This window comes from Klebsiella sp. 1SOBk5mer (assembly GCF_046603115.1).
In the GTDB taxonomy this organism is placed as follows: domain Bacteria; phylum Pseudomonadota; class Gammaproteobacteria; order Enterobacterales; family Enterobacteriaceae; genus Klebsiella; species Klebsiella quasipneumoniae.
In genome coordinates this window covers 54715-110798 of sequence record NZ_JBKIUU010000004.1, presented here as the reverse complement: position 1 = coordinate 110798, position 56084 = coordinate 54715, and the positions used below count along the sequence as shown (strand labels likewise).

The window sequence follows — 56084 nt, the reverse complement described above, 5'->3', positions numbered from 1 at the left end:
GTCCAAACCTGAAGGCGAGCATGCCGCTCACGACGGGATGGAAGGCATGGACATGAGCCACGCGGAAACCGCTCACTAAGGGGCCGAGGAAGAAAACGATGTTCGGAAAACTTACACTGGATGCAGTGCCCTACCACGAACCTATTATCGTGGTAACGGTGGCTGCGATTATCATTGGGGGACTGGCGCTTCTGGCGGCCATCACTTACTTCGGTAAGTGGTCCTACCTATGGAACGAGTGGCTGACCTCTGTCGACCACAAACGTCTCGGTATCATGTACGTTATCGTGGCAATCGTCATGCTGCTGCGTGGCTTTGCTGACGCCATCATGATGCGTAGCCAGCAGGTGCTGGCCTCGGCCGGGGAAGCAGGCTTCCTGCCGCCTCATCACTACGATCAGATCTTTACCGCCCACGGCGTTATCATGATCTTCTTCGTGGCGATGCCGTTCGTTATCGGTCTGATGAACCTGGTGGTTCCGCTTCAGCTCGGCGCACGCGACGTAGCCTTCCCGTTCCTCAACAACCTGAGCTTCTGGTTCACCGTTGTGGGCGTGATTCTGGTTAACCTGTCTCTGGGCGTCGGTGAGTTCGCGCAGACCGGTTGGCTGGCCTATCCGCCGCTGTCGGGAATTGAGTACAGTCCTGGCGTAGGGGTCGACTACTGGATTTGGGCGCTGCAGCTCTCCGGTATCGGTACTACCCTGACCGGTATTAACTTCTTCGTGACCATTATCAAGATGCGCGCCCCGGGCATGACCATGTTCAAGATGCCGGTATTCTCCTGGGCATCTCTGTGCGCTAACATCCTGATTATCGCCTCTTTCCCAATTCTGACCGTCACCATCGCGCTGCTGACCCTGGATCGTTACCTGGGCACCCATTTCTTTACCAACGATATGGGTGGCAACATGATGATGTACATCAACCTGATTTGGGCCTGGGGTCACCCGGAAGTGTACATCCTGGTTCTGCCGGTGTTCGGGGTCTTCTCCGAAATCGCCGCGACCTTCTCGCGTAAGCGTCTGTTCGGTTACACCTCTCTGGTGTGGGCAACCGTCTGTATTACCGTTCTGTCGTTCATCGTTTGGCTGCACCACTTCTTCACCATGGGTGCCGGCGCGAACGTAAACGCCTTCTTCGGTATTACCACCATGATTATCGCGATCCCGACCGGGGTTAAGATCTTCAACTGGCTGTTCACCATGTATCAGGGTCGCATCGTCTTCAACTCGGCGATGATGTGGACTATCGGCTTTATCGTGACCTTCTCCGTAGGTGGGATGACCGGCGTGCTGCTGGCGGTACCGGGCGCGGACTTCGTTCTGCACAACAGCCTGTTCCTGATCGCGCACTTCCATAACGTTATCATCGGCGGCGTGGTATTCGGTTGCTTCGCAGGTCTGACCTACTGGTGGCCTAAAGCCTTTGGCTTCACCCTGAACGAAACCTGGGGCAAACGCGCTTTCTGGTTCTGGATCATCGGCTTCTTCGTGGCGTTTATGCCGCTGTACGTGCTGGGCTTCATGGGGATGACCCGTCGTCTGAGCCAGCAGATCGATCCGCAGTTCCACCCGATGCTGGTTGTTGCAGCTTGCGGTGCGGCGCTGATCGCCTGCGGTATCCTGTGCCAGCTGATTCAGTTCTACGTCTCTATTCGCGACCGCGATCAGAACCGTGACCTGACCGGTGACCCGTGGGGTGGCCGTACGCTGGAGTGGGCAACCTCTTCTCCACCGCCGTTCTACAACTTCGCTATCGTTCCTCAGGTTCACGAGCGTGACGCCTTCTGGGAAATGAAAGAGAAAGGTGAAGCGTACAAACAGCCTGCTCACTATGAAGAAATTCATATGCCGAAAAACAGCGGCGCCGGCATCGTCATTGCCGCCTTCGCGACGGTATTTGGTTTCGCCATGATCTGGCATATCTGGTGGATGGCGATCGCCAGCTTCATCGGCATCGTAGCGACCTGGATTATTAAGAGCTTTGACGAGGACGTGGATTACTACGTACCGGTTGCAGAAGTCGAAAAACTGGAAAAACAGCATTTCGATGAGATTAACAAAGCAGGGCTGAAAAATGGCAACTGATACTCTTGCGCATACTGCCCACGCGCATGAACACGGGCACCATGATACAGGACCGATGAAGGTATTCGGTTTCTGGATCTACCTGATGAGCGACTGCATTATCTTCGCTACGCTGTTTGCTACCTATGCCGTTCTGGTGAACGGCACGGCCGGCGGACCGACTGGCAAAGATATTTTCGAACTGCCGTTCGTTCTGGTTGAAACCGCACTGCTGCTGTTCAGCTCCATCACCTATGGCATGGCGGCTATCGCCATGTACAAAAACAACAAGAGCCAGGTGGTTTCCTGGCTGGCGTTGACCTGGCTGTTTGGCGCCGGATTTATCGGGATGGAAATCTATGAATTCCATCACCTGATCATGGAAGGCTTTGGTCCGGATCGTAGTGGCTTCCTGTCCGCGTTCTTCGCGCTGGTCGGCACCCACGGTCTGCACGTGACCTCTGGCCTTATCTGGATGGCGGTGCTGATGTTCCAGGTTTCACGTCGTGGCCTGACCAGCACTAACCGCACGCGTATCCTGTGCCTGAGCCTGTTCTGGCACTTCCTGGACGTCGTGTGGATCTGCGTGTTCTCGGTTGTCTATCTGATGGGGGCGATGTAATGAGTCATTCTACCGATCATAGCGGCGCTTCTCACGGCAGCGTGAAGAGCTACATGACAGGATTTATCCTGTCCATCATCCTGACGGTCATTCCGTTCGCCATGGTGATGAGTGGCTCCGCCTCGCATGCGGTTATCCTTGGCACCATTCTGGTGACCGCTGTGGTGCAGATCGTGGTACACCTCGTGTACTTCCTGCATATGAACAGCAAGTCCGATGAAGGCTGGAACCTGACCGCATTTATCTTCACCGTAATCATCATTGCGATCGTGGTTGTCGGCTCCATCTGGATTATGTGGAACCTGAACTACAACATGATGATGCACTAAGAGCGGCGAGTATGTTTAAGCAATACCTGCAAGTTACGAAACCAGGCATTATTTTTGGCAACCTGATCTCCGTGATCGGCGGTTTCCTGCTGGCCTCCAAAGGCCACATCGACTATCCGCTGTTCGTCTGGACGCTCCTTGGAGTATCCCTGGTGGTCGCCTCGGGTTGTGTATTCAACAACTACATCGACCGGGACATCGATCGTAAGATGGAACGGACGAAAAACCGGGTGCTGGTCAAAGGGCTGATCTCGCCAGAAGCTTCGCTGGTGTACGCCACCTTGCTGGGTATTGCTGGCTTTATGCTGCTGTGGTTCGGCGCAAATCCGCTGGCCTGCTGGCTGGGGGTGATGGGGTTCGTGGTATATGTCGGCGTCTACAGCCTGTACATGAAACGTCACTCTGTCTACGGCACGCTGATTGGCTCACTCTCCGGCGCCGCGCCGCCGGTGATTGGCTACTGCGCGGTCACCGGTGATTTCGACAGCGGTGCGGCGATCCTGCTGGCTATCTTTAGCCTGTGGCAGATGCCTCACTCCTACGCCATCGCGATTTTCCGCTTTAAGGATTATCAGGCGGCGAATATTCCGGTGCTGCCGGTGGTGAAAGGCATTTCGGTCGCCAAAAACCATATTACGCTGTACATCGTCGCCTTTGCCGTTGCGACCCTGATGCTCTCGCTGGGCGGCTACGCCGGGTATAAATACCTGGTCGTGGCGGCTGCGGTCAGCGTCTGGTGGCTGGGCATGGCGCTGCGTGGCTACAAAGTGGCAGATGACAAAGTCTGGGCGCGCAAGCTGTTCGTCTTTTCCATCGTCGCCATCACTGCGCTGTCCGTGATGATGTCCGTTGACTTTATGGTGCCGGATTCACATAGCCTGCTGGCTTACGTGAGATAATCTCGCTCTCCAGTACGATATAAAGCCCCGTTTTTACGGGGCTTTTTCTTTTCTGTTTCAAATTGGTTCCTTTCTCATTTCATACTTCCCCTCCCCTCCCCCGCACCGGTTTCGCTATCTCACGCCCAAAAAATGAGGAAAAAATGAGCTTGTGCTAACCGGGTATCGCTCGCGCCGCACGCGCCCGCGATGCTACTTTTCGCCTCGGGTTTACACCCGTTTGGGAAATATTCACTACAAGGAATCGCAATGAAAGAATTAACACTGAACGAAATGGAGTACATCTCCGGCGGCTTTAACCTGTTCGGCGCGGCCAACGGCTTCGCCAGCTTTGTCGCCAACTCTGCCGTCGGCTTCACCTCGTTTGTCCTCACCTCCGGTACCGCCTTCGCCTCATTCGTTGGCGACAGCGCGATGGCGTTTGGTTCCTTCCTGACCGGTCAGACAAACTGGGAAACCTTTGTGACCACCGGTAAGGAAAACTGGGGTAGCTTCGTCAATACCGCCGGCACCAGCTGGAACACCTTTGTCGATAACGCCGCCAGCGACTGGAGCAGCTTCCTCAACAAAGCGTCAGCCTAAACGACGTCTCGCCGAGGGCAGCGCATCGGCTGCCCTGTTTAACCCACCAGCATCGCCTGCGCGCTATAGAGCAGATCAAGGTGGTCGCGGCATAACGCGTCCAGCGAAGTCCGTGATTGATGACTGGTCAGACTTAACGCTCCCCACCAGGTCCCTTCCCTGTCGGTTAACGGTACCGCCAGCACCAGCATACCAATCTCAAACTCCTGCTCGATAGTGGCATATCCCTGACGCCGCACTTGGGCAATCTTCTCCATCAACGACGCGACGTCGGTCACCGTATAGGGCGTGCGTTGTTCCCGGGTAATGCGCTGTAGAACCGCTTCACACTCTGCTTCCGGCAGCGAAGCCAGCCATAACCGCCCCCCGGCGGTACAAAAGATGGGCACCCGCTCCCCAAGCCGAACCGACGTGGAGTTAAATGGCGTATGACGGCTGCGGGCGATATAGACCAGTTCATCTTCATCCACCACCCCCACCGAGGCGTGCTCCTCGGTCCGGCTGGCGATGTATTCGACAATCGGCCGCACCATGCGGGGAAACTGCGCCGAATCGACGTAGGCCTGACCAAGCCGCAGCGTCTTCGGGGTAAGCCAGTAATAGCGCCCATCGGTTTGCAAATAGCGCTCATGCAGCAGCGTCAACAGAAAACGTCGTGCCGCGCTTTGCGTCAGGCCGCTCATTTTCGCCGCCTGAGCGACGGTGAGCTTTGGGCAGGTTTTAGAAAAAAGCTGGATGAGCGCCAACCCTTTTTGTAAACCGACGATCAGATCGCGAGGATGAATGGTGTTTTGCATATTCGCTCACATTTTTGCAACATCATTATCGATTTCCTGCGATTATCGCAGCGATCGTGCGATTAACAACCGACATGTCCGAATTCTGCGTTGTCGCTCCCAGCTTCCACTGAAATACTTTCACAACATTCATTTAACAAATGAGGTTTGCAATGGTCAGTGGAACTACCCAGGTTGTCGCCGTGATTGGTCATCCGATTGCCCAGGTGAAATCACCGGATAACTTCAACCGCTACTTTGCCGAACAGCACATGGACAGCGTCATGATCCCGGTGGATATCGCCCCGGACGCGGTGGCCGCCTACCTCAACGCCCTGCGCGGCTGGCAGAACATGAGCGGCGTGCTGGTGACGGTGCCGCATAAACAACGCGCCGCCGCGCTGGTCGACGAGCTTACGCCGCGCGCCCGCCGACTCAACGCCATCAATGTGATCCGCAAGCTGGCGGATGGCCGGTTACAGGGCGATATGCTGGACGGCGTCGGCTTTCAGCTCGCCGCCGAGGCACAGGGTTTTCAGCCGGCAGGTAAGCAGGCGCTGCTCTCCGGTTGCGGCGGCGTCGGCAGCGCCATCGCCTGGGGATTGTGCGAGGCGGGGCTCCGTCAGCTGGCTCTGCACGATCAAAACCCCGCCACCCGGCAACGCCTGCACGATCTTCTGGCTGAAGCCTTTCCGGCGGTGCGACTGAGCGCGCTGCCGGACACCCTGCACGGCGTCGATCTGCTGGTCAACGGCTCGCCGGCCGGCATGGCCGGATTTGATGCGCTGCCCCTGCCGCAGGCGCTGCTGGAGACCCTCGACAGCGCCACCCACGTGGCTGACGTTGTCACCGCCCCGGTGATGACGCCGTTGCTCACCTTCGCCGCCGCCCGCGGCTGCCGGGTACAGACCGGGCCGGAAATGGCGCTGGCGCAGATGACGCTGATGGGCCAGTTTATCGGCGCCATCCCGCCGGCGCAGGGAGCGGCGGCATGAAGAGCTGGGATGTGATCGTCATCGGCAGCGGCGCCGCTGGCTTTGCCGCCGCGGTCACCGCCAGCTGCAAAGGGCTGTCGGTGCTGATGCTGGAGAAAGCCGGTCAGTTCGGCGGCACCTCGGCCATCTCTGGCGGCGCCGTGTGGCTGCATGATACTGACCAGGCGCGCGCCGAGGGCAAAAGCGGTAGCGCCGAAGCGATCAAAACCTATCTGCGAACCATTATCGGCGAGGACCACTACCGCGAAGATATCGCCGAGGCGTTTGTCAGCGCCGGGCGAGAGGCCCTCGCCTTTCTGGAGCGCGAGGGGGCGGTGAAATATAGCCTGCGCCCACTCTCACCTGATTACTATCCGGATGAGCCCGGCGCCGTCGACGTCGGTCGGGCGCTGGAGGTGGTGGAGTATGACGGCCGTGAACTGGGTGACGCGTTTCGCGACCTGCGCTCGCCGCCGCCGGGGATGCTGCTGTTTGGCGGAATGATGGTCAACCGCGTCGACATTCAACATTTTCTCGATATGCGTCGCTCGCTGCGCTCCCTGGCCCATTGCACCCGACTGCTGCTGCGCTACGCCCGCGACCGGGTGACATACCCTCGCGGCACCCGCCTGGCGATGGGTAATGCGCTGATTGCCCGCATGGCGACCACGGCGCTGCGTAAAGGCATGAGCCTGCGGCTGAATGTCAATGTTCTGGCGCTGTGCGAAGCGCAAGGCGCGGTCACCGGGGTAGAGATCGAGTGTCAGGGGCAAAGAGAGACGCTGCACGCCCGGCGCGGGGTGGTGCTGGCCGCAGGCGGTTTTGCCGCTGGCGCGCTGGCGGCGCGCTATCGGCCTGACACCCGAGAGCACTTCACCATGTCGCCGCCGGCCAATGATGGCGCCGCGCTGCGTCTCGCGGCGGCGCTTAACGCTCGCGAGGGAGCCGATCGGGCATCCAACTTTTTCTGGGCGCCGGTATCGGTGCTGACCCGGTCCGACGGCAGCGAGGAGCGCTTCCCCCACCTGGTGACCGACCGGGCCAAGCCGGGCGTGATTGCCGTCAATCAGCGGGCGGTACGCTTCGTTAATGAGTCCAGCTCCTATCACCATTTTGCCAGCGCGATGCAGCGTGCCGCGGAGAATGCCCCCTGCTTTTTACTGTGCGACGCCCAGGCGATGAAGCGTTACGGCCTCGGGCTGGCGCGCCCGGCGCCGGTGAACAATGACGCCCTGATCGCCGCCGGCTATCTGCACAAAGCCGACACCCTGGCCACGCTGGCGCAGCAGCTTGGGCTGGATGCCCACACCCTGAGCGAGACGGTCGCCCGCTACAATCGTGACGCCGCGCAGGGCGTGGACCGTGAGTTTGCCAAAGGCGGCAACAGCTATAACCGGGCGATGGGCGATCCGGGCCATCACCCTGACGCCTGCAACGCTCCCCTGCTCAGCGCGCCGTTCTATGCCATCAAACTCTATACCGGCGATCTGGGGACTTCCCGGGGTCTGGTCACCACCGCCGATGCCCAGGTCGTCAACGCCGAAGGAAAGCCTATCGCGGGGCTGTACGCGGTGGGAAACGACATGGATTCGCTGATGGCCGGCACCTACCCGGGTCCCGGCATCACCCTTGGCCCGGGGCTGACGTTTGGCTACCTCGCCGCCTGCCATCTGGCGCAACCCGCCACCCACTAATCAGGAAAACATCATGATCTACGAAAAACGCACCTACACCATCAATCCGCTGAAAATGGCCGATTGGCTGGCGCTGTACCAAAGCGATGCCCTGGCGGTGCAAACTGACCATCTCGGCAAACTGATCGGCTTCTTTTTTACCGAGATCGGCGTGGTCAATCAGGTAGTGCACATCTGGGCTTACGAAAGCCTGGACGATCGCCTGGTACGCCGCGCGCGGATGGCCCAGGACGAGCGCTGGCAGACCTTCTCGCGGAAAAATCGCGAACTGGCCGCCGTGGAGCGCCTCGAGTCGGTGCTGATGCGCCCCACCGCTTTTTCACCATTGCAGTAAGGAGTCCATCATGAGCGGGCCTGTGAAGGTGGATATGCTGGTGGTCGGCTCCGGCGCGGCGGGACTCTCTGCCGCGGTCACCGCGGCAATGCACGGCGCCAGCGTCATGGTGGCGGAGAAGGCGTCAGTGCTCGGCGGAACCAGCGCCTGGTCCGGCGGCTGGCTGTGGATCCCCCGCAACCCGCTGGCGCGGGCGGAGGGCATCGACGAAGCGGCCGATGCTCCGCTGACCTATCTGCAGCATGAGATGGGGGGCGAAGCCGCCGACGAACGGCTGCAGACTTTCCTCCGTCACGGGCCGGAAATGGTGGATTTTTTTCATCAGCGGACGGCGGTGAAGTTTCTGTCGGGCAGCGCCATGCCGGACTTCCACGCGTCGCCGGGCGCGGCGAACGGTGGGCGGTCGGTGACCGCTCAGCCCTACGATGGCCGCCTGCTCGGCGACTGGCTCCACCGACTGCGCCCGCCGCTGGAGACCATCAGCCTGGCCGGGATGGGCATCGCCGGCGGCGCGGACATGGCGCATTTTTTTAACGCCACCCGCTCGCCGCGCTCCGCGCTGTATGCCGCCCGCCGCCTGCTGCGCCACGGCTGGCAGCGGCTGCGCGCCGGACGGGGGCAGCATCTGGTCAATGGCAATGCGCTGGTCGCTCGTCTGCTGCGATCCGCCCTCGACGCCGGAGTGCGCTTTCAACTCAATGCGCCTGCGGTTCGGCTGCTGCAGGGGCCGCGGGGAGTGTCCGGCGCGGTGCTGCGCAGCGATGACGGGGAGATGCACGTCGAAGCGGGCGCCGTGGTGCTGGCCTGCGGCGGTTTTCCCCACGATCGGCAGCGCCTGGCGCAGGTGGTGCCTCACGCGGCGGAGGGCTACGGCCATTTCTCCGCCGCGCCGCCTGACAATCAGGGCGAGGGGATCCGCCTTGGCGAATCCGTCGGCGGCCAGTTCGATACCCGCCTGCGCCACCCGCTGGCCTGGGCGCCGGTGTCCCGCGTCACCCTCGCCAGCGGCCAGCAGCTGATGTTTCCCCATCTGGTGGAGCGAGCCAAGCCCGGGGTGATCGCCGTCCTGCCTAACGGCAAACGCTTTGTTAACGAGGCCGACTCCTATCACGACTTTATCGCCGCCCTGCTGGCGGCGACGCCTGTGGGCGACACGCCGCAGGCCTGGCTGCTGGCCGATCGGCGCGCGCTGCGCCGCTATGGCCTGGGCCACGCCAGGCCCTTCCCGTTCACCCCTACCGCCTGGCTGCGTACCGGCTATCTGCTGCGAGGAAACACCCTGGCCGAGCTGGCGAAACGGTGCGCCATCGATACCGATGCGCTGGCGGAAACCGTTGAACGCTTTAATCACTTCGCCAGCACCGGTGAAGACGTCGATTTTCACCGCGGCGCATCGGCCTATAACCGCGCGCAGGGTGACCATCAGGTGACGCTCGGACCGCTGCGCGAAGGGCCGTTCTACGCGGTGCGCATTCTGCCCGGCTCGCTGGGCACCTTCAGCGGATTGCAAACCGACGAACACGCTCGGGTGCTGGACGGGCAGCAGCAGCCGATACCGGGCCTGTTCGCCATCGGCAACGACATGTCGAGCGTGATGCGCGGCTATTACCCCAGCGGAGGGATCACCCTCGGGCCGGCGATGACCTTCGGCTACCTGGTGGGCAAAAAACTGGCTGAAAACACAATAAAAACAGAGCAATAACAACCAGGGACGGCAATAACCCTGGCTAACTTCACCTGCAACTGAACCGGAGCCATTTATGAACATGCGTACCCTATCGCTCGCCGCGCTGAGCCTGCTCGATGTCTCTCCCCCCGAACAGGTGCGGATAGCGGCCAGAACCGGTTTTACCCACGTGGGTCTGCGGCTGCTGCCCGCCACCCCCGCCGACCCGGACTACGATATGCTGGGCGATACCCCCGCCGTCCGCGCGACCCTGGCCGCGCTGATGGAAACCGGCATCCGCGTCTCGGACGTGGAGATCGTCCGCCTGAGCCCGGGGTTTACCCTCGACGATCGGCTGCAGCGCTTTATGGAGACCGCCGCGCGGCTTGGCGCCGGGCAGGTGTTAGTCGCCGGGAATGACGACAACCTGCAGCGCAGCGCCGACAACCTGGCCACTCTCGCCGCGGCCGGCCGCCCGTTTGGCCTGACCATGAACCTTGAGCCAATGCCCTGGACCCAGCTGCGCACGATCGCCGATGCGCAGGCGCTGATCGCCGCCAGCGGGCGGGAGGATATTGGCATCCTGGTGGACGCCCTTCATTTCTGGCGCGCGGGAGAATCGCTCGCCGCCCTCTCCAGCCTGCCCGCGCATCATCTGAACTATATGCAGCTCTGCGATGGCGCGGCGCAGCGGCCGGAAAGCGAGCAGGAGCTCATCCGCCAGGCCCGCTCAGCGCGCAACGTGCCGGGGGAAGGCGGTTTGGATCTGCACGGTCTGATGTCGGCTCTGCCGGCGATGCTGCCGGTCTCCCTCGAGGTGCCGCTCGACGGCGAGCAGGGCGCCCTGCCGCCCCTCCAGCGGGCGCAATTACTGTTCACTGCCGCGCAGCCCTACCTGCGCTCCTGCGCATAAGGAATCCGCTATGACACAGACTCAACGCCTGGATGTCAGAGAGTTTATTAACCGTAACCCGCTGAGCCGCTTTCAAAAGCAGATTATTTTTCTCGGCTTTTGCGTTATCGCTCTCGATGGGTTTGATATCGCGATCATGGGCTTTATCGCCCCGACGCTGAAGCTGGAGTGGGGGGTAAGCAACCACCAGCTGGGCCTGGTGATCAGCGCCGCCCTGATCGGCCTCGCGCTGGGCGCTATTTTCTCTGGCCCGCTCGCCGACTGGCTGGGACGCAAAAAGATCATCATCAACAGCGTCTTCTTCTTCGGCTTCTGGACCATCGCCACCGCCTTCTCGCACAACATTGAGCAGATGATGTTCTTCCGCTTTATGACCGGCCTTGGACTGGGCGCCGCGATGCCGAACATCGGGACGCTGGTGTCGGAATACGCTCCGGAACGCCAGCGCTCATTTATTATTACCGTCATCTTCTGCGGCTTCACCTTCGGCGCGGCGGCCGGAGGATTCACCGCATCATGGCTGATCCCGCAGTTTGGCTGGCACTCGCTGATGGCGCTCGGCGGCATTCTGCCGCTGCTGTTTGCCCCCCTGCTTATCTGGCGGCTGCCGGAATCAGTTCGTTTTCTGGTGATCAAACAAGCGCCAGCGGCGCGCATTCGCGCCATCCTTAATCGTCTTTATCCCGGACAAATCAGCGACAACGTGACGTTTATCCTGCCAGCGCAGCCGGCGGCCGGCAACGCGATGCGCATTGTGCTCTCCCGCCAGTACGGCTTTGGCTCGTTGATGCTATGGCTGGTCTATTTTATGGGGCTGTTCCTGGTCTATATTCTCGGCAGCTGGCTGCCAACGCTGGTTAAGGAGGTCGGGCTTACCGTCAGCCAGGCGGCCGTGATGACGGCGATCTACCAGGCGGGAGGCACACTCGGCTCGCTGTTTGCCGGCTGGCTGATGGACCGCATCAATCCCCATCGCGCGCTGGGAATGATCTACGCCGTCGGCGGCCTGTTTACCATGGCGATGGGCTACGCCGCGGGCAGCTTTGCCTTGCTCTGTATGCTGGCGTTTATCAGCGGCGCCTGCCTGAACGGCGCCAATACGGGCATGAACGCCCTCTCCGCCCGTTACTACCCCACGCAGGCGCGGGCGACCGGCTCCAGCTGGATGCACGGCGTCGGGCGGATCGGCGCGATCCTCAGCGCCTTTGCCGGCGCTGAGATGATGGCGCTCAACCTGCCCTTCGAAAGCGTCTTTTTGATCCTCGGCATCCCGGCTGCCCTCACCGTCGCAGGCCTGGCGGCGAAGGGCATCTTCGCCGCAGGTAATCCTCCCGCCGCTTCGCCAGCCCCCGCGTCTGTGCGCGGAGCGTAATGCGGTATCCTTCCTCCGGTGCAATCTGCGGATTGCACCGCGCGCTGCGGCTAAAAAGAACATTTATTTCATCTTGCCGTGTAACGAAAAGTACTCCGCAACCGTCCGGCCTGCACCCATTGCCGCTGCTTCCCCTCTCCTCTTTTCAAGCCAGCATAAAATAAACTTCTGCTTATTAGATCCCCTTCGCATATATGAAAAATAAATTCCATACAACAATTGAAACAGAACAAACATTTCCTTAAGTTTAGGTCAGTTTATCCGGATGCGCGTTGCCGCAGGCGTCGGCATTGAGCGCCTCAGAGTGCGAATGATTTCAAAAAGGAGAGCACCATGTTAAACGGTCTGAAACCCTTATCCCGTTCCCTGCGTTGGGGCATGGTCGGCGGCGGGGGAACCAGCCAGATCGGCTACAGCCACCGCTGTGCGGCGCTGCGTGACAATGTTTACACCCTGCTGGCCGGCGCGCTTGACGTTGATGCCGAGCGCGGGCGCGCGTTTGGTGAACAGCTGGGCATCGCGCCGGAGCGCTGCTACGCCGACTACCAGACCCTGTTTCGTGAAGAAGCCCGCCGTCCTGACGGGATCGAGGTCGTCTCGGTCACCACCCCGAACAATACCCATTTCGCCATCACCAAAGCGGCGCTGGAAGCGGGCCTCCACGTCATCTGTGAAAAGCCCCTCTGCTTTACCGCCGAAGAGGCGCGCGAGCTGGTGGACCTGAGCAAAAAACAGAACAAAATCGTCGGCGTCACCTACGGCTACGCCGGCTATCAGATGATCCAGCAGGCGCGGCAGATGATTGCCGATGGGCTGCTCGGCGAGATCCGCATCGTCAATATGCAGTTCGCCCACGGCTTTCATAACCAGGCCGTCGAGCTGCAGGCAGAATCCACCCGCTGGCGCGTAACGCCGAAGTTCGCCGGGCCCAGCTATGTGCTGGGGGATCTGGCCACCCATCCCCTGTTTGTCGCCGAAACCATGGCGCCGCAGCTCAATATCAAACGGCTGATGTGCTCCCGCCAGAGCTTTGTCCCCTCCCGCGCGCCGCTGGAAGATAACGCCTTTGTCCTGATGGAGTATGACAACGGCGCGGTTGGCTCGATGTGGACCAGCGCGGTGAACAGCGGCGCCATGCACTCGCAAAAAGTGCGCATCGTCGGCGAAAAGGCGAGTATCGAATGGTGGGATGAGCATCCTAACCAGCTCAGCTATGAGGTGCAGGGCGAGCCGGCGCGCATTCTGGAACGCGGGATGCCCTACCTGAGCGCAAACGCGCTGGCGGACGATCGCATCGGCGGCGGCCACCCGGAAGGGCTGTTTGAAGCCTGGGCCAATCTCTATCGCCGCTATGCGCAGGCGATTGACGCCACGGACCGTGACGATCGCGCCTTCCTGCAAGACTTCTGGTATCCGGACGTCGAAGCCGGGCTGCACGGCGTCTACTGGGTCGAGCAGTGCGTCAAATCGGCTGATGCCGGCAGCCAGTGGGTTGACTTTACTTTACCTTAATTTTCCCCCTCGCCAGTGGAGTCCCCCTCCACTGGTTTATTGATTTTTACCAACTTGTCGCATCACGCAACAGCCCCGTAATATCTGTTAAACAAACATTTATTTACGCTTCTTACCCCCCGCCGCTACACTAGGCGCAGTTTTTATATTGAGGTGGTAATGAACGATAACAAAATGACGCCAGGGGAACTGCGCGCGACCTGGGGTTTGGGGACGGTATTCTCCCTGCGCATGCTTGGCATGTTTATGGTCCTGCCGGTTCTGACCACGTATGGCATGGCATTGCAGGGCGCCAGTGAAGCGCTGATTGGCCTGGCGATCGGCATCTACGGTCTGGCGCAGGCGGTGTTCCAGATCCCCTTCGGACTGTTATCTGACCGTATTGGCCGTAAGCCGTTGATCGTCGGCGGCCTGCTTATCTTCGTGCTCGGCAGCGTCATCGCCGCGCTCACCGACTCCATTTGGGGCATCATTCTTGGCCGCGCCCTGCAGGGTTCCGGCGCCATCGCCGCCGCGGTCATGGCCCTGCTCTCCGATCTCACCCGCGAACAGAACCGCACCAAAGCGATGGCGTTTATTGGCGTCAGCTTCGGCGTCACTTTCGCTATCGCCATGGTGCTGGGGCCGATTATTACCCATCAGCTGGGCCTGCACGCCCTGTTCTGGATGATCGCCATCCTGGCGACCGTCGGCATCCTGCTCACCCTGTGGGTGGTTCCCAACAGCCAGAATCATGTGCTTAACCGCGAATCCGGGATGGTGAAAGGCTGCTTTAGCAAGGTGCTGGCGGAGCCGCGCCTGCTGAAGCTCAACTTTGGCATCATGTGCCTGCACATCATGCTGATGTCCACGTTTGTCGCGCTGCCCGGACAGCTGGAGGCCGCCGGCTTCCCGGCCGCCGAGCACTGGAAGATTTACCTGGTCACCATGGTTATCTCCTTCATCTCGGTGGTGCCGTTTATTATCTACGCCGAAGTGAAGCGCAAGATGAAGCGCGTCTTTTTGCTCTGCGTGGCCATCCTGCTGATTGCGGAAATTGTCCTCTGGGGCGCCGGAGGCTACTTCTGGGAACTGGTAGCGGGCGTTCAGCTCTTCTTCCTGGCGTTTAACCTGCTGGAAGCGCTACTGCCGTCATTGATTAGCAAAGAGTCGCCGGCGGGCTATAAAGGCACCGCGATGGGCGTCTACTCCACCAGCCAGTTCCTCGGGGTGGCGATTGGCGGCGCCCTTGGCGGCTGGGTCGATGGTTTCTTTGATTCACAGACCGTGTTTCTGCTGGGCGCGCTGCTGGCGATGCTGTGGCTGCTGGTGGCCAGCACCATGAGCGAGCCGCCCTACGTCAGCAGTCTGCGGGTGGAGGTACCGGACGGCGTGGTGGTCGACAGCGCGCTGCAGGCGCGTCTGCTCAGCGCCAGCGGGGTTCATCAGGCGCTGGTGGTGCCCGAGGAGCGTTCGGTGTATATCAAAATCGACAGCAAGGTCACCAACCGCTTCGAGATAGAGCAGCTCATCAAAGGGGTATAAAAAAAGCGGGGAATTCCCCGCTTTTTGCTGTCAGTCTGCCGCCTTAGTCGCGGAAGTTTTTGAACTGGAACGGTTGTCCCAGATCGCCACCGCGCACCAGCGCCATCACCGACTGCAGATCGTCGCGGGACTTACCGGTCACGCGGATCTCTTCGCCCTGAATCTGGGCCTGCACTTTCAGCTTGCTGTCTTTGATCAGTTTAACGATCTTCTTCTGCACCGCGCTTTCAATGCCCTGTTTCAGCTTCGCTTCAACAAACCAGGTTTTACCGCTGTGTACGATATCTTCCGGCACGTCGAGGGAGGTGCCTTCAATGCCGCGCTTGAGCAGCTTGGCGCGCAGGATATCCAGCAGCTGATTCACCTGGAAGTCAGACTCGCTCAGCACTTTAATGGTCTTGTTGGCGTCGTTTAATTCAAACGTGGCTTCAACGCCACGAAAATCAAAACGCGACTCGACTTCGCGGCTCGCGTTGTCCACCGCGTTACGGGCTTCCTGAAGATCAACTTCAGAGACAATATCGAAAGATGGCATCTTTTCCTCTCCTTCCGTTTCTTTTGCGTTGCATAATACCTGCAACGCGGCATAACTCAACTTGTTATCCCGGAAGCTTAGCTGATTACGCAACGCTCGCGCTATTTTCCCCATGCTGCCCGACGACGCCAAAACCCCCTTTCCGTCCGACGATGCGAAAAGCGACGAGATATACTTTAGCCATCAGCGCCTGGGGTAGCGGCAGATGAGGAGGAACAATGAAAGTAACCGTACTGGGATGCGGTGCACTGGGACAACTATGGCTGACCGCGTTGTGCAAACAGGGACATGAAGTCCAGGGCTGGCTACGCGTACCGCAGCCATTCTGTAGCGTCAACGTCATTGAAACCGACGGCTCGGTGTTCAACGAGTCGCTGACGGCCAACGACCCCGATTTTCTTGCCAGCAGCGAGCTGCTGATTGTCACCTTAAAAGCCTGGCAGGTTTCAAACGCGGTGAAGCACCTGGCCGCGATCCTGCCGGTCACCACGCCGATTGTGCTGGTGCATAACGGCATGGGAACCGTCGAGGAGCTGCGCAGCGTGAAACAGCCGTTGCTGCTGGCCTCCACCACCCAGGCGGCGCGCCGCGACGGGAATGTCATCATCCACGTCGCCCAGGGCACCACGCATATCGGGCCGGCGAAAAGCTACGAAGAGGACTACAGCTACCTCGCTGAAGTGCTGCAGAGCGTGCTGCCGGATGTCGCCTGGCACAACAATATCTTCTCGGCCACCTGGCGCAAGCTGGCGGTTAACTGCGTGATTAACCCCCTGACCGCGCTAAAAGGATGTAAAAACGGCGATCTGCGCGACTATCCGCAGGAAGTTGCGGCCATTTGTCGCGAGGTGGCGGCAGTGATGGAGCGCGAAGGTATTCATACCTCGGCGGAAAACCTGCTATTTTATGTCGAACAGGTGATTGAAAGTACGGCAGAAAATATCTCATCCATGCTGCAGGACGTTCGCGCCCAGCGGCACACGGAGATCGACTATATCACCGGTTTTCTGCTCAACCGCGCCCGCGCCCACGGCGTTGCCGTACCGGAAAACGCCCGCTTATTTGAACTGGTCAAGCGTAAGGAGAATGAATATGAGCGCGTCGGCACTGATTTGCCTCGCCCCTGGTAGCGAAGAGACCGAAGCGGTCACCACCATCGACCTGCTGGTCCGCGGCGGAGTCAAAGTGACCACCGCCAGCGTCGCCAGCGACGGCAACCTGACCATCGTCTGCTCGCGCGGCGTCAAACTGCTGGCGGATGCCCCGCTGGTCGAGGTGGCCGATGGCGATTTCGATATCATCGTCCTCCCGGGCGGTATCAAGGGCGCAGAGTGCTTCCGCGACAGCCCGTTGCTGGTGGAAACCGTCCGACAGTTCCATCTCTCCGGGCGCATTGTGGCCGCCATCTGTGCCGCCCCGGCGACCGTGCTGGTGCCCCATCAGCTGTTCCCGATCGGCAACATGACCGGTTTTCCGGCGCTGAAGGATCATATCCCCGCCGATCAGTGGCAGGATAAAAGGGTGGTCTGGGATCCACGGGTGAATCTGTTAACCAGCCAGGCGCCGGGAACATCGATTGATTTCGCCCTGAAAATGATCGATCTGCTGGTGGGGCGCGAGAAAGCGTATGAGGTCGCCTCGCAGCTGGTGATGGCCGCCGGCATCTATAATTACTACGAAGCCTGATAGCCGGTCCGCGCCGCGGACTGGCACCCCCTTTTCCTGAGGAGTCGTAGCATGTCCCGAAGCGCAACCGATTCTCGCGATCTTGTTATCAGCCGCCTGCTCAGCGCGCCCGTCCCTGCCCTGTGGCGCGCGTGGGCCGACCCGGCATTACTCAAAACCTGGTGGTGCCCGAAGCCCTGGCAAACCGAGGTGCTGGCCTTTGATTTTCGCGCCGGCGGGGCCTTTCACACCGTGATGCACGGCCCTGACGGTGAACGCAGCGATAACCCCGGCTGTTTTCTTGAGGTTATCCCTCAACAAAAAATCGTCATGACCTCGATGCTGACGGCAGATTATCGTCCCGCCGTTTCCCCCTTCGCGATGACGGCCATCATCACCTTTGCCGATGAACAGGGCGGGTGTCGCTATACGGCCACGGTGCTGCATGCCGACGATGAAACCCGCGAGCAGCATGAGCAGATGGGATTTTTCGAGGGCTGGAATATTGTCATCGATCAGCTGAATGACCTGGCGCTGACCCTGCGCTAATACACGCCCCTGCCAATAGTAAAAAAGCCTTCCATCAGGGAAGGCCTTTTGCATCATAACAACCTGTTACGGGCGATAAACTTTTACGTTGCTGAAACCCTGCTCGCGCAGATAAAGCGCCTGCAGACGGCTCATCACCCCGCGTTCGCACCACAGCAGCCAGGTTTTGCTCTGATCGAGATCGCCAAATTTGGTGCTCAGCTTATAGAACGGCAGGGAAACGACCTCAACCCCCTCGACCTTCAGCGGGTTGTCTTCCTGCTCGTCGATGGAGCGAATGTCGAGGATCGCATCGTTGGCGCCAAAGCCGGTCACGGTTTCCACTTCCACCACCGTCTCTTCCGTCTGCTGGGCGATTTCGCGAATATCGATATTGCTCGCCTCTTCCACCACTTTATCGAGGATGCTGAAATCGAAGTGTTCTTCTTCCGCTTCAATCTTCGCCTTCACCGCCTTCACGGTCGGGCTTTTGGAGATCACGCCGCAGTACTCCGGCATGGTGCGGGCGAAATCTTCCGTGCCGATCTCGCGGGCCAGGTCGATGATGTGCTCTTTATCGTGCGAAATCAGCGGACGCAGGATCAGGGTATCGGAGACGTTGTCGATCAGGCGCAGGTTGGTGAGAGTCTGACTGGAGACCTGGCCCAGCGCTTCGCCGGTGACCAGCGCCTGCACGCCGTAGCGTTCCGCGACCTTTGACGCGGCGCGGACCATCATGCGCTTAAGCACCACGCCCATCTGACCGTCATCCACTTTTTCGAGGATTTCGCCGACCACCGGCTCAAAGTTAATCGCCACAAAGCGAACGCGGTGTGAGCTGCCGAAGCGGTTCCACAGATAATGCGCGACCTGGCGGACGCCAATCTCATGGGCGGCGCCGCCAAGGTTAAAGAAGCAGTAGTGCACACGGCAGCCGCGGCGCATCAGCATGTAGCTGGAGACGCCGGAGTCAAAGCCGCCGGAAATCAGCGACAGCACATCTTCCTGCGTGCCGATCGGGAAGCCGCCGATACCTTCATAGCGGCCTTTCACCAGCAGCAGGCGATCGTTTTCAATCTCAAGATTGACGGTGACGTCCGGGTCGGTCAGCTTCACGCGCGCCGTTTCAATATGCTGATTCAGGCCGCCGCCGACGTAGCGCTCCACCTCAATTGAGGTGAATTCATGTTTGCCGCGACGCTTCACCCGCACGCAGAAGGTTTTGCCTTCCAGCGCCTCGCGCCACAGCGGCAGCGTCTGCTCAAAAATATCGTGCAGCGAGGTGAACGGTACGTCTTCGACTTCCAGAATATGGTGGATGCCGGGAATACGGGTCAGCGCATCGCGAATAGCCGGGCGCTGATTTTCATCTTTCGCGCGAACTTCGATATGATCCCAATGACGAACGACGGCCAGCGTCTCGTCATAGTTTTTGAGAACGTTACGAATGTTCCCGGTTAAGATTTTAATGAAGCGCAACCGCACAGATTGGCTTTTGATGGTGATTTCCGGGAACAATTTAATGATAAACTTCATGGCGACAATAGTTCGTTGGCAAGCCCGACGGGGCTTTAAGCAAAAGTTGTAAAGCAGCGCACACCGGTGCCTGCATCCTGGGCGCGGAGTATATCACCATTGCGCGTTATTTGCTTACACGCGTGACTTCGTTACCATACCCGGTATTGCCGTCGCGACATAACAAGAGTCTACATTCACTATGCCAAAGAAAAATGAGGCCCCGGCCAGCTTTGAAACTGCGCTGGGCGAACTGGAGCAGATCGTTAACCGTCTGGAAAGCGGCGATTTGCCGTTAGAAGAAGCGCTCAGCGAATTTGAGCGCGGGGTCCAGCTGGCCCGCCAGGGGCAAAGCCAGCTACAGCAGGCCGAACAGCGCGTGCAGATCCTGCTGGCGGATAGTGAAGATTCCCCGACCACGCCTTTTACGCCGGACGCTGAATAAATGGATTTCCCGCAACAATTGCAGGCCTGTGTGGAACAGGCTAACGAGGCGCTGCGCCGTTTTATCGCGCCGCAGCCCTTTCAGAACACTCCGCTGGTGGAAGCGATGCATTATGGCGCACTCTTAGGCGGTAAACGCCTGCGTCCCTTCCTTGTCTACGCTACCGGCGAGATGTTCGGCGTGAGCCGCACCACGCTGGACGCCCCTGCCGCCGCGGTCGAATGCATTCATGCTTATTCCCTGATGCATGATGATTTGCCGGCGATGGATGATGACGATCTGCGTCGCGGACTGCCGACCTGCCATATTAAATTTGGCGAAGCCAACGCAATTCTTGCGGGAGATGCCCTGCAAACGCTGGCGTTTTCTATACTCAGTGATGCGCCGATGACGGACGTCCCTGACCGGGATCGTCTGGCGATGGTTTCCGAACTGGCGCAGGCCAGCGGCGTGGCGGGCATGTGCGGCGGCCAGGCGCTGGATCTGCAGGCGGAAGGACAGCAGGTGAATCTGCAGGCGCTGGAGCGTATCCACCGCCACAAAACGGGCGCGCTGATCCGCGCCGCCGTCCGCATGGGGGCGCTGAGCGCTGGCGAACGTGGGCGCGCCGCCCTTCCCGCGCTGGATCGCTATGCGGAAAATATCGGCCTGGCCTTCCAGGTCCAGGATGACATTCTCGACGTGGTAGGGGATACTGCGACCCTTGGCAAACGTCAGGGTGCCGACCAGCAATTGGGTAAAAGCACCTATCCCGCCCTCCTGGGCCTTGAGCAAGCCCGGAAGAAAGCGCACGACCTGATCGCTGATGCCCGCCGGTCGTTAGATGAACTGGCCGCACAATCTCTGGATACTTCGGCACTGGAAGCGCTCGCGAATTACATTATTCAGCGCGATAAATAAACAATAAATGAGTCTCTGATGAGTTTTGATATTGCCAAATACCCGACCCTGGCGCTGGTAGATTCCACCCAGGAGTTGCGCCTGTTGCCAAAAGAGAGCCTGCCGAAGCTGTGTGATGAGCTGCGGCGCTACCTGCTGGACAGCGTCAGCCGCTCCAGCGGTCACTTTGCCTCTGGCCTCGGCACCGTGGAACTGACCGTGGCGCTGCACTACGTCTATAACACGCCCTTCGATCGCCTGATCTGGGACGTCGGCCACCAGGCCTACCCACATAAAATTCTGACCGGCCGCCGCGACAAAATCGGCACCATTCGCCAGAAAGGCGGCCTGCACCCCTTCCCGTGGCGCGGTGAGAGCGAGTACGACGTACTGAGCGTCGGTCACTCCTCCACCTCCATTTCCGCTGGCATCGGGGTGGCTATCGCCGCCGCGAAAGAGGATAAGCAGCGGCGCGCGGTGTGCGTGATTGGCGACGGGGCGATCACCGCCGGCATGGCGTTTGAGGCGATGAACCACGCCGGAGATATCAAACCCGATCTGCTGGTGGTGCTGAATGACAATGAAATGTCGATCTCTGAGAACGTCGGCGCGCTGAACAATCATCTGGCGCAGCTGCTCTCCGGTAAGCTCTACTCCACCCTGCGCGAAGGCGGCAAAAAGGTCTTCTCCGGCGTACCGCCGATTAAAGAGCTGCTTAAGCGGACCGAAGAGCATATCAAAGGCATGGTGGTGCCAGGGACGCTGTTTGAAGAGCTGGGCTTTAACTATATCGGCCCGGTGGATGGCCACGATGTGCTCGGCCTGGTCAGCACGCTGAAGAACATGCGCGACCTGAAGGGCCCGCAGTTCCTGCATATTATGACCAAAAAAGGCCGCGGCTATGAGCCCGCCGAGAAAGACCCGATCACTTTCCACGCGGTGCCGAAGTTCGACCATACCAGCGGCGTGCTGCCCAAAAGCAGCGGCGGTCTCCCCTCCTACTCGAAAATCTTCGGCGACTGGCTGTGCGAAACGGCGGCCAAAGACAGCAAGCTGATGGCTATCACCCCGGCGATGCGCGAAGGATCAGGGATGGTGGAATTTTCGAAGAAATTCCCCGATCAGTACTTTGACGTCGCCATCGCCGAGCAGCATGCGGTCACTTTCGCCGCCGGACTGGCGATTGGCGACTACAAGCCCGTCGTCGCCATCTACTCCACGTTCCTGCAGCGAGCCTACGATCAGGTGATCCACGATGTGGCTATTCAGAAGCTGCCGGTGCTGTTTGCCATCGACCGCGCCGGGATTGTCGGCGCAGACGGCCAGACGCATCAGGGTGCGTTCGATCTCTCCTTCCTGCGCTGTATTCCGGATATGGTGGTGATGACGCCGAGCGATGAAAATGAATGCCGCCAGATGCTGCACACCGGCTACCACTACAGCGACGGACCCTGCGCGGTGCGCTATCCGCGCGGCAGCGGCACCGGCGCGACGCTGGAGCCGCTGGCATCGCTGCCGATCGGCAAAGGGGTCGTGAAGCGCCAGGGCGAGAAGGTCGCGATCCTTAACTTCGGCACCCTGCTGCCGGAAGCCGCGGCGGTGGCGGACAAACTCAACGCCACCCTGGTGGATATGCGCTTTGTGAAGCCGCTGGATACCGCGCTGATCCTGCAGCTGGCAGGCGAGCACGACGTTCTGGTGACGCTGGAAGAGAACGCCATTATGGGCGGCGCCGGCAGCGGCGTGAATGAAGTGCTGATGGCCCATCGCCGGGCGGTACCGGTACTCAATATTGGCCTGCCGGATGTCTTTATTCCGCAGGGCACTCAGGAAGAGATCCGCGCCGACCTCGGCCTTGATGCCGCCGGCATTGAAGCCAAAATCCTCGACTGGCTGGCATAATCGCCCCTCCCGCTCCTGCTATGCTTAAGGGATACCCTTGATGAATAGCAGGAGCGCACTATGCACTATATCCCCCTCGGCGATACTGCCTTACGTGTTTCCCGACTCTGCCTCGGCTGCATGACCTTCGGCGAGCCGGACCGCGGCAGGCACGCCTGGACGCTTCCGGAAGAGAGCAGTCGCCCGCTCATTCAGCACGCCATTGAAGGCGGCATCAACTTCTTCGATACCGCAAACAGCTACTCCGACGGCAGCAGCGAAGAGATCGTCGGCCGCGCCCTGCGCGACTTTGCCCGCCGCGATGAGGTGATTGTCGCCACCAAGGTCTATCACCAGGTCGGCGATCTGGCGGAAGGGCTTTCCCGGGCGCAGATCCTGCGCTCCATCGACGACAGCCTGCGCCGTCTCGGGATGGACTATGTCGACCTGCTGCAGATCCACCGCTGGGACTACAGCACCCCGATTGAAGAGACGCTCGAAGCGCTGGACGAGGTGGTGAAAGCCGGCAAAGCGCGCTATATCGGCGCCTCGTCCATGCATGCCCGGCAGTTTGCCCAGGCGCTGGCGCTTCAGCAGCAGAACGGCTGGGCGCGCTTCGTCACCATGCAGGATCACTACAACCTGATTTACCGGGAAGAAGAGAATGAGATGCTGCCCCTGTGCCAGCGTAACGGCGTGGCGGTGATCCCGTGGAGCCCGCTGGCGCGCGGCAGACTGACCCGCCCATGGGGTGAGACCACCGCCCGGCTGGTCTCGGATGAGTTCGGCAAATCGCTTTACAGCACCAGCGAAGAGAACGACGCGCAGATCGCCGGGAATCTCGCGGACGTGGCGGAAGAGCTCGACGCCAGTCGCGCGCAGGTCGCCCTCGCCTGGCTGTTAAGCAAGCCCGGCGTCGCCGCGCCGATTATCGGTCCGTCGCGCCAGGAGCAGCTCGATGACCTGCTGCAGGCGGTGGATTTGACGCTATCTTCGGAACAGATCGACAAACTGGAGGCGCCCTATCAGCCGCATCCGGTGGTGGGATTTAAGTGACGGGCGTGATTTCCCCGACAGCATGGCGCTGCCGGGGAGCAGCGGTCAAAGCAGACCGATCGGCCAGTGATGGCCAATAACATACAGCACGCCGGCGGAGATCACCCCGGCGACGATATCGTCCACCATGATCCCCATTCCACCGTGAATATTGCGGTCAAACCAGCGAATCGGCCACGGTTTCCACATATCGAAAATACGGAAAATGACGAAGCCGGCGGCCACCCACTGCCAGTCCAGGGTCGGCAGCGCCATCAGGGTGATCCACATCCCGACGAACTCGTCCCAGACGATGCTGCCGTGGTCATGGGTGCCCATATCTTTGGCCGTGCGATGGCACAGATAGACTCCGATACAGATGCTCATCATCACCACCAGCGAGTAGAGCTGCCAGGGGAGAAAAGTCATCAGATACCAGAACGGGATCGCCGCCAGCGAGCCCATCGTCCCCGGCACCACCGGGCTTAAGCCGCTGCCAAAGCCGGTCGCCAGCAGATGCCACGGATTACGCATACTCAGGCGGCTAAGCGCCTCGTCTCGACTACGCAAAGTGATCGTATCCCTTTAAATCAAGCATGACCGGCTTACCGTCACGGATAAACTGCAAACCTTCGCTCTCCGGCGCAATCTGTCCGATACAGGTAAAACGCGCGCCTAGATGGCCAAGGGCCACGTCCAACGCCCCGCGGTTCAGTTCCGGTACGGTAAAGCACAGTTCGTAATCTTCTCCACCTGCGAGCGCCCAGCGCAGCGCCTGCTCGGGCTCAACCTGGCGCAGCATGGCGTCAGAGTACGGCATGGCATCAAGATCGATGCGCGCGCCGCAGTCGCTGGCTTTGAGAATATGACCCAGATCGGAGATCAGGCCGTCGGAGAGATCGATGGCCGACGTCGCCAGGTCGCGCAGCGCCTGGCCCTGCAGCACGCGGGGCATCGGACGCAGGTGACGGGCCAGCAGGTAATCGGCATCCGTCGGCGCATCCACCGTCAGACGGTTCTGCAACAGCGCCAGGCCGGCGGCGCTGTCCCCTGGAGTGCCGGTGACATAGATCCAGTCTCCCGGCTTCGCGCCTGAACGTTTCATGGCGCGCCCTGGCGGCACAAAGCCGTGGATACCCAGGGTCATGGCGAGCGGGCCGCGGGTGGTGTCGCCGCCAATCAGCTGCATATCGTAGTAGTCAAGCTGGACAAACAGGCTGTCGCTGAAGGCTTCCAGCCAGGCTTCATCCACCTCCGGCAAGGTCAGCGCCAGGGTGAGCCACGCCGGCTCCGCGCCCATCGCCGCGAGGTCGCTCAGGTTTACCGCCAGCGCTTTATAGGCGAGGTCGGCCGGGTCGATATCGGGTAAGAAGTGATTGCCCGCCACCAGAGTGTCGGTGCTGATTGCCAGCGTTTTTTTCTCGGGAATATTCAGGAGAGCGCAGTCGTCGCCGATACCGGTTTCGACATCAAGACGAGCGCTTTTAACGCGATCAAAATAACGGGCAATCAGGGAGAATTCGCCACATGCCATACGTTATGCCTCAGCAAAATAATAAATAAGGCCGGGTTGCGAGGCGACCCTCGCAAAACCCGGCCTGCAGTTTACTTCTTGTGGGGACGAATTACCGGAGCCGCTTTGTCCAGCACGCCGTTGACGAACTTGTGGCTATCTTCAGCGCCGAAGGTTTTCGCCAGTTCGATAGCTTCATTGATGGCCACTTTATACGGTACGTCATCACGTTTGGATAGCTCAAACAGCGCGATACGCAGCACCGCTTTTTCCACCTGACCCAGCTCTTCCAGCTGACGGGACAGGTAGGGCTTCATCAGGCCGTCGAGGTACGCGCTGTTAGTCGCCACTCCGGACAGCAGTTCGCGGAAATACAGAACATCAACATCTTTTACGTCCTGTTCCGCCAGGAACTGGTATTCGACATCAGCGATGTCGTTGTGGGACAACTGCCAGGAGTAGAGCGCCTGAACGGCACACTCACGGGCGCGGCGACGAGCAGCAGGTTTCACGGAATTCCCCTTACAAAAATCAGGCCTTGATGGCTTTCAATACGTTAATCATTTCCAGCGCGGTCAGCGCAGCTTCTGCGCCTTTGTTACCGGCTTTGGTGCCAGCGCGCTCGATGGCTTGTTCAATACTTTCAGTGGTCAGAACACCAAAGGCTACCGGGATTTCGCTGTCCTGAGCGACGTGCGCCAGGCCATTGCTGGCACCGCCAGCCACATATTCAAAGTGGGCGGTACCGCCGCGAATCACCGTACCCAGCGCAATCACCGCGTCATATTTACCGGTTTTCGCCAGTGCGCCAGCCGCCAGCGGCAGCTCGTACGCGCCTGGAACCCAAACAACGGTGATGTTTTCATCTTTTACCTGACCAATGCGTTTCAGGGCGTCAATCGCACCTTCCAGCAGGCTGTCATTGATAAAGTTGTTGAAACGCGCAATGGTGATGGCGACGCGAGCGTCCGGGGTAGCAACGTTAGCTTCAATAATGTTCATACTCTTCCTTCGGGTTCATGTGCCCCGCAAGGGGGGCGGATTTTATCATATTATTCTGAGCGCTGCTTCCTAATAATCAGGAAAGCCTCACGCAGTGGTTAAATGCAGGCAGACATCCGGGCCAACCTGACGTATCTCATTGAATTTGAAATGGGGCGCCTGACTCAGTTCTTCAAGCCCCGGCAGCGCGCATAATCCACGCGCCGCATTGCCTAACAGTTTAGGCGCAATATAGACGATAAGCTCGTCGACCAGGCCCGCCTGCAGCAGCGCCCCGGCAAGCGTGGCCCCCGCCTCCACCCAGACGCTGTTGATCTGCTGTTTGCCGAGCAGCATCATCAGCAGCACCAGATCGAGATGGCCGTTATGTTCCGGAACCAGCAGCGTGCGCACGCTGTCCGGCCACTGGCGCTCATCGGCGCTCAGGCGGGCAAACAGCGTTTCCCCCGCCTGCTGCACAATACGATGCTCGGGCGTGACGCGGTTCTGGCTGTCGATAACGACGCGCAGCGGCTGGCGCAAATTCGCTTCGGGATACAGCGCCTGGGTATCGGCGCTCAGCTCCTGCCAGCGCACGGTCAGCGCCGGATCGTCCGCCAGCACGGTGGCGCTGCTGGTCAGGATAGCATGGCTCTGGGCGCGCAAACGCTGCACGTCGCGTCGCGCCTGCGGGGAGGTGATCCACTGGCTTTCGCCGCTGGCCATCGCCGTGCGGCCGTCCAGCGAGGCGCCCAGCTTGAGCTGGACCCAGGGAAAACCGGTGCGCATCCGCTTCAGGAAGCCCTTATTCAGCGCTTCCGCCTCGTTCATCATCAGCCCGTGGCTGACGTCAATACCGGCCTGCTGCAGACGGTACAGGCCGCGCCCCGCCACCTGCGGGTTCGGATCCTGCATCGCGGCGACCACGCGGCTGACGCCGGCGGCAATCAGGGCGTCGCAGCACGGCGGCGTACGACCGTGGTGGCTGCAGGGCTCGAGGGTGACGTAGGCGGTGGCGCCGCGCGCCTTTTCCCCGGCCATCCGCAAGGCGTGCACTTCGGCATGCGGCTCGCCGGCGCGATAGTGGAACCCTTCGCCGACGATCTCGCCGTCTTTGACAATGACGCAGCCAACGTTAGGGTTAGGATGGGTGGTAAAGCGACCGCGGGCGGCGAGCTTGAGCGCACGCGCCATGTACATTTCGTCCTGCATGGCTTAGTCCTGTAAGCGGGCGATCTCTTCGCCGAATTCTTTGATATCTTCGAAGCTGCGATAGACCGACGCGAAGCGAATATAGGCGACTTTATCCAGTTTTTTCAGCTGCTCCATCACCAGGTTGCCGATCATTTTGCTGGCCACTTCGCGCTCGCCGGTGCCGCGCAGATGGGTTTTGATATGGTTGACCGCCATTTCGACGTCATCGGCGCTGACCGGACGTTTCTCCAGCGCTTTCAGCATCCCACTGCGCAGCTTGTCTTCGTTGAAGGGTTCACGCACATCGTTACTCTTCACCACCCGCGGCATGACCAGCTCCGCCACTTCGAAGGTGGTAAAGCGCTCATTACAGACCAGACACTGCCGACGGCGACGCACGGAAGAGCCTTCCCCTACCAGACGAGAGTCGATCACTTTGGTATCCACGGCGAAACAGAAAGGGCAATGCATAGCGCGTCCTGACAGGTAGTTAAACTGAAGGGTAGTTTACCGCGAAGTGACCTGACTACAAAGAAAGAGCTTTTGAGACAAAGGATCTATGGGAGAGTCAGGCGGTTTGGCTACCATTAAGCATCCTCTGCAAACGGAATCCTGACCATGACAAGACGTTACCTGAAACTCGCCATCGCGGGCAGCCTGTTTACCCTGACCGCCTGCGCCCAGCAAAGCGAAATCCGCCAGATGCACCAGAGCGTGAGTACGCTGAGCCAGGAGATGACCCAGCTCAATCAGCAAACGATCAAAATTACCCAGCAAAACGCGCTGAACGCGAAATCCACCCGCGGCGTCTATCTGCTGCCGGAGGCGAAAACCCCGGCGCGGCTGGAGAGCCAGATCGGCACCCTGCGCATGTCGGTGGCGAGCATTACGCCGGATGGCGACGGGTCACGCCTGACCTTACGTATTCAGGGCGAATCCAACGATCCGCTGCCGGCCTTTACCGCCACCGTCGCCTCCGGACAGATCACCGGCACTACCCACAGCTACCAGGAAGTGAATGTTCAGGATCAATTGATCAGCGCCCCGGCCAGCATTCTCGCCCCCAGCGATGTCGATATCCCGCTGCGCCTGAACGTGACGCCGGACAAAGTCGGTTTTATTCGCGTCCACGATATCCAGCCAGCCGCCGCGCAGTAAGCCTTGCCGCCGGGCTTCCCCCTGCCCGGCGACGTCCCGTCCCTTTATTCTTATCCACTTACAACTTTTCGCAAGAGTTCATTAGAAATCGTTCTGCATCGCGATTTTCAGTAGCATTTTGTCAAGAAATGCATAGAATCGTGAACGCAATCGATTACGCATGTTCTGGTTATGTGAAACAACACGTATTTTTGTGAGCAATGATTCCTATAATAGACCCCCACAGAAACACGAAATATTTAGAAACGCTTCGGCACTTCTTTTAACGCCTTCAGGCTCAATTTAAACAGTGGCATTACTATGAAAAAAACATTACTGGCAGCGGGTGCGGTTGTGGCGCTCTCCACTTCTTTTACCGCGGGCGCGGCAGAAAACGACAAACCGCAGTATCTGTCTGACTGGTGGCACCAGAGTGTTAACGTGGTGGGCAGCTACCACACCCGTTTTGGACCGCAGATCCGTAACGATACCTACCTGGAATACGAAGCGTTCGCCAAAAAAGACTGGTTTGATTTCTACGGCTATATCGATGCCCCGGTATTCTTCGGCGGCAACAGCACGGCAAAAGGTATCTGGAACAACGGCTCCCCGCTGTTTATGGAGATCGAACCGCGCTTCTCTATCGATAAGCTGACCAACACCGACCTGAGCTTCGGGCCGTTCAAAGAGTGGTATTTCGCGAACAACTATATCTACGATATGGGCCGCAATGACTCCCAGGAGCAGAGCACCTGGTATATGGGTCTGGGTACCGATATCGACACCGGCCTGCCGATGAGCCTGTCGCTGAACGTCTACGCCAAATACCAGTGGCAGAACTACGGCGCGTCCAACGAAAACGAGTGGGACGGCTACCGCTTCAAAGTGAAATACTTTGTGCCGCTGACCGACCTGTGGGGCGGTTCGCTGAGCTACATCGGCTTCACCAACTTCGACTGGGGCTCTGACCTCGGCGATGACAACTTCTACGATCTGAACGGGAAGCACGCGCGCACCAGCAACTCCATCGCCTCCAGCCATATCCTGGCGCTGAACTATGCGCACTGGCACTACTCGGTGGTGGCCCGTTACTTCCATAACGGCGGCCAGTGGGCTGACGATGCCAAGCTGAACTTCGGCGATGGCGATTTCAGCGTCCGCTCAACCGGTTGGGGTGGTTACTTTGTGGTTGGTTACAACTTCTGATTGCTGAAACGGCAGGACAGCGCCCGGGCCTCCCGGGCGTTTTTATTTCTCCCACACGTCGCAGCGGACCTTGCGCAGAAAATCGCTTAACGAGCGGTCGGCGCACTCGCTGAATCGACGCTCGGTCGCCCTGACCGCCAGACAGCGGTCGAGGCGAAAGTTGCGATAATCATTGCGCAGCTCGCACCAGGCCACCAGCAGCCAGCGCTCCCCCCAGAAAAACAGCCCCAGCGGCAGCACGTCGCGCTCGGTCACCCGACCGGACTCATCCTGATAGCGCAGCGCCAGCACCTGCTTGCCGGAGACCGCCTGATGAATGACGTCAAAGAAGGTTTTGGCATAGCGATGGGCGCCGAGATCGGGGGCAAACAGGCGGGTCTGCTCCGCCTGGCGCCGGCGCGCCTCCGGCAGGATCGCCAGCATCTTCTCCTGGGCAGACTCCAGCGAGTACGACAGCGCCTCGCCGCCCCAGGTTTTCAGCAGCCGGATCGCGGCGATCAGCGCTTCGGATTCTTTGGTGGTCAGCATCAGCGGCGGCAGATCGTAGCCCGCCAGCAGGCGATAACCGCTCCCCGCCTCGCCCTCCACCGGCACGCCGGAGAGGGAGAGATCGCGAATATCGCGATACACGGTGCGCTCCGACACGCCCAGCCGCTCCGCCAGCAGCGCGGCGGTGGTGAGCCGCCTGCCGCGCAGGATCTGCACAATCTGAAATAAACGGTCGGCGCGTCGGGTCATGTCTCACTTCACAAAAAGTTCAGGTTAAGCCGGTTGGTGCAGGCCGACGCGGTTGCCCTCGCTGTCAGTAAACAGCGCGATGGTGCCAATATCATTCGGCAGCGTCAGCGGCCCGAAAACGCATGCCCCACCCGCCGAGGCAACGCGGTCGAGGGTGGCGGCAAGATGGTCTGTATGCAGGTAAATAATAGCGCCCTGCGCAGAGGGCGCGATACCCTCAAATTTGGCCAGCGCGCCGCCGGGGGCCGGATCCTGATGCGGGAACACCGCCAGCTCGGCGCAGTCCATGGTTTCGCGACGCAGCGTCACCTGCATCACCGGCTCATAAAACGCGACGGCGCGATCCATATCGGCGACCGGAATTTCAAACCAGTTAATCACGTTATTCATACTTCCTCCTGCTCGTTAGTGAGTTCAGAAGGAGTGTATGGGAGGGCTCCTGACAGCATGCTGTCAGCAGGTTTTGTCGCGGGCAAAAAAAATCCCGGCCGCCTGGCCGGGATTGCGTTATTTCAACTGAACTGTATTACGGCAGAATAGACGGCTGGTCCGCCCCTTCTTTTTCGACCTTCTGCTGCAGCAAATGCTCGCGCTTCATGCCCAGCTTCAACGCCAGCGCGGAGGCGACGTAGATAGAAGAAGCCGTACCGATGGAGACACCGATCAGCATGGTCAGCGAGAAGCCTTCCAGAATCGGGCCGCCGAACAGGAACAGCATCAGGATCACCATCAGGGTGGTCCCGGAGGTGATCAAGGTACGGTGCAGCGTCTGGGTCAACGACACGTTGAAGATCTCGTACGGCGTACCGCGGCGGATCTTACGGAAGTTTTCACGGATACGGTCCGATACCACGATACTGTCGTTCAGCGAGTAGCCGATAACCGACATCAACGAGGCCACAATGGTCAGGTCGATCTCGATATGGAATAGCGACAGCACCCCCATGGTGATCACCACGTCGTGCGCCAGGGCGATAACCACTCCCGCCGCCAGACGCCATTCGAAGCGGAAGCCGACGTAGATCAGGATACAGACCAGCGCGGCAATCAGCGCCAGGGCGCCGGTTTGCGCAAGGTCCGCGCCGACGCTCGGGCCGACAAACTCAATACGCTTCACCGCCGCGTTCTGACTGGTCGATTCGTTAATCACCGTCACGACCTTGCTGCCCAGCTCCTGGCTGACGTTGGCGTCATGCACCGGCGGCATACGTACCATGATGTCGCGGCTGCTGCCAAAGTTCTGCACCTGCGGCTCTTCAAAGCCCGCTTTCTGCAGGGAATCGCGCATCTGGTCCAAATCGACCGGCTTCTCAAGGGTAATTTCGATCACCGTACCGCCGGTGAAATCGAGACCCCAGTTAAAGCCGCGGACGCCGATGATGGCGATCGACACAATCAGCAGAAAGCCTGAAATGCCGAAGGCCCAGTAGTCCCAGCGCATAAAGTCCCAGACTTTACGGCCGTGGTTCAATTGTTCAACAGTATATTCCTGTGCCACAACGCACTCCTCAGATAGACAGCTTTTTAACGCGCTTGCCGCCGTACAGCAGGTTCACGATGGCACGGGTGCCGACGATAGCGGTAAACATTGAGGTCGCGATACCGATACCGGTGGTAATCGCAAACCCTTTAATGGCACCGGTACCGACCGCGTACAGGATGATCACTTTGATAAGCGTCGTCACGTTGGCGTCGAAGATCGAGCTGAACGCGCCGCGATAACCTTCGTCAATCGCCTGCTGAACGGTACGCCCGTTGCTCAGCTCTTCTTTGATACGCTCGTTGATCAGAACGTTAGCATCGACCGCCACCGCAAGGGTTAACACGATACCCGCGATGCCCGGCATGGTCAGCGTCGCCCCCGGGATCAGGGACATAATGCCGACAATCAGCACCAGGTTGGCAATCAGCGCCGAGGTCGCAATCAGACCGAACTTCTTATAGAAGAGGATCATGAACAGGATAGAGACCACCAGACCGGCCAGACAGGCTTCCAGACCCTGCTTGATGTTCTGCATGCCAAGGGTTGGGCCGATAGTCCGCTCTTCGACGATCTGAATCGGCGCAATCAACGCGCCGGCACGCAGCAGCAGCGACAGCTGGCGAGCTTCGTTCGGGTTGCTGATACCGGTAATACGGAAGCTGTTGCCCAAGCGCGACTGGATGTTGGCGATGTTAATCACCTCTTCCTCTTTCGCCAGGATAGCGCGACCGTTGGCGTCTTTCTTACCGCTGTCTTTATACTCCACGAACAGGGTCGCCATCGGCTTGCCGATGTTGTCCTTGGTGAAGTTGGACATGATGTTGCCGCCCGCGCTGTCCAGCGAGATGTTGACCTGCGGCTGGTTGTACTCATCCATGCTGGAGGTCGAGTCGGTGATATGGTCACCGGTCAGGATCACCCGCTTGTACAGCACCACCGGCTGGCCTTCACGCGTCTCTTTCACTTCCGAGTCGCCCGGCACGCGGCCTGAGGCGGCGGCGGACTGGTCCACGTTGGTATTGACCAGACGGAACTCGAGGGTCGCGGTCGCGCCAAGGATCTCCTTCGCCCGCGCGGTATCCTGGATACCCGGCAGCTCAACCACGATGCGGTCAGCGCCCTGACGCTGAACCAGCGGTTCGGCGACGCCCAGCTGGTTCACACGGTTACGCAGAATGTTAATGTTCTGCTGGACCGCATACTCACGAGCTTCTTTCAGGCGCTCATCGGTCATCACCGCTTTCAGGCTGTTGTCACCCTGAGAGGAGATCACCAGATCGCGATGGCGAGGGCTGAGATAAGAGATAGCCTGGTCGCGCGCCGCGCTGTCGCGGAAGACGATGCTCAGACCATAGTTGTCTTCCTTACGCACGGTCGCGTAAGGAATGCCTTTGTCGCGCAGCTCGCTGCGCAGGCTATCGATGTTCTGTTCCTGCAGTTTGCCTAACGCGGTGTCCATGTCGACTTCCATCAGGAAGTGCACGCCGCCGCGCAGATCAAGACCCAGCTTCATCGGCTCGGCATAGAGTGCCGCCAGCCAGCGTGGGGTTGCCGGAGCAAGGTTTAGCGCCACGACGTATTTGTCACCCAACACGGTAAGCAGCGCTTCACGCGCGCGCAGCTGGGTATCAGTGGTGTCGAAGCGCGCAAGAATAGCGCCCTCTTCCAGTGCCACAGACTTCGCGGTAATTTTTTCTTCTTGTAAAGTTTTCTGGACCTGGATCAGCGTTTGCTCACTGGCGGCGACGCCGCGCGCGCCAGTGATTTGAACAGCCGGATCCTCACCATACAGGTTGGGAAGCGCATAGATCAGGCCGACGACAATGACGACGACCAGCATGACATACTTCCACAAAGGATAACGGTTTAACACGGCAGTTCCCTTTGGGAAAAGTTAGATTACAGCGCCTTCATGGTGCCTTTCGGCAGAACGGCAGCAACGAAGTCACGTTTGATAACCACTTCAGTGGTATCGTTCAGCGCGATAGCAATGTAGCCAGTTTCCGCTACTTTGGTCACGCGACCGACCAGACCGCCGTTGGTCAGCACTTCATCACCTTTGGCGATGGAGTTCATCAGGTTCTTATGTTCCTTGGTGCGCTTCTGCTGTGGACGCAGGATCATGAAGTAAAAAATCAGACCGAACACCACCAGCATCAGAATCAGAGACATCGGGCTGCCCTGCGCCGGTGCACCCGTTGCCGCTACCGCATCAGAAATAAAAAAGCTCATTGAAATTCCCTCATTATTAAAATTAATCAACGTTCAAAGGAGGCACGGTGCGCCCCTGACGTTGGTAAAAATCGGTCACGAAGCTCTCTAATTTACCCTCTTCGATAGCCTTGCGTAAACCAGCCATTAAACGCTGATAGTAGCGCAGGTTATGAATGGTATTGAGACGCGCGCCCAATATTTCGTTGCAACGGTCAAGGTGATGCAAGTAAGCGCGTGAATAATTGCGACATGTATAGCAATCACACTCGGCGTCCAGCGGCGCGGTATCGCTTTTGTGCTTCGCGTTGCGGATTTTCACCACGCCGTCGGTGACGAACAGGTGGCCGTTACGCGCGTTGCGCGTCGGCATGACGCAGTCGAACATATCGATACCGCGACGTACCCCTTCCACCAGATCTTCCGGCTTCCCGACGCCCATCAGGTATCGTGGTTTATCGGCCGGGATCTGCGGGCAGACGTGCTCCAGAATACGGTGCATGTCTTCCTTCGGCTCGCCGACCGCCAAACCGCCGACAGCGTAGCCATCAAAGCCAATCTCTACCAGACCTTTCACCGAGATATCACGTAAATCTTCGTAAACGCTGCCCTGAATGATGCCGAACAGCGCATTTTTATTGCCAAGGCTATCGAAACGGTCGCGGCTGCGCTTCGCCCAGCGCAGAGACATCTCCATCGAGCGCTTGGCGTAATCCCAGTCCGCCGGGTACGGCGTACATTCGTCGAAGATCATCACGATGTCGGAACCGAGATCGTACTGAATCTCCATGGATTTTTCCGGATCGAGGAAAATCGGATCGCCGTTGATCGGGTTACGGAAGTGGACGCCCTGCTCGGTGATCTTACGGATATCGCCAAGGCTGAACACCTGGAAGCCGCCGGAGTCGGTCAGGATCGGTCCTTTCCACTGCATAAAATCGTGCAGATCGCCGTGCAGCTTCATGATCTCCTGACCCGGGCGCAGCCACAGGTGGAAGGTGTTGCCGAGAATAATCTGCGCGCCGGTGGCTTCCACCTCTTCCGGCGTCATCCCTTTGACGGTGCCGTAGGTGCCAACGGGCATAAAGGCCGGTGTTTCCACCACGCCGCGCTCAAACACCAGGCGACCGCGGCGGGCGCGACCGTCGGTGGTATCCAGTTCAAATTTCATGCTTGCTCCTGCGTCAGAAAAACAGTCCGACGTTTTGATACTCGCCACGGAATGATTCCGTGGCTAAAAATGCGTCATGGCGTGCCAAAAGCCGGCGGGCCGGCCTTTTCAGGGACGCTCAGAAATAGCCTGCGGATTGTACGTGATAAACATCGCATCCCCGTAGCTAAAAAAGCGATATTTCTGCTCCACCGCTACCTTATAGGCGTTCATGGTGTGCTGATAACCCGCAAACGCCGACACCAGCATAATCAGTGTGGATTCAGGGAGATGGAAGTTGGTCACCAGCGCATCGATCACCTGGTACTGATAACCCGGATAGATGAAAATCTGCGTATCGTCGAAGAACGGCGCGATCAGGGCGTCTTTCGCCGCCTGCGCCGCGCTCTCCAGCGAGCGTACCGAGGTGGTGCCCACCGCGATCACGCGATTGCCGCGCGCTTTCGCCGCCAGCACCGCATCAACCACCTCCTGCGGCACTTCCGCATATTCTGAGTGCATAGTGTGCTCTTCAATGCTGTCGACGCGCACCGGCTGGAAGGTACCCGCGCCCACGTGCAGGGTGACAAACGCCATCTCAACGCCTTTAGCGCGCAGTTTATCCAGCAGCGGTTCGTCGAAGTGCAGACCCGCGGTCGGGGCGGCTACCGCGCCCGGCCGGGTACCGTAGACGGTTTGATAGAGCTCGCGGTCAGCGTCTTCGTCCGGGCGATCAATGTAGGGCGGCAGCGGCATATGGCCGATCCCGTTTAGGATCTCCAGCACCGGGCGCTCGTCGTTAAATTCCACTTCAAACAGCGCGCCGTGACGCGCCAGCATAGTGGCCTGAATGCTCTCGTCGTCGCCCAGCAGCAGCTCGGCGCCCGGCTTCGGCGCTTTCGAGGCGCGAATATGGGCGAGGATGCGCTTATCATCCAGCATCCGCTCCACCAGCACTTCAATCTTGCCGCCGCTGGCCTTGCGGCCGAACAGACGCGCCGGGATCACCCGGGTGTTGTTAAACACCAGCAGATCGCCGGGATTGAGCTTATCGAGGATGTCGGTGAAGGTGCCATGCGTCAGCGCGCCCGTCGGCCCGTCCAGGGAGAGTAAGCGGCAGCTACTGCGCTCAGGCATCGGATAGTGGGCGATCAGGGATTCGGGTAGTTCAAAAGCAAAATCGGTAACGCGCATGACGATAACTCAGACTGAATAAAGAGGCGGGTAGTCTAGTGCCGGGGCGGTCTGCCTGCAACCTTTACCCCTCCGGATGAATGACATAATCTATATTCCAAATCATTCCGAATGCCGCCATGCGGCAGCCGAATGCATCACCGGTGGCAGAGGGCCGCGCGCGGCCAGACAGCACGCCATCCGGGCACCGGGGCTGCCGTTCAGGGCGACGCGCAGCGCTACACCGCTCACTCTGCCCGCCAGAAAGTATTTGAAGGATGTCGTCACTATGAATTTTCTCGCCCACCTGCACCTGGCCCATCTCGCCGACAGTTCGCTGCCCGGCAATCTGATGGCCGACTTTGTGCGCGGCAACCCGCAGGGCGACTATCCGGCGGAGATTGTTGACGGCATCTATATGCATCGGCGGATTGACGTGCTGACTGACAACCTGGCGGAAGTCAAAGAGGCGCGGGAGTGGTTTCGCCCGCAGACCCGCCGCGTCGCCCCGATCACCCTCGACGTCATGTGGGATCATTTCCTGTCGCAGCACTGGGCGCAGCTCTCCCCTGACCTGCCGCTGGAGGAGTTCGTGCGCTACGCCGAGCGGCAGATCGTCCCCATCCTGCCCGACTCGCCGCCCCGCTTCGTCAATCTCAACCAATATCTGTGGTCGGAGCGCTGGCTGGAGCGCTATCAGGAGATGGATTTTATTCAGCGCGTGCTTAACGGCATGGCCAGCCGCCGCCCGCGTCTCGAGGCGCTGCGCGACTCCTGGCAGGATCTGGATACCCACTATGACCGGCTGGAGGGGCAGTTCTGGCGCTTTTATCCGCAGATGATGCGTCAGGCGAAAAACAAACAGCTGTAATCGCTGCGACATTGATAGGTAAAAGCTGGCTGAACGATTGTCGGTGCCTCTTTGTGTTATTGGCGGACAGGCTCTATACTTGCCGGCGTTGCGTTTTAAATAACCTTAGTAATTACAGGAGAATCAAATGGTTCTGGTCACTCGTCAAGCGCCGGATTTTACTGCAGCCGCTGTGCTGGGTAATGGTGAGATCGTTGAGAAATTCAATTTCAAACAGCACACCAACGGTAAACCTACCGTTCTGTTCTTCTGGCCGATGGACTTCACCTTCGTTTGCCCGTCTGAGCTGATCGCGTTCGACAAACGTTACGAAGAATTCCAGAAACGCGGCGTGGAAGTGGTTGGCGTTTCCTTCGACTCCGAGTTCGTGCACAACGCATGGCGTAACACCCCGGTAGACCAGGGCGGTATCGGCCCGGTTAAATACGCGATGGTTGCTGACATCAAACGTGAAATCCAGAAAGCTTACGGTATCGAGCATCCGGACGAAGGCGTTGCTCTGCGTGGTTCCTTCCTGATCGACGCTAACGGCGTGGTTCGCCACCAGGTGGTTAACGACCTGCCGCTGGGCCGTAACATCGACGAAATGCTGCGCATGGTTGACGCGCTGCAGTTCCACGAAGAGCACGGCGAAGTTTGCCCGGCGCAGTGGGAAAAAGGAAAAGAAGGTATGGCTGCCTCTCCGGAAGGCGTTGCAAAATACCTGACCGAAAACGTCTCCAGCCTGTAATCGGCACACGTTTTTATAAAAGGCTCGCTCAGGCGGGCCTTTTTTGTTAGCGACGTCAAAATTTAGGAAAATGACCCGGCGATATTTGTGACCAGGAATACACTTCTGCCGAAAAATTTCGCTCTGCCTCTCATTTTTTCTCTGTCAAATTTCAGCACCAAATCTCAATCACTCCGTAACCAACTGAAAATCATATAAATTATTTATATGGTTTTCTGCCAGCACTTTGCCGTCGATGTGATCGCCATCAATATTTAAAACCGCGGATGTGATCTCATCCATCATTTTTATCAATGTATTTGGTCATGATTTTACTCAGGAACAGGAATACGTTCAGGAGAAGAGAATGGATATTATTTTTGACCCGACGTTAATCGCCCTGAAGCAGAATATTTCCCATGCGGAAGAGGCCATCGAACTGGCGGGTTCATTACTCGCCAGGCATCAGATTTGCAGCGCCGAATATGTCAACGAGATGCTGACGGTATACGAAGATTTTGGCGCCGCCATCGTGATAGATGACGGGATTGCCATGCCGCACGCCCGCCCGGAAAAAGGGGCATTGCAGACCGGATTTTCGCTTGTCACCACCGCCACGCCAGTGACCTTCGGCCACGATGAGTTCGATCCGGTTACCGTCGCCATCGCCATCGCCGGCGCCGATGCTGACAGTCATATCAAAATGATCCAACTGATAGCCTCGCTGATCGAGTCAGATATCGTGACCTTTCTTCAGCAGGAAACTGACGTGAATTCAGTCTTACATTTCATCCAAAAACAAATGGAGTAGTCATTATGTTAGTTATCAGAACGGTTTGTGGTAACGGTATTGGCAGTTCATTGATGGCTGCGAATAATGTGAAGAAGATTTGTGAAGAATTAGGTATCAAAGCGGACGTCGCCTCGGTCGATTTTGCTAACGCCGTCGGGGAAAAAGCCGACCTTTATGTCACGATCAAAGAACTGGCAAATCAATTTCCGGCCCACTGTCATGTCGCCATTATTCGCAGCTATGTCCATAAAGCAAAAATCGCCGAGGATATTACCGACGCGCTGATGAAAATTGCTGCGACTCACTCTTAATCAGCATAGAGGGAACGACCATGCAGGCTATTCTTAGTTTCTTAACGGAAATATTCAGTCAACCCGCTTTTTTAATGGGGCTTATCGCCTTCGTTGGCTTAGTGGCGCTGCGCTCCCCCGGCAACAAACTCCTTACCGGCACATTAAAGCCGATTTTAGGCTATTTGATGTTGAGCGCTGGCGCAGGCGTTATCGTTGCCAATCTCAACCCGTTGGGCGGCATTATCGAAGCGGGATTTAATATCCGCGGCGTTATTCCGAACAATGAAGCCATTGTCTCCGTCGCCCAGAAGATGCTGGGCGTGGAAACCATGAGTATTTTGCTGTTGGGCTTTATTTTCAATCTGATCATTGCCCGCTGCACAAAATATAAATATATCTTTCTCACCGGTCATCACTCATTCTTTCTCGCCTGCCTGTTCTCCGCCGTCCTGCAGGCGGCGGAGTTCCAGGGCTGGATGTTGATCCTGATCGGCGGATTCCTGCTGGGCTCATGGTCGGCCATCTCCCCCGCCATTGGCCAGCGTTACACCAGGCAGGTGACCGAGGACGGCGGGATCGCCATGGGCCATTTCGGCTCTCTGGGCTACTACCTCTCGGCGTGGATCGCCAGTCGGACCGGTAATCCGGCAAACTCCTTCGCCGATACCGAAATCTCAGAGAAATGGGGTTTTCTGCGCGATACCACCGTCACCACCGGTATCGTGATGTTTGTTATCTACTTTATCTGCAGCGCTGTCGCCGGGTCGGCGTACCTGAGCACCATCACCGACCAGAACATGCTGATCTTCTCCGTGCTGACCGGTCTGCAGTTCGCCGTTGGCGTAGCCATTGTCTACAACGGCGTGCGCTTGATCCTGGGCGATCTGGTGCCGGCATTCCAGGGCATCAGCCAGAAACTGATCCCGGACTCCATCCCGGCCGTTGACTGCGCGGTGTTCTTTACCTTTAGCCCCACCGCGGTGGTGGTGGGATTCATCAGCTCCTTTGTGGGCGGGCTGGTCGGGATGCTCATGCTCGGCGGTCTGGGCATGGCGCTGATTATTCCCGGCATGGTGCCGCACTTCTTCTGCGGCGGTACCTCCGGGGTCTTTGCCGACAAGCTGGGCGGTAAGCGCGGTTGTATCATCGCCGCCTTTATCGGCGGGATCTTCCTGGCCTTCCTGCCGGCGATGCTGCTGCCGGCGCTCGGCAACCTCGGGTTTGAAAACAGCACCTTCGCCGATTTCGACTTCGCGGTGTGGGGCATCATTATCGGTAACGCGTTTACCCAGTTTGGCCAGGTCACTATCTACCTGATTTGTCTGGCGCTGCTCGTCGCGCTGCTGGCGCCTTTCTGCTTCCGTCAGGTACGGGTGGTGGGCAACACGCTCAGCTATGAGGAGCTTATCGCCAAGCAGAAAAATGAATAAGCGAGGTCATTTTTCCCGGCGGGACGGTCAAGCTTCCCGCCGCTGACAAATAATCAGGAGTGGTTATGGCTATTTTGTCCATTGGATTTGCTTGTTTCGATCAGTTTTTCTTTCTCAATGAATGGCCCCAGGAGAATACTAAAAACTTTTGTCATGATTTTATCGAAAGCGGCGGCGGCCCGGCGGCCAATGCGGCCTGGCTGCTGGGATTATGGGGGGAGGAGGTCTATTACATCGGCCATCTGCATCAGGATCTTTACGGTCAGCGCATTATCGATGAGTTTGCCGAAGCGGGCGTGGATACCAGCCAGGTGGTTTTCTCCGATGACATGATCACCCCGCTGGCCTCGGTGCTCGTCAATCGCTTAACGGGTTCGCGGACGATTATTACCCGCAAGATGCAAACACCGCCTTCCCTGACCTACGATCAAAAGCTCAAACTGGACGATCTCGCCGAGCGACTGATTGCCGCCGAGGAGCCAGTCACTATTTTAATTGACGGCCATGAGGCGGAAATCAGTGAATATTTAATTAAGAAACTGCCCAACGCCAGAGTCGTGATGGACGGTGGGTCACTGCGTGCCAGCAATATTAAACTGGCGGCCTGGACCGACTATTTTGTGGTGAGCGAACATTTTGCCCGCGACTATATGAGCTATCGCTCGCTGAGCACCGAAGCAGAAATTAAAGCAGCGCTGATTGAGCTGAATAAAATTTGCCGCGGCGAGGCATTTATTACCCTTGGCGAAAAAGGCTGCGCTTTTTTAAAAAGCGGTATGCTGCAGATCGTTCCTTCCTGGCTGTGCAATGCCGTGGATACCACCGGAGCCGGGGATGTATTTCACGGCGCCTTCACCTATGGCGTCCACTATTCATGGCACATAGATAATATTATTTTATTTGCCAGCCTCACCGCCGCCATTTCTATTGAAAAAAAAGGGGTACGGGAATCTATGCCGGACCTGGCGGTCGTCCACCACTCGTTAAATAGCTACGAGAGAAACTTAAAGCAATATTTTGAAGAATAACTGTATTTAATAAATATCAAGAGGTGAATATGTTAGTGTCGATGAAGGACATGCTTCAGCATGCCCTGAGGGACGGCTACGCCGTCGGTCAGTTCAACATTAATAATCTGGAATGGGTTGGCGCCGTATTAAGCACCGCCCAGCAGTGCCGCTCACCGGTTATTTTGGGCGTGTCCGGCGGCACGGTTAAGCATATGCTCGGGTTAAAATGTATTCATGACATCGTGGTTAACGCCATGGAGTATTTACATATTGATGTTCCGGTGGCGCTGCATCTGGATCATGGCACCACCCGGGAGGCCTGCGAAGCGGCGATCGCCGCCGGCTTCAGTTCCATTATGTTTGATGGCTCGCATCTGCCGTTCAGGGAAAACCTGGCCATTACCCGCCACCTGGTGACGCTGGCGCACAGCAAAGGTATCTCCGTGGAGGCCGAACTGGGGACTATCGCCGGTAGCGAAGACGGCATTGTCAATTCCGAAGTCATCTATGCCGATCCGCAGGAGTGCTACACCCTGGTGACAGAAACCCAGGTGGACTGCCTCGCCGCCGCGCTGGGCTCCACCCATGGCCTGTATAAAGGCAAAGCCAGGCTGGGATTTAGCGAGATGAAAGCCATTGCCGAGCGGGTGAAGGTTCCGCTGGTACTGCATGGCGGCACCGGTATTGCCGATGAGGATATGCGCCGGGCGATTGCCTGCGGCACCGCCAAGATTAACGTTAATACCGAAAATATGTACGCCTGGTGCCAGCAGGTGAAGGCGATCTTCGCTGCCGACACCGGGCACGATGTGAACGATCCGCGGAAAGTGATCGCCCAGGGACTGCAGCCGGTACGCGAGATGATTGCCCGCCGCATGGCGCTATTTGGCTCACAGCAGCGCTATTGATGCGGGAAAGGTGGCTGAGACCTCCGCCCCTTAGCTACCGGGGCGGAGGCGTCAGGCCTCAGAAGGCAAAGCAGGAGCAGCCCAGCACGCCCCAGAAGGCCTGCTCGTCGGCAACCGGGATCGACGATTTCCGCGCGATATCATGCTGATGGCCGTGAACGCCGCAGCTCCCGCAGCACTGGTGCATCTGCACGATCGCGCCGATTTTCGCGGCGGTCGGCGGAGCGGAACGGTAATGGCCCGGGACCTTCGCCACCGGCGACCACTCCGGCAGCACCGGAATCGGCGGCGGCGCCAGCGGCGAGAAGTGACCGGCGGCATACACCACTTTGCCGTCAACCACCGTCAGCACCGACTCAATGCCTTTGATCTCCTCTTCCGCGACGCTGAAATAGTCCTTCGACAGCACCACCAGATCGGCAAGCTGACCGGCGGCCAGACGGCCCTTTTTCCCCTGCTCGCTGGAGAACCAGGCGCTGCCCGCCGTCCACAGCTCCAGCGCGACATCGCGCGGCAGCCGGTTGTTATCGTCATACATCGCCATCCCGCCGACGGTGCGCCCGGAGACCAGCCAGTACAGCGCGGTCCACGGGTTATAGCTGGCGACGCGGGTGGCATCGGTTCCCAACCCTACCGGTACGTCCAGCTCCAGCATTTTCGCCACCGGCGGCGTATGTTTCACCGCCTCTTTGCCGTAGCGATCGACAAAATATTCGCCCTGGAAGGCCATCCGGTGCTGCACCGCAATGCCGCCCCCCAGCGCCTTCACCCGCTCAATGTTGCGCTCGGTAATGGTCTCGGCATGGTCGAAGAACCAGTGCAGGCCATTAAACGGAATGTCGCGGTTCACCTTCTCAAACACGTCCAGCATCCGGCTGATGGACTCGTCGTAGGTGGCATGCAGGCGGAACGGCCAGCGATGTTCCACCAGGTGGCGCACCACCCGCTCCAGCTCATCCTCCATGCCTTGCGGCAGATCCGGCCGCGGCTGCAGGAAATCTTCAAAATCCGCCGCCGAAAACACCAGCATCTCGCCGGCGCCGTTGGCGCGATAGAAGTCGGTCCCCTGCCCCGGCTTCAGCATGTCGGTCCAGCGTTCGAAGTCCTCCAGCTCCTGCTTCGGCCGCTGGGTAAACAGGTTGTAGGCGATGCGCACGGTCATTTGCTCTTTCGCGTGCAGCTGTTCGATAATTTCGTAATCTTCAGGGTAGTTCTGGAAACCGCCCCCGGCGTCGATGGCGCTGGTCAGCCCCAGCCGGTTCAGCTCGCGCATAAACTGGCGGGTGGAGTTCACCTGCAGATCCAGCGGCAGCTTCGGCCCTTTGGCCAGGGTGGCGTAGAGGATCATGGCGTTTGGTTTGGCGATCAGCATCCCGGTCGGGTTGCCGTGGCTATCGCGGACGATCTCGCCGCCCGCCGGATCCGGCGTCTCTTTGGTATATCCCACAGCTTTCAGCGCCGCGCGGTTCAGCAGCGCGCGATCGTAGAGATGCAGCACAAACACCGGCGTATCGGGCGCCGCGTCGTTTAGCTCTTCCAGGGTCGGCATCCGTCGTTCGGCGAACTGGAATTCGCTCCAGCCGCCGACCACCCGCACCCACTGTGGGGAGGGTGTGCGATCCGCTTGCTCCTTGAGCATTCGCAGCGCATCGGCCAGCGAGGGCACCCCCTCCCAGCGGAGCTCAAGGTTGTAGTTCAACCCACCGCGGATCAGGTGCAGGTGAGAATCGTTGAGGCCCGGGATCACCGTATGCCCTTTGAGATCGACGATCTGCGTCCCCTCGGCGGCAAAGCTCATGATCCGATCGTGGCTTCCGGTGGCAACAATTTTTCCGTCGGCGATGGCCACGGCTTCCGCCAGCGGATTCGCGCGATCGAGGGTATGAATCTGGCCGTGGGTCAGAATCAGTGTGGCAGTTTGCGACATAACGCACTCCTTGGGGAGGCTGACTCAGTTTTTCTTCAACCAGCCAGCAAACAGGCGGGTCACGATGGGCATCCAGAACCAGACCACCAGCGCAACCACGCAGGCATCATTGATCAGGTGCAGCAGCAGGCTCCCCTTAAGCGACGGCAACAGCATGCCGGTCACCGCCGGCACCAGGTTGGTGCTGGGGAAAATCACCAGCAGGGTGATCAGAAACTGTTTCCAGCGCCGCGGCTGGCGCACATTCGCCACCGGCGGGGTAAACCAGAAGGCCGGCTCGGTCCGCACCTCCGTCCGATCGCCCTCCGTCAGCAGCGGGGCAATCTCCGCCACCAGCTGACGACGGGTTTCCGACTGCGTCCAGGCGTAGAGATGCTCCAGGGTGTCGAAGCGGATAATCACGCTCCACAGATTCTGCCCTGCGGCGGGCCGGATCACATTCGCCCCGAGATGGCCGGGAAATTCAGCCGCGATGGGCATGATTTTGCCGAGCCACTCTTCGTAGCGCTGGCCGTGTTGCGGATCGAGCAGATGGCTGATGACCAGGGTCACCGATTTTTGCTGCGCCATAAAGAGTTCCTTGCTTCAGGGGAATGGCAGGATTGCTCCTGCCATTAGCGATAAATGGCTCTGCACAACATCATTCATGCTGCGTCGGGGCGGACAAACGCAGCCAACAAAGAGGCAGCTTGAAGGATGAAGTGAGTTACGCTTTACGCTCTGGCGCGCCGTGCACCATGGTATAAGCGTAATCCACGCCCATCCCGTAGGCGCCGCTGTGTTCGCGCACCAGGTCCATGACCGCATCGTAAGTCGCTTTGCGCGACCAGTCGCGCTGGTACTCCAGCAACACCTGCTGCCAGGTCACCGGCACCGCACCCGCCTGCACCATCCGGTCAATAGAACGCTCATGGGCGTCGACAGAGGTACCGCCGGAGGTATCGGTGACCACATACACTTCGTAGCCCGCCTCCAGGGCCATCAGCGCCGGAAACGTCAGGCAAACTTCGGTCCACAGAGCGGAGATCACCAGCTTTTTACGGCCGGTCGCTTTCACCGCCGCAACGAAGGCATCGTCTTCCCAGGAGTTCATTGAAGTACGCTCAATCGGCTTGACGTCAGGATGCACGGCCAATAATTCCGGCCAGATATAACCGCTGAAGCTTTTGGTCTCTACGGAAGTGTAAATCACCGGTACATTAAAAATTTTGCCGGCTTTGGCCAGCGCCACGGTGTTATTTTTGAGGGTCTGGCGATCGATATTCGCCACGCCAAATGACATCTGTGGTTGATGATCAATAAAGATAAGGGCGGAATTAGTGGGATCGAGCAGTTCACGAATAGACATTAAATACCTTCTTAATCAATGAGTTAAAAAGATGACATGATGGTTAATGCGTCGTGTAGATCCTGACTGATAAAGCATGGTGAGTATAGCCAGTTATTTCTAACAAGTTATTAAAGTTTTTTTGTGATTTATATTTTGTCGGCGGTTAGTATTGACTCACGCCAGCTTTCATCAAATTTTTACGTCAAACTGTTCTGATTTATTCACTGGCATTGATTATTGCGCTTAGGTACAACAAGGGAAAATAAATTAATGGAAACCCCTGATGCGCGTAAACTTTGATGTTCTGATGATCCTTGATGCGCTGGACCGACACGGATCCTTCGCCACCGCCGCGGAGTCGCTGTATAAAACCCCCGCCGCGCTGAGCTATATGATCCAGAAGCTGGAGAACGATCTGGACATTGTCTTATTGGATCGCTCCGGTCACCGGGCGAAGTTTACCGATACCGGGCGATTGATGCTCGAGAAAGGACGCCAGCTGTTGAGCGCCGCCAGAGATCTGGAAAAGCAGGCCCAGCAGCTAAGCGCCGGCTGGGAGCGAGAGCTGGCGATCGCCCTCGACGCCTCGTTTCCCTTTTCAGCCCTGCTGCCGCTGATCGCCGAGTTCTACGCGCAAAACCCGCAGACGCGGCTGAACTTCAGTCATCACACCCTCGCCGGTTCGTGGGAAGAGCTGACCCACCATGGCGCGGATATTATCCTCGGCGCCATCAATGAGCCGCCTACCTCCGCCGAGTGGTCATGGCAAACCCTTGGCGCGCTGGATAACATTTTCGTGGTCGCCCCGACCCACCCGCTGGCCGGCGCGGAAGCGCCGCTCAGCAATAAGCAGCTCAGCCAGCACCGGGCGGTAGTGATCCGCGACAGCGCCCGCTATTGCCATCCGCTGAACAGCAACCTGCTTGATGAACAACCGCAAATCGGCGTCGATGATTTCGCCAGCAAAGTCGAACTGCTGTGCGCCGGGCTGGGCTGCGGCTTTCTGCCGCGTCATATCGCCCGCCCGTGGCTGGAAAAAGGCTGTCTGGTGGAGAAAAGCGTCGCCTGCTGGCGGGAAAAAGATATCACCTACATGGCCTGGCGCAGCGGGAATGACGGGCTGGCTCAGCGCTGGTGGCGGGAGGCGCTCCTCCGCGACGACCTGCTGAGCCAGCTCTATCGTTAACGGCCTGACCAGACGCAGGCGGAGATAGCCGGGAGGGTCAGCACCCCGTCATGGAAGACGCCAGCGCCTTCCTGCAGCGTCCAGGCCCCCACGTCCAGCAGCGGCGAATCCTCGATAACCACCTCGCAGGCTTCGCCGCGGTTAATCGCCACCAGCACCCGCTGCTGTTTATAGACGCGGACAAACACCACCACGTTATCCTCGGCGTAAATCACCAGGCACCCGCCGTAGCGCAGCGCCTGCTGGGCTTTACGCAGTTTCGCCATCCGCTGATACAGCGCCAGCAGCTGGGTATCCTGCAGCGCCGGATCCCACGGGAACGGTTTACGGCAGAACGGATCGTTATTGCCATCCACGCCCACCTCGTCGCCGTAGTAGATGCACGGTACCCCCGGCCAGCTGAACAGCCACACCACCGCCAGCGGCAGGCGCGCTACGTCTTTGCCAAGGAGAGATTTAAAACGCGCCGTATCATGGCTGTCGAGCTGATTGAACATCCGTAGCTGCTGCTGATGCGACAGCCCGGCGCGATAATTATCCATCCACGCCATACAGGTCTGGGCGTCTATCTTCTGCGGATCGTAAGAGATATCGGTATTGGCAAGGAATCCCCAGATCGGGAAGGTGAAGCCGCGGTAGTTCATTGCCGAATCTTCGGCATCCGCCTGCAGCCACTGGCGCGCGTCGCCAAAATGTTCGCCAAAGACAAAGGCTTCCGGCTGCGTTTGCTTCGCCGCCTGGGTGATGCCGGCGATATGCCGCAGGTTATTTCGCGCCCCGCCGCCTTCGCCGAGCATATGCACCACATCCAGACGCCAGCCGTCCATGCTCCACGGCGCCTTCAGCCAGTGGCGTACGATGCTGTCCTCGCCGGCATAGATCTCGTTGACCAGGCTGGTCGACCGATAGTCGAGCTTCGGCAGACTGGCATAACCCAGCCAGTTGTGCGCCTGCCCCTCCCCGGAGAAGGTAAACCAGTCGCGCCACGGGGAGTCCGGATGATGGCCGGCGCCGCCGCTGCCCTGCTGGTGACGGTCGAACCAGGGATGGGAATCGCCGGTATGGTTGAACACGCCGTCGAGGATCATGCGCATTCCCGCCCGCTGGGTGTTATGGCGCAAGCGGAGCAGCGCCGCGTCGCCGCCAAACTGCGGATCGACGCGCCGATAATCCTCTGTGTCATATTTATGCACGCTGGGGGCGGCGAAGACCGGGTTCAGATACAGGGCGGTCACGCCGAGCTGCTTCAGGTACGGCAGTTTTTCGCTGATGCCGTCGAGATCGCCGCCGTAGAAGGTCGAACCGCCCGCCTCGCCGGTAAGCGGTTCGTCCCACGCCTTGCGCACAATCTCCCGTCCCGCCGCGTGATGGTAATAGACCGCGTCCTGTTCGGCGTCACGCGCAGCGCTGCGGGCAAAGCGATCGGGGAAAATCTGATAGAAAACCTGATCGGCCACCCACTGCGGGCCGGCGTCCGGCAGGTCGACGGCGAACTGCTCCAGCCTGGCCGGCGGAAAACGGCTGAAGCCCTGCGGCGTAAACCAGCGCTGATGGTCGGCCCACAGCAGCTTAAAGCTGTAGCGGCGGCGCGGCTGACCGCTGGCGAGATGGATTTCACCGCGCCATGCCACCACCCCCGGCCTCGGCGCCTGGCGGAGGCGCTGCATCGGCAGCGACAGCTCTTCGTTATCTTCTTCCGCGCGCAGCGTGATCCGCTGCGGCAGCGACTCACCGCTTAACCACAGGGTAATAAACAGTCGGTCCTGTTGCACCTTGATAAAGGGTGCAACCGGAAGGTGCCATGCCTTCAACATCGTGAATCCTCATTGTGCAGAATGGGCACACCTTGCCATAGCCGTCAGGCGCAGAACTCATCGTCACAGGATTTTTTGGGGGAGGATAACGGGGGAGGACGCGGGTCGGCAAGCCGCCCCGGTCGCGCGATGCTGACCGGGGCGATGTCGATTACTGAGCCTGCGCCAGGCGGCGCTCGCGACGGGTCTTAAAGACCCAGCCCAGCAGCAGCAGCGCAATCCACGCCATACCGACATACAACGAAATGCGGGTGTCCGGATGATAGCCGATCAGGGCGATAATAAACGCCAGGAACACCAGGCCGACAACCGTGGTCGCCACCCCGCCGGGGACTTTGAATTTCAGGGCCTTGACCTCCTCCGGCGACAGACGGCGGCGGAAGGCAATCTGCGACAGCAGGATCATAATCCACACCCACACGGTGGCGAAAGTGGCCAGCGAGGCGATCACCAGGAAGACGTTTTCCGGCATGATGTAATTGAGGTATACCGCAAACAGCAGCGCAATGGTCATCACCATCACCGTCACCCACGGAATACCGCGACGCGAGGTTTTGGCGAACACCTTCGGCGCGCTCCCCTGCTCGGCCATGCCGTGCAGCATACGGCCCACGCCGAACACGTCGGAGTTAATCGCCGACAGCGAGGCCGTCAGGACCACGAAGTTAAGAATGCTGGCCGCGAAGGTAATGCCCAGATGCTGGAAGGTCAGGACAAAGGGGCTGCCGTCGGTACCCACCTGGTTCCACGGATAGATAGACATAATGACGAACAGCGTGCCGACATAGAACACCAGAATGCGCATCGGCACTGAGTTGATGGCGCGTGGAATGGATTTCTCCGGATCTTTCGCCTCGCCGGCGGTAATGCCGATGATTTCGATACCGCCGTAGGCGAACATCACCATCTGCAGCGACATCACCATTCCCAGCCAACCGTTGCTGAAGAAGCCGCCGTTGCTCCACAGGTTATGAATCCCCGTCGGCTGGCCGCCGTTGCCGATCCCCCAGATAATGATGCCGAACCCGGCGAGGATCATGATGATGATGGTGGCCACTTTGAAGAACGAGAACCAGAACTCCAGCTCGCCAAATACCTTGACGCTCATCAGGTTGACGGCGCAGATGATCAGCACCACGCTGAGCACCCAGATCCAGTGCGGCACCGTCGGGAACCAGACGCCCATGTAGATCCCGAAGGCGGTGACGTCGGCGATGGCGACAATCAGGATTTCAAAGCAGTAGGTCCAGCCGGTGATATACCCCGCCAGTCCGCCGAGGTTTTCCTGGGCATAGCGGGAGAATGAGCTGGCGGAAGGGTTATGCACCGACATCTCACCGAGCGCGCGCATAATGATATATGCCGCGACGCCGCCGATAATGTAGGCCAACAGTACGCTGGGTCCGGCCATTTTAATCGCGTCGGCTGAACCGTAAAAAAGCCCGGTGCCGATGGCGGAACCCAGGGCCATAAAGCGAATGTGCCGGGTGCTTAGCCCGCGCTTAAGCTTGTTACTACTTTCCATCGTGGTTTTTCAATGCCGTTTAACACAAAAAATAAAAAACCACGGAACCCGAAGTCCCGTGGTTAAACGCTTGTCCTCAACGCCGGTTAGTGCGCGCTGGAGGTCACCTGACGTCCGGCGGCACGGTCCCAGATCACCGCGAGAATTGCCATCACGGCGGTCGGCATCAGCCAGGCCAGGCCCTGCTCCGCCAGCGGCAGACGCGCGGTCCAGGCCGGCAGGATAGCGGCAAACGCCGATGACTTAATCCCGTCAATGATACCAAACATCAGACTGATAAACATGGCCGGCGCGATAACACGGGACGAATTATGCCACCAACTGCGGGTAAAGCTTAATACAACCAGTGCGATACACGGCGGGTAGATAGCGGTCAGCACCGGAATCGACACCTGAATCAGGTGGCTCAGACCGAGGTTGGAGACCGCCATCGAGAACAGGCCGAGGATAAAGACCAGCGTGCGATAGGAGAACGGCAGATACTGGGCAAAGAATTCGGCGCAGGCGCAGGTCAGGCCCACCGCCGTCACCAGGCAGGCGATGAAGATCAGCGCCGCCAGCAGGAAGCTGCCCGCCCCGCCGAAGGTATGCTGCACGTAGGCGTGGAGGATCGCCGCGCCGTTAGCGGACTGGTCCACGAGGGTGGCGCTATCAGAGCCCAGACGGAACAGCGCCAGATACAGCAAGGTCAGACCGACGCCTGCCATCAGGCCCGCCCAGACGGTGTAGCGGGTCAACAGACGCGCTTCGCTGACGCCGCGGGAGCGTGCGGCATTGACAATCACGATCCCGAACACCATCGCACCAAGGGTGTCCATGGTCAGGTAGCCGTTGACGAAGCCATTGGAGAATGGCGCGGTACGATACGCTTCCAGCGCGTCGCTGATCGGGCCTGCCGGCCAGACAATAGCGGCGACCGCCAGCACAATCAGGGCGATAATTTTCAGCGGCGCCAGGAAGTTGCCCACCGTATCCAGCAGTTTGCCCGGATAGAGCGAGACCAGGATCACCAGCGCGAAGTAGATAACGCTGTAGATCAGCAGCGGCAGCGGGCCGTCGCCGGTCAGCGGCGCAATCCCGACTTCAAAAGAGACGGTCGCGGTGCGCGGGGTCGCGAACAGCGGTCCCACCGCGAGATAACACACCACCGCCAGCAGGATACCAGCCACTTTACCAATCGGGGTGCTCAGGCTTTCAACGCCGCCGCCGACTTTCGCCAGCGCCACCACCGTCAGCACCGGCAGACCCACCGCGGTGATCAGGAAGCCGATCGCCGCCGTCCAGACGTGCTCGCCCGCCTGTAAGCCAACCATCGGCGGGAAAATAATGTTGCCTGCGCCAACGAACAACGCGAAGGTCATAAAGCCCAACGCTATGATGTCGCGAGATTTTAACTGATGGGTCATAAATTCATTACTGCCTGTGGATGTGGTGTTGTAAAAAAATGGAAAAATACCGCGCTACCCTCTCAGGGACAATACAGCGGCGATTGCCGGTAAACTCAGCGAGATATGCTCCCGAAGCGGCGTGGGAAAGAATTGTTTTTGGTATTACCACGCAAAAGCAGTCTGTCATCGACTGCGCAGGCGCAATTTAAACGCTTATAACGTTTTAAAGCAAGGCACGATCGCAAAAGCAGATGATTATGCTGGTTATCAGTTTAACACCAGAATCATTTACCATATTGATGGAAAACCCGTGGCTTATCATGCGAACAAAAAAGCAGCGCGCGTTCATTAAATAGGCGAGAGAAAAACGACTGCCAGGGAAAATGACCAGCCGAAGCTGGTCATTGGCAAGATAAGCTGACAGCGCGCCGCTCAGGCGTCGTTTCTGGCAATTAATCGTTCCGGGAGCAGGAAGCTGAAACGGGTTCCCTTGCCCACCGAGCTGTCGATCTCCAGCCGGCTGTCATGATGGTTGACCGCGTGTTTGACGATCGCCAGCCCCAGGCCGCTGCCCCCCGTTTGCCGGGAGCGAGCCTTATCCACCCGATAGAAGCGCTCGGTCAGACGGGGAATATGCTCCGGCGCAATGCCCGGCCCATTATCCTCGACGCTGAACAGCGCCCCCTGGGGCGTTCGCTGCCAGCTGACGCGAATTTCGGTGCCCGGCGGGGTGTGGTTCACCGCGTTATAGACCAGGTTAGAAATGGCGCTGCGCAGTTGTTCCTCGTTGCCCAGCACCTTGAGCTGCTCATCGACGGTAAAAATCAGCGTCTGCTTATCCTGGCTGAGGGTCTGCGCCTCGCGCTCCACGACCCGCAGCATCATCGGCACGTCGATGCGGTCATTCATCGCCAGCGCCGGCGCGGCTTCAATACGCGACAGCGTGAGCAACTGCTTCACCAGCCCCTCCATACGCTGGGTTTGCTCACGCATGGTGTGCAGGGCCTTTTCACGGGTCGCCCCTTCCAGCACCTGCTCCTGCATCATCTCCAGATAGCCCTGCAGCACCGTCAGCGGGGTGCGCAGCTCATGGCTGACGTTGGCGAAAAAGTTACGCCGCGCCCCTTCCAGCTGATGCATCTGCGTCACGTCGCGCGCCACCATCAGCCACTGTTTGTCGCTGTAGGGCATCACGCGAATTTCCAGATGACGGGCATTATTCAGCACCAGATTGAGCGGCTTTGAAAAATCACGCTGTTTCAGGTAGTTGGCGAATTCAGGATAGCGCAGAAGGTTAAGAATGTTTTGCCCACTGTCGTCCGGCCAGCGCAGGTTTAAAATCTGCTGCGCCAGGCCGTTACACCAGAAAATGGCCCCCTCTTCCGTGGTCAGGACCACCGCGTCCGGCAGGGATTCCGCCCCGCTGCGAAAGCGTTTGATCAGGCTTCCCAGCTCACGTCGACGCTTTTTATTACGCATCTGCATCTGGTGCAGACCATACAGCAGCGGCTCCCAGCTGCCGCGGCCGGGCGGAGGGGTCATGCTCCGGTCCACCCACAGCCACCACGACAGGCGCATCAAATTCCAGAAATGCCAAATCAACAAACCGGTCACTGCCGCCAGTAAAAACCACGGCAAATGACCCACAAACGCCCCCAGAATCAGGGCCGGAATACACGCTAAAAAGAGCTCCAGCGCCAGCCTTTTCCATGACAGCCGTTCCAGCACGGGTCACACTCCTGTCAAAATTCAGAAACGGGCGGAGAAACGATACCCCGTGCCGCGAACCGTTTGCACCATGCGATCATGGCCACTGTGTTCCAGCGCTTTACGCAGGCGGCGAATATGGACGTCTACCGTGCGGTCTTCCACATAGACGTTGGTTCCCCAGACGTGGTTCAGCAGCTGCTCGCGGCTGTACACCCGCTCCGGATGGGTCATAAAGAAGTGCAATAATTTAAATTCCGTTGGCCCCATGTCCAGCGGACTTTCGCCGGTCATCACCCGGTGCGATGAGGGATCGAGGCTCAGCCCCTGCATTTCAATCACCTCTTCCACCGCCATCGGCGAAATACGGCGCATCACCGCTTTGATTCGCGCCACCAGCTCCTTCGGTGAGAAAGGCTTGGTAATGTAGTCGTCCGCCCCGGTCTCCAGGCCGCGAACGCGATCCTCTTCTTCTCCGCGCGCGGTCAGCATCACCACCGGAATATCCCGGGTCATCGCCTCGCGCTTGAGCAGCTTAATAAACTGCAGCCCCGAACCGCCCGGCAGCATCCAGTCAAGGAGAATCAAATCAGGCCAGGGTTCATTGAGTTGATTCACCGCGCTGTCATAATCTTCCGCTTCGACAGGCTGAAAGCCATTTTGCTCCAGAACAAAGCAGACCATTTCGCGGATTGGAGCTTCATCTTCAACGACCAGAATTCTTCTCGCCATTATTTACCCTGTGTTTTTTAGCCATCAGTATAGAAGTGCGGCGTCATTATGCGTCACTTTTGTGACAGATTTATGAAAAAAATGACCGTCTGACGATCGGGTATTTTGAAGCATGACGCGGACTTACCCCTCTCCGACAAATGGTATACTGCCGCTCATGCTTTTTTCGCTAGGGAAGATTTATGCGCATCCTTCACACCTCCGACTGGCACCTGGGCCAGAATTTTTACAGCAAAAGCCGTGCGGCCGAACATGACGCCTTCCTGACCTGGCTGCTGGCCCGCGCGCAGGAGCATGAAGTCGACGCCATCATCGTGGCCGGCGATATTTTTGATACCGGATCGCCGCCAAGCTACGCTCGCGAACTGTATAACCGCTTTGTCGTCCAGCTGCAGCAGACCGGCTGTCGCCTGGTGGTGCTGGCGGGCAACCACGATTCGGTGGCGATGCTCAATGAATCCCGCGATATCCTCGCCTTTTTACACACCACCGTCGTGGCGAACGCCGGCTGCCCGCCCATTGAGCTGCCGCGGCGCGACGGCACCCCAGGCGCTATCTTCTGCCCGGTGCCGTTTTTACGCCCGCGCGAGCTGGTCACCAGCCAGGCCGGCCACTCCGGTCGGGAAAAACAGCAGCAGCTGCTGCACGCCATCAGCGACTATTATCAGGAGCAGTATCAGCAGGCCTGCGCCCTGCGCGGCGATCGGCCGCTGCCCGTGATTGCCAGCGGCCATCTGACCACCGTCGGCGCCAGCAAAAGCGATGCCGTTCGCGACATTTATATTGGCACGCTGGATGCCTTCCCGGCGCAGCACTTCCCCCCTGCCGACTACATTGCGCTGGGCCATATTCACCGGGCGCAGGTGGTTGGCGGCTGCGAGCACATCCGCTATAGCGGCTCGCCGCTGCCGCTGAGCTTTGATGAAACCGGCAAAGCGAAATCGGTGCATCTGGTGAGCTTTAGCGATGGGCGACTCAGCGCCGTGGAGACCCTTGAGGTGCCCGTCACCCAGCCGCTGGCGGTCATCAAAGGCGATCTGGCCGCCATCACCGCCCAGCTGGCGCAGTGGCGCGGCGTTGAACAGGACCCGCCGGTGTGGCTGGATATCGAAATCACCACCGAGGAGTACCTGCACGATATTCAGCGTCATATTCAGGCGCTGACGGAAGATCTGCCGGTGGAAGTCTTGCTGGTGCGCCGCAGCCGCGAGCAGCGCGAGAAAATACTGCTCAACGCCCAGCGGGAGACCCTCAGCGAACTGAAGGTGGAAGAGGTGTTCGAGCGCCGGCTGGCGCTGACCGAGATTGACGATGAGAAGCGCGCCCGGCTGCACGAGCTGTTCGCTCATACGCTGCATACGCTCACCGCGGAGGACGAAAACGCATGAAAATCCTCAGTCTGCGTCTGAAAAACCTCAACTCCCTGAAAGGGGAATGGAAGATAGACTTTACCGCCGAGCCGTTCGCCAGCAACGGCCTGTTCGCCATTACCGGCGCCACCGGCGCCGGGAAAACCACTCTGCTCGACGCCATTTGCCTCGCGCTCTATCACGAGACGCCGCGCCTGAATAAAGTCTCCCAGTCGCAAAATGACCTGATGACCCGCGATACCGCCGAGTGTCTGGCGGAGGTGGAGTTTGAAGTGAAAGGCATCGCCTACCGCGCCTTCTGGAGCCAGAACCGGGCGCGTAACCAGCCAGATGGCAACCTGCAGGCGCCCCGCGTCGAGCTGGCGCGCTGCGCCGACGGCAAAATCCTCGCCGATAAGGTCTCGGATAAGCTGGAGCAAACCGCGACGCTCACCGGCCTCGACTATGGCCGCTTCACCCGCTCGATGCTGCTCTCCCAGGGGCAATTTGCCGCCTTTCTGAACGCCAAGCCGAGCGATCGCGCGGAGCTGCTGGAGGAGCTGACCGGCACGGAAAT

The 56084-nt window shown here is 58.9% G+C and carries 58 protein-coding genes and 1 pseudogene (2 of these 59 only partly in view); 33 read left to right on the top strand and 26 right to left on the bottom strand.

All coding sequences use genetic code 11. The features are described from left to right. From cyoA to ACLH1U_RS11535, 6 genes are all read left to right on the top strand, one after another. A protein-coding gene (gene cyoA / locus ACLH1U_RS11560) for a cytochrome o ubiquinol oxidase subunit II (RefSeq protein WP_004204802.1) crosses the window boundary here: on the top strand, positions 1–79 show its final stretch. The gene continues 866 nt to the left of window position 1, outside the view; the window shows 79 of its 945 coding nt (coding positions 867–945); its start codon lies off the left edge, out of view; the stop codon is at positions 77–79. A 19-nt stretch (positions 80–98) separates the two neighbouring features. After that, on the top strand, positions 99–2090 hold the full coding sequence (gene cyoB / locus ACLH1U_RS11555) for a cytochrome o ubiquinol oxidase subunit I (protein WP_004204804.1): 1992 nt from the start codon (positions 99–101) through the stop codon (positions 2088–2090). Beyond that, complete coding sequence (locus ACLH1U_RS11550; RefSeq protein WP_002891635.1) at positions 2080–2691, top strand: cytochrome o ubiquinol oxidase subunit III; 612 nt, start codon at positions 2080–2082, stop codon at positions 2689–2691. The genes cyoB and ACLH1U_RS11550 overlap by 11 nt, the downstream gene beginning before the upstream one ends. Continuing rightward, positions 2691–3020: a cytochrome o ubiquinol oxidase subunit IV gene (locus ACLH1U_RS11545; protein ID WP_002891634.1), complete on the top strand. Its 330-nt coding sequence runs from the start codon at positions 2691–2693 to the stop codon at positions 3018–3020. The genes ACLH1U_RS11550 and ACLH1U_RS11545 overlap by 1 nt, the downstream gene beginning before the upstream one ends. 11 nt (positions 3021–3031) lie before the next feature. Then, positions 3032–3919: a heme o synthase gene (gene cyoE, locus ACLH1U_RS11540; protein ID WP_002891629.1), complete on the top strand. Its 888-nt coding sequence runs from the start codon at positions 3032–3034 to the stop codon at positions 3917–3919. A 249-nt stretch (positions 3920–4168) separates the two neighbouring features. After that, positions 4169–4501, top strand: a complete 333-nt coding sequence (locus ACLH1U_RS11535; protein ID WP_023288611.1) for a hypothetical protein — start codon at positions 4169–4171, stop codon at positions 4499–4501. A gap of 38 nt (positions 4502–4539) precedes the next feature. On the opposite strand, the gene ACLH1U_RS11530 is transcribed toward ACLH1U_RS11535, so the two are convergent. After that, positions 4540–5298, bottom strand: a complete 759-nt coding sequence (locus tag ACLH1U_RS11530) for an IclR family transcriptional regulator C-terminal domain-containing protein (protein WP_023288610.1) — start codon at positions 5296–5298, stop codon at positions 4540–4542. A gap of 152 nt (positions 5299–5450) precedes the next feature. Between ACLH1U_RS11530 and ACLH1U_RS11525 the strand changes: the two genes are divergently transcribed. The 8 genes from ACLH1U_RS11525 (at position 5451) to ACLH1U_RS11490 (ending at position 15266) form a co-directional block, all read left to right on the top strand. Beyond that, positions 5451–6272 carry a shikimate dehydrogenase family protein gene (locus ACLH1U_RS11525; RefSeq protein WP_182962211.1) on the top strand — a complete coding sequence of 274 codons (822 nt, stop codon included), beginning with the start codon at positions 5451–5453 and terminating at the stop codon, positions 6270–6272. Beyond that, positions 6269–7945 carry an FAD-dependent oxidoreductase gene (locus tag ACLH1U_RS11520; RefSeq protein ID WP_411299253.1) on the top strand — a complete coding sequence of 559 codons (1677 nt, stop codon included), beginning with the start codon at positions 6269–6271 and terminating at the stop codon, positions 7943–7945. The genes ACLH1U_RS11525 and ACLH1U_RS11520 overlap by 4 nt, the downstream gene beginning before the upstream one ends. Positions 7946–7958: 13 nt before the next feature. Beyond that, the gene (locus tag ACLH1U_RS11515; RefSeq protein ID WP_004204812.1) at positions 7959–8279 is read left to right on the top strand and encodes an NIPSNAP family protein; all 321 of its coding nucleotides are present in this window, start codon (positions 7959–7961) and stop codon (positions 8277–8279) included. 10 nt (positions 8280–8289) lie between these two features. Beyond that, positions 8290–9981, top strand: a complete 1692-nt coding sequence (locus tag ACLH1U_RS11510; RefSeq protein WP_411299252.1) for an FAD-dependent oxidoreductase — start codon at positions 8290–8292, stop codon at positions 9979–9981. Positions 9982–10039: 58 nt separating this feature from the next. Then, the gene (locus tag ACLH1U_RS11505; protein WP_135719215.1) at positions 10040–10858 is read left to right on the top strand and encodes a sugar phosphate isomerase/epimerase family protein; all 819 of its coding nucleotides are present in this window, start codon (positions 10040–10042) and stop codon (positions 10856–10858) included. A 10-nt stretch (positions 10859–10868) separates the two neighbouring features. Next, positions 10869–12230: an MFS transporter gene (locus tag ACLH1U_RS11500; RefSeq protein ID WP_373638391.1), complete on the top strand. Its 1362-nt coding sequence runs from the start codon at positions 10869–10871 to the stop codon at positions 12228–12230. 333 nt (positions 12231–12563) lie between these two features. After that, entirely contained in the window at positions 12564–13742 is a 1179-nt protein-coding gene (locus tag ACLH1U_RS11495) for a Gfo/Idh/MocA family protein (protein ID WP_023288604.1), read from the top strand. Positions 13743–13901: 159 nt separating this feature from the next. After that, positions 13902–15266 carry an MFS transporter gene (locus tag ACLH1U_RS11490; protein WP_023288603.1) on the top strand — a complete coding sequence of 455 codons (1365 nt, stop codon included), beginning with the start codon at positions 13902–13904 and terminating at the stop codon, positions 15264–15266. A gap of 43 nt (positions 15267–15309) precedes the next feature. Here the strand turns inward: ACLH1U_RS11490 and ACLH1U_RS11485 are convergent, their stop codons facing one another. Continuing rightward, entirely contained in the window at positions 15310–15801 is a 492-nt protein-coding gene (locus ACLH1U_RS11485; protein ID WP_002891465.1) for a YajQ family cyclic di-GMP-binding protein, read from the bottom strand. A 218-nt stretch (positions 15802–16019) separates the two neighbouring features. On the opposite strand from ACLH1U_RS11485, the gene panE reads away from it, so the two are divergent. Genes panE through ACLH1U_RS11470 form a run of 3 tightly spaced genes read left to right on the top strand, consistent with a single transcriptional unit; the run spans position 16020 to position 18015 of the window. Next, positions 16020–16931 (top strand): 2-dehydropantoate 2-reductase, encoded by a 912-nt coding sequence (panE, locus tag ACLH1U_RS11480; protein WP_023288602.1) that lies wholly within the window; start codon positions 16020–16022, stop codon positions 16929–16931. Beyond that, positions 16894–17487, top strand: coding sequence for a protein deglycase YajL (gene yajL / locus ACLH1U_RS11475; protein ID WP_023288601.1), 594 nt, complete (start codon positions 16894–16896; stop codon positions 17485–17487). The genes panE and yajL overlap by 38 nt, the downstream gene beginning before the upstream one ends. Before the next feature lie 51 nt (positions 17488–17538). Beyond that, positions 17539–18015 carry an SRPBCC family protein gene (locus tag ACLH1U_RS11470; RefSeq protein ID WP_023288600.1) on the top strand — a complete coding sequence of 159 codons (477 nt, stop codon included), beginning with the start codon at positions 17539–17541 and terminating at the stop codon, positions 18013–18015. A 66-nt stretch (positions 18016–18081) separates the two neighbouring features. On the opposite strand, the gene thiI is transcribed toward ACLH1U_RS11470, so the two are convergent. Beyond that, positions 18082–19530, bottom strand: coding sequence for a tRNA uracil 4-sulfurtransferase ThiI (gene thiI / locus ACLH1U_RS11465; protein WP_117132776.1), 1449 nt, complete (start codon positions 19528–19530; stop codon positions 18082–18084). Between the two features lie 181 nt (positions 19531–19711). Between thiI and xseB the strand changes: the two genes are divergently transcribed. Genes xseB through ACLH1U_RS11445 form a run of 4 tightly spaced genes read left to right on the top strand, consistent with a single transcriptional unit; the run spans position 19712 to position 23770 of the window. Continuing rightward, the gene (xseB, locus tag ACLH1U_RS11460) at positions 19712–19954 is read left to right on the top strand and encodes an exodeoxyribonuclease VII small subunit (RefSeq protein ID WP_004204824.1); all 243 of its coding nucleotides are present in this window, start codon (positions 19712–19714) and stop codon (positions 19952–19954) included. Further along, on the top strand, positions 19955–20854 hold the full coding sequence (ispA, locus tag ACLH1U_RS11455) for a (2E,6E)-farnesyl diphosphate synthase (RefSeq protein ID WP_004204826.1): 900 nt from the start codon (positions 19955–19957) through the stop codon (positions 20852–20854). 18 nt (positions 20855–20872) lie between these two features. Next, on the top strand, positions 20873–22735 hold the full coding sequence (dxs, locus tag ACLH1U_RS11450) for a 1-deoxy-D-xylulose-5-phosphate synthase (protein WP_023288599.1): 1863 nt from the start codon (positions 20873–20875) through the stop codon (positions 22733–22735). A 60-nt stretch (positions 22736–22795) separates the two neighbouring features. Beyond that, a complete protein-coding gene (locus ACLH1U_RS11445) occupies positions 22796–23770 on the top strand; it encodes an aldo/keto reductase (protein WP_023288598.1) in 975 nt (324 codons plus the stop codon). 45 nt (positions 23771–23815) lie between these two features. Here the strand turns inward: ACLH1U_RS11445 and pgpA are convergent, their stop codons facing one another. The 6 genes from pgpA to nrdR form a co-directional block, all read right to left on the bottom strand. Continuing rightward, positions 23816–24319: a phosphatidylglycerophosphatase A gene (gene pgpA, locus ACLH1U_RS11440; protein WP_004177266.1), complete on the bottom strand. Its 504-nt coding sequence runs from the start codon at positions 24317–24319 to the stop codon at positions 23816–23818. Then, entirely contained in the window at positions 24312–25283 is a 972-nt protein-coding gene (gene thiL / locus ACLH1U_RS11435) for a thiamine-phosphate kinase (RefSeq protein ID WP_109546608.1), read from the bottom strand. Before thiL ends, pgpA begins: the two co-directional genes overlap by 8 nt. A 71-nt stretch (positions 25284–25354) precedes the next feature. Continuing rightward, complete coding sequence (gene nusB, locus ACLH1U_RS11430; RefSeq protein ID WP_002891356.1) at positions 25355–25774, bottom strand: transcription antitermination factor NusB; 420 nt, start codon at positions 25772–25774, stop codon at positions 25355–25357. 19 nt (positions 25775–25793) lie between these two features. Beyond that, entirely contained in the window at positions 25794–26264 is a 471-nt protein-coding gene (gene ribE, locus ACLH1U_RS11425) for a 6,7-dimethyl-8-ribityllumazine synthase (protein ID WP_001021161.1), read from the bottom strand. Between the two features lie 87 nt (positions 26265–26351). Further along, complete coding sequence (gene ribD / locus ACLH1U_RS11420; RefSeq protein ID WP_032453582.1) at positions 26352–27455, bottom strand: bifunctional diaminohydroxyphosphoribosylaminopyrimidine deaminase/5-amino-6-(5-phosphoribosylamino)uracil reductase RibD; 1104 nt, start codon at positions 27453–27455, stop codon at positions 26352–26354. Between the two features lie 3 nt (positions 27456–27458). Further along, positions 27459–27908 carry a transcriptional regulator NrdR gene (gene nrdR, locus ACLH1U_RS11415; RefSeq protein WP_002890417.1) on the bottom strand — a complete coding sequence of 150 codons (450 nt, stop codon included), beginning with the start codon at positions 27906–27908 and terminating at the stop codon, positions 27459–27461. A 147-nt stretch (positions 27909–28055) separates the two neighbouring features. Here nrdR and ACLH1U_RS11410 point away from each other — a divergent pair, with 147 nt between their 5' ends. Both ACLH1U_RS11410 and ACLH1U_RS11405 read left to right on the top strand, forming a co-directional pair. Then, positions 28056–28595 carry a DUF3251 domain-containing protein gene (locus ACLH1U_RS11410; protein ID WP_023288595.1) on the top strand — a complete coding sequence of 180 codons (540 nt, stop codon included), beginning with the start codon at positions 28056–28058 and terminating at the stop codon, positions 28593–28595. A gap of 300 nt (positions 28596–28895) precedes the next feature. Beyond that, positions 28896–29780: a nucleoside-specific channel-forming protein Tsx gene (locus ACLH1U_RS11405; protein ID WP_004204836.1), complete on the top strand. Its 885-nt coding sequence runs from the start codon at positions 28896–28898 to the stop codon at positions 29778–29780. A 42-nt stretch (positions 29781–29822) separates the two neighbouring features. Here ACLH1U_RS11405 and ACLH1U_RS11400 read toward each other — a convergent pair whose 3' ends face one another. From ACLH1U_RS11400 to ACLH1U_RS11365, 8 genes and pseudogenes are all read right to left on the bottom strand, one after another. Next, a complete protein-coding gene (locus ACLH1U_RS11400; RefSeq protein WP_411299251.1) occupies positions 29823–30518 on the bottom strand; it encodes a helix-turn-helix transcriptional regulator in 696 nt (231 codons plus the stop codon). A 24-nt stretch (positions 30519–30542) separates the two neighbouring features. Next, a complete protein-coding gene (locus ACLH1U_RS11395; RefSeq protein ID WP_016160371.1) occupies positions 30543–30908 on the bottom strand; it encodes a VOC family protein in 366 nt (121 codons plus the stop codon). Between the two features lie 136 nt (positions 30909–31044). Next, the gene (gene secF / locus ACLH1U_RS11390) at positions 31045–32016 is read right to left on the bottom strand and encodes a protein translocase subunit SecF (RefSeq protein ID WP_008805371.1); all 972 of its coding nucleotides are present in this window, start codon (positions 32014–32016) and stop codon (positions 31045–31047) included. A gap of 10 nt (positions 32017–32026) precedes the next feature. Further along, complete coding sequence (gene secD, locus ACLH1U_RS11385; protein ID WP_008805370.1) at positions 32027–33874, bottom strand: protein translocase subunit SecD; 1848 nt, start codon at positions 33872–33874, stop codon at positions 32027–32029. 26 nt (positions 33875–33900) lie between these two features. Continuing rightward, positions 33901–34233: a preprotein translocase subunit YajC gene (gene yajC / locus ACLH1U_RS11380; RefSeq protein ID WP_002890398.1), complete on the bottom strand. Its 333-nt coding sequence runs from the start codon at positions 34231–34233 to the stop codon at positions 33901–33903. Between the two features lie 22 nt (positions 34234–34255). Next, entirely contained in the window at positions 34256–35383 is a 1128-nt protein-coding gene (gene tgt / locus ACLH1U_RS11375; RefSeq protein ID WP_002890395.1) for a tRNA guanosine(34) transglycosylase Tgt, read from the bottom strand. 108 nt (positions 35384–35491) lie between these two features. Then, positions 35492–36556 (bottom strand): tRNA preQ1(34) S-adenosylmethionine ribosyltransferase-isomerase QueA, encoded by a 1065-nt coding sequence (queA, locus tag ACLH1U_RS11370; RefSeq protein WP_004204841.1) that lies wholly within the window; start codon positions 36554–36556, stop codon positions 35492–35494. A 64-nt stretch (positions 36557–36620) separates the two neighbouring features. Continuing rightward, positions 36621–36736 (bottom strand): annotated as a pseudogene (locus tag ACLH1U_RS11365) (hypothetical protein). 88 nt (positions 36737–36824) lie between these two features. Here ACLH1U_RS11365 and acpH point away from each other — a divergent pair. Continuing rightward, complete coding sequence (gene acpH / locus ACLH1U_RS11360) at positions 36825–37406, top strand: ACP phosphodiesterase (protein WP_023288592.1); 582 nt, start codon at positions 36825–36827, stop codon at positions 37404–37406. 127 nt (positions 37407–37533) lie between these two features. Next, positions 37534–38136, top strand: coding sequence for a peroxiredoxin (locus ACLH1U_RS11355; protein ID WP_004178733.1), 603 nt, complete (start codon positions 37534–37536; stop codon positions 38134–38136). 168 nt (positions 38137–38304) lie between these two features. On the opposite strand, the gene ACLH1U_RS11350 is transcribed toward ACLH1U_RS11355, so the two are convergent. Further along, positions 38305–38427: a hypothetical protein gene (locus ACLH1U_RS11350; protein WP_180812785.1), complete on the bottom strand. Its 123-nt coding sequence runs from the start codon at positions 38425–38427 to the stop codon at positions 38305–38307. A gap of 55 nt (positions 38428–38482) precedes the next feature. Between ACLH1U_RS11350 and ACLH1U_RS11345 the strand changes: the two genes are divergently transcribed. The 5 genes from ACLH1U_RS11345 (at position 38483) to fba (ending at position 42549) form a co-directional block, all read left to right on the top strand. Then, a complete protein-coding gene (locus tag ACLH1U_RS11345; RefSeq protein ID WP_411299250.1) occupies positions 38483–38926 on the top strand; it encodes a PTS sugar transporter subunit IIA in 444 nt (147 codons plus the stop codon). A 5-nt stretch (positions 38927–38931) separates the two neighbouring features. Further along, on the top strand, positions 38932–39219 hold the full coding sequence (locus tag ACLH1U_RS11340; protein ID WP_017898931.1) for a PTS sugar transporter subunit IIB: 288 nt from the start codon (positions 38932–38934) through the stop codon (positions 39217–39219). Between the two features lie 20 nt (positions 39220–39239). Then, entirely contained in the window at positions 39240–40631 is a 1392-nt protein-coding gene (locus ACLH1U_RS11335) for a PTS ascorbate transporter subunit IIC (RefSeq protein WP_044521232.1), read from the top strand. Between the two features lie 65 nt (positions 40632–40696). After that, positions 40697–41659, top strand: coding sequence for a carbohydrate kinase family protein (locus tag ACLH1U_RS11330; protein ID WP_032453579.1), 963 nt, complete (start codon positions 40697–40699; stop codon positions 41657–41659). Positions 41660–41694: 35 nt separating this feature from the next. Further along, entirely contained in the window at positions 41695–42549 is an 855-nt protein-coding gene (gene fba / locus ACLH1U_RS11325) for a class II fructose-1,6-bisphosphate aldolase (RefSeq protein ID WP_072199152.1), read from the top strand. Between the two features lie 58 nt (positions 42550–42607). Here fba and ACLH1U_RS11320 read toward each other — a convergent pair whose 3' ends face one another. The 3 genes from ACLH1U_RS11320 to ACLH1U_RS11310 all read right to left on the bottom strand — a co-directional run bounded on the left by ACLH1U_RS11320 (position 42608) and on the right by ACLH1U_RS11310 (position 45824). After that, the gene (locus ACLH1U_RS11320; protein WP_032453577.1) at positions 42608–44476 is read right to left on the bottom strand and encodes an amidohydrolase; all 1869 of its coding nucleotides are present in this window, start codon (positions 44474–44476) and stop codon (positions 42608–42610) included. Positions 44477–44500: 24 nt separating this feature from the next. Continuing rightward, positions 44501–45046 (bottom strand): antibiotic biosynthesis monooxygenase, encoded by a 546-nt coding sequence (locus ACLH1U_RS11315; protein ID WP_023288586.1) that lies wholly within the window; start codon positions 45044–45046, stop codon positions 44501–44503. A 136-nt stretch (positions 45047–45182) separates the two neighbouring features. Next, positions 45183–45824, bottom strand: coding sequence for a hydrolase (locus ACLH1U_RS11310; protein WP_002890357.1), 642 nt, complete (start codon positions 45822–45824; stop codon positions 45183–45185). Between the two features lie 265 nt (positions 45825–46089). Here ACLH1U_RS11310 and ACLH1U_RS11305 point away from each other — a divergent pair, with 265 nt between their 5' ends. Next, complete coding sequence (locus ACLH1U_RS11305; RefSeq protein WP_023288585.1) at positions 46090–46992, top strand: LysR substrate-binding domain-containing protein; 903 nt, start codon at positions 46090–46092, stop codon at positions 46990–46992. Here ACLH1U_RS11305 and malZ read toward each other — a convergent pair. The 5 genes from malZ to phoB all read right to left on the bottom strand — a co-directional run bounded on the left by malZ (position 46989) and on the right by phoB (position 54158). Then, on the bottom strand, positions 46989–48806 hold the full coding sequence (gene malZ, locus ACLH1U_RS11300; RefSeq protein ID WP_032453576.1) for a maltodextrin glucosidase: 1818 nt from the start codon (positions 48804–48806) through the stop codon (positions 46989–46991). The genes ACLH1U_RS11305 and malZ overlap by 4 nt on opposite strands. A 151-nt stretch (positions 48807–48957) precedes the next feature. After that, a complete protein-coding gene (gene proY, locus ACLH1U_RS11295) occupies positions 48958–50331 on the bottom strand; it encodes a proline-specific permease ProY (protein ID WP_023288583.1) in 1374 nt (457 codons plus the stop codon). Positions 50332–50417: 86 nt separating this feature from the next. Beyond that, positions 50418–51737 (bottom strand): branched-chain amino acid transporter carrier protein BrnQ, encoded by a 1320-nt coding sequence (gene brnQ / locus ACLH1U_RS11290; protein ID WP_023288582.1) that lies wholly within the window; start codon positions 51735–51737, stop codon positions 50418–50420. 414 nt (positions 51738–52151) lie between these two features. Then, a complete protein-coding gene (phoR, locus tag ACLH1U_RS11285) occupies positions 52152–53447 on the bottom strand; it encodes a phosphate regulon sensor histidine kinase PhoR (RefSeq protein ID WP_085551222.1) in 1296 nt (431 codons plus the stop codon). Positions 53448–53468: 21 nt separating this feature from the next. Next, positions 53469–54158, bottom strand: a complete 690-nt coding sequence (gene phoB / locus ACLH1U_RS11280; RefSeq protein WP_004204861.1) for a phosphate response regulator transcription factor PhoB — start codon at positions 54156–54158, stop codon at positions 53469–53471. Between the two features lie 182 nt (positions 54159–54340). Between phoB and sbcD the strand changes: the two genes are divergently transcribed. Beyond that, entirely contained in the window at positions 54341–55546 is a 1206-nt protein-coding gene (gene sbcD / locus ACLH1U_RS11275) for an exonuclease subunit SbcD (protein WP_023288580.1), read from the top strand. Further along, positions 55543–56084 carry the 5' end (the start) of an exonuclease subunit SbcC gene (gene sbcC, locus ACLH1U_RS11270; RefSeq protein ID WP_411299249.1) on the top strand. Its footprint extends 2596 nt past the window's final position, so the window shows 542 of its 3138 coding nt (coding positions 1–542); the start codon lies at positions 55543–55545; its stop codon lies off the right edge, out of view. Before sbcD ends, sbcC begins: the two co-directional genes overlap by 4 nt.

Bases quoted from the DNA above. Each gene is read 5' to 3' on its own strand.
- cyoB (WP_004204804.1), top strand. From the start codon at position 99: ATGTTCGGAAAACTTACACTGGATGCAGTGCCCTACCACGAACCTATT.
- ACLH1U_RS11550 (WP_002891635.1), top strand. From the start codon at position 2,080: ATGGCAACTGATACTCTTGCGCATACTGCCCACGCGCATGAACACGGG.
- ACLH1U_RS11545 (WP_002891634.1), top strand. From the start codon at position 2,691: ATGAGTCATTCTACCGATCATAGCGGCGCTTCTCACGGCAGCGTGAAG.
- cyoE (WP_002891629.1), top strand. From the start codon at position 3,032: ATGTTTAAGCAATACCTGCAAGTTACGAAACCAGGCATTATTTTTGGC.
- ACLH1U_RS11535 (WP_023288611.1), top strand. From the start codon at position 4,169: ATGAAAGAATTAACACTGAACGAAATGGAGTACATCTCCGGCGGCTTT.
- ACLH1U_RS11530 (WP_023288610.1), bottom strand. From the start codon at position 5,298: ATGCAAAACACCATTCATCCTCGCGATCTGATCGTCGGTTTACAAAAA.
- ACLH1U_RS11525 (WP_182962211.1), top strand. From the start codon at position 5,451: ATGGTCAGTGGAACTACCCAGGTTGTCGCCGTGATTGGTCATCCGATT.
- ACLH1U_RS11520 (WP_411299253.1), top strand. From the start codon at position 6,269: ATGAAGAGCTGGGATGTGATCGTCATCGGCAGCGGCGCCGCTGGCTTT.
- ACLH1U_RS11515 (WP_004204812.1), top strand. From the start codon at position 7,959: ATGATCTACGAAAAACGCACCTACACCATCAATCCGCTGAAAATGGCC.
- ACLH1U_RS11510 (WP_411299252.1), top strand. From the start codon at position 8,290: ATGAGCGGGCCTGTGAAGGTGGATATGCTGGTGGTCGGCTCCGGCGCG.
- ACLH1U_RS11505 (WP_135719215.1), top strand. From the start codon at position 10,040: ATGAACATGCGTACCCTATCGCTCGCCGCGCTGAGCCTGCTCGATGTC.
- ACLH1U_RS11500 (WP_373638391.1), top strand. From the start codon at position 10,869: ATGACACAGACTCAACGCCTGGATGTCAGAGAGTTTATTAACCGTAAC.
- ACLH1U_RS11495 (WP_023288604.1), top strand. From the start codon at position 12,564: ATGTTAAACGGTCTGAAACCCTTATCCCGTTCCCTGCGTTGGGGCATG.
- ACLH1U_RS11490 (WP_023288603.1), top strand. From the start codon at position 13,902: ATGAACGATAACAAAATGACGCCAGGGGAACTGCGCGCGACCTGGGGT.
- ACLH1U_RS11485 (WP_002891465.1), bottom strand. From the start codon at position 15,801: ATGCCATCTTTCGATATTGTCTCTGAAGTTGATCTTCAGGAAGCCCGT.
- panE (WP_023288602.1), top strand. From the start codon at position 16,020: ATGAAAGTAACCGTACTGGGATGCGGTGCACTGGGACAACTATGGCTG.
- yajL (WP_023288601.1), top strand. From the start codon at position 16,894: ATGAGCGCGTCGGCACTGATTTGCCTCGCCCCTGGTAGCGAAGAGACC.
- ACLH1U_RS11470 (WP_023288600.1), top strand. From the start codon at position 17,539: ATGTCCCGAAGCGCAACCGATTCTCGCGATCTTGTTATCAGCCGCCTG.
- thiI (WP_117132776.1), bottom strand. From the start codon at position 19,530: ATGAAGTTTATCATTAAATTGTTCCCGGAAATCACCATCAAAAGCCAA.
- xseB (WP_004204824.1), top strand. From the start codon at position 19,712: ATGCCAAAGAAAAATGAGGCCCCGGCCAGCTTTGAAACTGCGCTGGGC.
- ispA (WP_004204826.1), top strand. From the start codon at position 19,955: ATGGATTTCCCGCAACAATTGCAGGCCTGTGTGGAACAGGCTAACGAG.
- dxs (WP_023288599.1), top strand. From the start codon at position 20,873: ATGAGTTTTGATATTGCCAAATACCCGACCCTGGCGCTGGTAGATTCC.
- ACLH1U_RS11445 (WP_023288598.1), top strand. From the start codon at position 22,796: ATGCACTATATCCCCCTCGGCGATACTGCCTTACGTGTTTCCCGACTC.
- thiL (WP_109546608.1), bottom strand. From the start codon at position 25,283: ATGGCATGTGGCGAATTCTCCCTGATTGCCCGTTATTTTGATCGCGTT.
- ribE (WP_001021161.1), bottom strand. From the start codon at position 26,264: ATGAACATTATTGAAGCTAACGTTGCTACCCCGGACGCTCGCGTCGCC.
- ribD (WP_032453582.1), bottom strand. From the start codon at position 27,455: ATGCAGGACGAAATGTACATGGCGCGTGCGCTCAAGCTCGCCGCCCGC.
- nrdR (WP_002890417.1), bottom strand. From the start codon at position 27,908: ATGCATTGCCCTTTCTGTTTCGCCGTGGATACCAAAGTGATCGACTCT.
- ACLH1U_RS11410 (WP_023288595.1), top strand. From the start codon at position 28,056: ATGACAAGACGTTACCTGAAACTCGCCATCGCGGGCAGCCTGTTTACC.
- ACLH1U_RS11405 (WP_004204836.1), top strand. From the start codon at position 28,896: ATGAAAAAAACATTACTGGCAGCGGGTGCGGTTGTGGCGCTCTCCACT.
- ACLH1U_RS11400 (WP_411299251.1), bottom strand. From the start codon at position 30,518: ATGACCCGACGCGCCGACCGTTTATTTCAGATTGTGCAGATCCTGCGC.
- ACLH1U_RS11395 (WP_016160371.1), bottom strand. From the start codon at position 30,908: ATGAATAACGTGATTAACTGGTTTGAAATTCCGGTCGCCGATATGGAT.
- yajC (WP_002890398.1), bottom strand. From the start codon at position 34,233: ATGAGCTTTTTTATTTCTGATGCGGTAGCGGCAACGGGTGCACCGGCG.
- tgt (WP_002890395.1), bottom strand. From the start codon at position 35,383: ATGAAATTTGAACTGGATACCACCGACGGTCGCGCCCGCCGCGGTCGC.
- queA (WP_004204841.1), bottom strand. From the start codon at position 36,556: ATGCGCGTTACCGATTTTGCTTTTGAACTACCCGAATCCCTGATCGCC.
- acpH (WP_023288592.1), top strand. From the start codon at position 36,825: ATGAATTTTCTCGCCCACCTGCACCTGGCCCATCTCGCCGACAGTTCG.
- ACLH1U_RS11355 (WP_004178733.1), top strand. From the start codon at position 37,534: ATGGTTCTGGTCACTCGTCAAGCGCCGGATTTTACTGCAGCCGCTGTG.
- ACLH1U_RS11345 (WP_411299250.1), top strand. From the start codon at position 38,483: ATGGATATTATTTTTGACCCGACGTTAATCGCCCTGAAGCAGAATATT.
- ACLH1U_RS11340 (WP_017898931.1), top strand. From the start codon at position 38,932: ATGTTAGTTATCAGAACGGTTTGTGGTAACGGTATTGGCAGTTCATTG.
- ACLH1U_RS11335 (WP_044521232.1), top strand. From the start codon at position 39,240: ATGCAGGCTATTCTTAGTTTCTTAACGGAAATATTCAGTCAACCCGCT.
- ACLH1U_RS11330 (WP_032453579.1), top strand. From the start codon at position 40,697: ATGGCTATTTTGTCCATTGGATTTGCTTGTTTCGATCAGTTTTTCTTT.
- ACLH1U_RS11320 (WP_032453577.1), bottom strand. From the start codon at position 44,476: ATGTCGCAAACTGCCACACTGATTCTGACCCACGGCCAGATTCATACC.
- ACLH1U_RS11315 (WP_023288586.1), bottom strand. From the start codon at position 45,046: ATGGCGCAGCAAAAATCGGTGACCCTGGTCATCAGCCATCTGCTCGAT.
- ACLH1U_RS11310 (WP_002890357.1), bottom strand. From the start codon at position 45,824: ATGTCTATTCGTGAACTGCTCGATCCCACTAATTCCGCCCTTATCTTT.
- ACLH1U_RS11305 (WP_023288585.1), top strand. From the start codon at position 46,090: ATGCGCGTAAACTTTGATGTTCTGATGATCCTTGATGCGCTGGACCGA.
- malZ (WP_032453576.1), bottom strand. From the start codon at position 48,806: ATGTTGAAGGCATGGCACCTTCCGGTTGCACCCTTTATCAAGGTGCAA.
- proY (WP_023288583.1), bottom strand. From the start codon at position 50,331: ATGGAAAGTAGTAACAAGCTTAAGCGCGGGCTAAGCACCCGGCACATT.
- brnQ (WP_023288582.1), bottom strand. From the start codon at position 51,737: ATGACCCATCAGTTAAAATCTCGCGACATCATAGCGTTGGGCTTTATG.
- phoB (WP_004204861.1), bottom strand. From the start codon at position 54,158: ATGGCGAGAAGAATTCTGGTCGTTGAAGATGAAGCTCCAATCCGCGAA.
- sbcD (WP_023288580.1), top strand. From the start codon at position 54,341: ATGCGCATCCTTCACACCTCCGACTGGCACCTGGGCCAGAATTTTTAC.